Origin of the sequence: Streptomyces sp. CA-146814, assembly GCF_050942385.1 — a bacterium.
GTDB lineage: Bacteria > Actinomycetota > Actinomycetes > Streptomycetales > Streptomycetaceae > Streptomyces.
Genome location: NZ_CP192068.1, coordinates 4,247,672 through 4,300,118, shown reverse-complemented (window position 1 = coordinate 4,300,118; position 52,447 = coordinate 4,247,672). Strand labels below are relative to the sequence as shown.

Genomic DNA, 52,447 nt, shown 5'->3' with positions numbered 1-52,447 from the left:
GTGGCGTCGATGTCATCGATTGCGCTCCGAAGGTCCGAAGGTTCGGCAGGTTTGTTTCCACGGGCGACGTGGGTAGGGGCCCAGCAAGCCGGGCGCGACGCCCTCAAGCTTGACCGGGCCCCTTCCGTGACACCCGGTCGAGCGTGGAGCGGGGTCGCGGCGGCGATCAGCGGGGCTCGGGTGTCACGAGCGACGTCGGGCTCTCGTGACGTCAGGTTCTCGTTCAGCGACGCCAGGATGGCGTTCCGGGTACGGACATGCCGCAGCGCCCGACGACACACCGTGTATAAACGGCTGGTCAGCGGGCACCGCGGCACATTCTTACGACCGGTGCGATCCGGTTCAGGACGCGAGGACCTCGTCGAGGAGGGCTTCGGCCTTGTCCTCGTTCGTGTTCTCCGCGAGAGCGAGCTCGCTCACCAGGATCTGGCGGGCCTTGGCGAGCATGCGCTTCTCTCCGGCGGAGAGACCGCGCTCGCGCTCACGACGCCACAGGTCACGCACCACTTCAGCGACCTTGATGACATCGCCCGAGGCGAGCTTTTCCAGATTTGCCTTGTAACGCCGGGACCAGTTGGTCGGCTCTTCGGCATACGGTGCGCGAAGCACCTCGAAGACCCGGTCCAGCCCCTCCTGCCCGACCACGTCGCGCACGCCTACGAACTCCGCATTGTCCGCCGGCACACGAACCGTCAAGTCGCCCTGGGCGACCTTGAGCACCAAGTAGGTCTTGTCCACGCCTTTGATCTGGCGAGTTTCGATAGCCTCGATCAGCGCGGCCCCGTGATGGGGATAGACCACGGTGTCGCCAACCTTGAACGTCATGTGACAGGTACCCCTTCCGTGGCTATCCAGAGTAACACGAGAATCGCCTCCCCTGAATGGCGTTTTCGCAGGTCAGGGCATATCTCAGGGCTTGACAACAGCGACACGGACGTGCTGCGGAAGGCTTCCGGGAGACGGTATTCGCAGGTCGGAGCGGCTGTGCGACCGGGACGAAACGTTCGCGTCACACGGCCCGGAAGCCTCACAGAAGAGGGCGAAAGTCCCGTTTTGTCGGGTTCCGGATGGTGAACTTTACGTACTCCGTTCGGTCGTCGATCACCCGTACGGAGGTAAGTGCGCGTGCCCCATGAAATTGATCAAGGGCCGCGCCTCAAGAGACCTCTCGCAACGCCTCTCACTAGGCCTTTCCCGCAGAATGCGCCGCGGCCGGAAGAATTGATCACCGCGATTATGTGAACGGCACGTGACACATCGGCCCCGAAGCGCGGTCCGCGCCGGCCTCTCCCGCTCCCACCGGCCGCCGGGAAGCGCTCCCCCGGAAGAGCCGAGCTCCCTAGAGGCGGGTCGGGTGCGGGGCGGGAGTGGTGGCTCGGTAGCCTAAGGCCGCTGACACGCCCTTAGGACGGCTTTACGTCACCCCTTCCGGTCGTCCACGGGGCGCTCAGCACACGTACAACGCCCGACGTCCGAAGTCCGCAGTCCGATCGTTCAAGGAGTTGCCGCCGCCGTGAGCCGCAGCCTTCGACACGGCGCCCTCGCCGCCACTGCCATCGCGTTCTCGATCGTCTCCCTGTCCGCCTGCGCGGCGGGCAACAACGCCGAGACGCTCAAGGTCAGGCCGGACAACGCGGCCACCTCGGTGGGCACCATCAAGGTCCAGAACGTGAACGTGATCACGCAGGCCGAGCCGGAGGCCGAGGGCCCCGCCGTGGTCGCCGCGACGCTGTTCAACGACGGCACCGAGGACGAGGTCCTGGAGAGCATCACGCTGCCCGGCACCGACGTCCAGGTGAAGCTCCAGGCCGCGAAGGGCAGCGGACCCGTCGAGATCCCGGCCGGCGGCCGGGTCGTCCTCGGCGGCGAGGGCAACGCCTCCGCCGTGATCGACAAGGGCCGCGAGGCCACCCAGGACGGCAACGTCCAGCAGATCGTCTTCAAGCTGAGCCGCACCGGCGACGTCGGCCTCGGCGCCGGCGTCGTCCCGGCGACCGGCTACTACGAGGACTTCGGCCCCAGCGCGCAGCCCGAGGCCCCGGCCGCGACGCCGAGCGCCACCCCGGACGCGGCCGGCTCCGAGACCCCGGAGGCCCCGGCCGGCGAGACCCCGGAGACGCCGGGCACCGAGGAGTCCCCGGCGGCCGGTACGGAGCAGTAGGACACGCCGGAGACCGCGACGGCCGGGACGACCGGCCGACGCCACCCGCGTACGTACGACTCGTGCACAGAGACACGTGAAGGGGCGCCTCCCGGCCGGGAGGCGCCCCTTCACGTGTCAGTCGCCGCGCGGTCTACGGCTCGAACTTGTACCCCAGGCCGCGCACCGTGACGAGGTAGCGCGGCGCGCCGGGGTCGGGCTCGATCTTGGCGCGCAGGCGCTTGACGTGGACGTCGAGGGTCTTGGTGTCGCCGACGTAGTCCGCGCCCCAGACCCGGTCGATGAGCTGCATCCGGGTCAGCACGCGGCCCGCGTTGCGCAGGAGCATCTCCAGGAGGTCGAACTCCTTGAGCGGGAGGTCGACCTTGCCGCCGGAGACGGTGACCACGTGCCGGTCCACGTCCATCCGGACCGGGCCCGCCTCCAGGGCGGCCGGAGTGACCTCCTCCGGCTCGCCGCGGCGGCGCAGGACGGCGCGGATGCGGGCGACGAGCTCGCGCGAGGAGAACGGCTTGGTGACGTAGTCGTCGGCTCCTATTTCGAGACCGACGACCTTGTCGATCTCGCTGTCCTTGGCGGTGACCATGATCACCGGAACGTTGGAGCGGCTGCGGAGCTGGCGGCACACCTCGGTGCCGGGCAGGCCGGGCAGCATCAGGTCGAGCAGGACCAGGTCGGCGCCGTTGCGCTCGAACTCGTCCAGGCCGTCGGGGCCGGTCGCGGCGATCGCGACCTCGAAACCCTCCTTGCGCAGCATGTAGGACAGGGCGTCGCTGAAGGATTCCTCATCCTCGACGACAAGCACTCGGGTCACGGAAGAGCCTCCGGGGCAGGGAAGGGGTCATAGGAGTCGGTCTCGAACGGGGGCTTGTCCTTTTCGCTGACGTCGCCGACGCCGTTGACGTCGTTGACGATAAGGAGTCCGCCGGTGGTGCGCTCCCTCACGGCGCCCGATTCGGGCAGCCGGAGGGTGAAGGTGGAGCCCTGTCCCTCGGAGCTCCAGACGGTGACCTCCCCGCCGTGCGAGGCGGCCACGTGTTTGACGATGGCGAGGCCGAGACCGGTGCCACCGGTGGCCCGTGAGCGGGCGGGGTCGACGCGGTAGAACCGCTCGAAGACCCGTTCGCGGTCCTTCTCGGAGATGCCGATGCCCTGGTCGGTCACGGCGATCTCGATCAGCTCCCCGCCCGGTCCGGCGGTGCGGCGGGCCGCGATACCGACCCGGGTGCGGGCGGGGCTGTAGTTGACGGCGTTCTCGACGAGGTTGCCGAGCGCGCCGACGAGCTGGCCCCGGTTGCCCCAGACCGTGAGGCCTTCGGTGCCGCCGGAGGCCATGGTGATCTGCTTGGATCCGGCCTGCTGGCGGCAGCGGTCGATCGCCTCGGCGACGAGCACCTCCACCTTGACCGGCTCGGCGTCCTCCAGGGGGTCGTCGTTCTGCACCCGGGAGAGGTCGATGAGCTCCTGTACGAGGTTGGTGAGCCGGGTCGCCTCGATCTGCATCCGTCCGGCGAACCGCTCCACAGCCTCCGGGTCGTCGGAGGCGTCCATGACCGCCTCGGAGAGCAGCGAGAGCGCTCCCGTGGGGGTCTTGAGCTCATGGCTCACGTTGGCGACGAAGTCGCGCCGGACCGCTTCGATCCGGCGGGCCTCGGTGAGGTCCTCGACCAGCAGCAGCACCAGCCGTGAGCCCAGCGGGGCGACCCGGGCAGAGACCGCGAGGGTGTCGCCGCGGCCGGTGCCGCGCCGGGGGAGGTCCAGCTCGCCCTGCCGTATCTCGCCGTCCCGCCGGGTGTCCCTGGCCATGTTGAGCATCGGCTCGACGGCCAGCCGGCCGCCCCTGACCAGGCCCAGCGCATACGCGGCGGAGCTGGCCTTGACCACGCTGTCGCTCTCGTCGAGCACGACGGCGGAGGAGCTGAGCACGGAGAGGACGGTGTCCACTCCCGGCGGCAGGGCGGCGTTGCCGTCCGGCCGCAGGGACGTACGCGTGGGCCGTTTCAGGTCGCGCTCGCTCCAGCGGAACGCCAGCATGGCGATCACACCGGTCAACAGCCCGGCGATCGCTGCAGCTGCGGCGACCGCCGCGTTCACGTCCATGCTTCAAGGTTATGCGGGTGCGCCGACACTCTCCCAGCCGTCCGAGTGCCATCTCGAACACTCGTCGCCCAGAGTTCACCGAGGGGTAGGAGCCGGTTCACTTAGGGGGCCGGATCCGGACGCGTTGCGGCCCCACCGTGGCACCGTGGGGGTCGGTCCGAGACCCCGGCCTCAGTTGGAACTGGAGAGGGACTTCCCATGCGCGACGCTTACCACGAGGAACTCGACTCGATCGGAGAAGGCCTGGTCGAGATGGCCCGGCTGGTCGGATCGGCGATCGGCCGGGCGACCACGTCCATGCTCGACGCCGACCTGAAGCTCGCGGAGAGCGTGATCGCCGGCGACCAGAAGGTCGACGACCTCCAGCACGACCTGGAGGCGCGTGCGATCGCCCTCCTCGCCCGTCAGCAGCCGGTGGCGACCGATCTGCGGATCGTGGTGACCTCGCTGCGGATGAGCGCCGACCTGGAGCGCTCCGGCGACCTCGCCCAGCACGTGGCGAAGCTGGCCCGGCTGCGCTTCCCGCAGTCGGCGGTCCCGAACGACCTGCACGCCACGATCCTGGAGATGGGCCAGCTCGCCCAGCGGCTGATGGCCAAGGCGGCCGAGGTCATCATCACCAAGGACGTCGATCTGGCGCTCCAGCTGGAGCAGGACGACGACGAGATGGACCTGCTGCACCGCACGCTCTTCCAGCACCTGATGGACGACCGCTGGAAGCACGGCATCGAGACGGCCGTCGACGTGACGCTGCTGGGCCGCTACTACGAGCGGTTCGCGGACCACGCGGTGTCGGTGGCCAAGCGGGTCGTCTACCTGGTGACGGGTGAGCACGCGGACGAGATCCAGGCGGCGACGCCGGTGGAGGGCTCGTAACCTCTCCGGACGCTCCCTCTTCGGACGCCGTTCAGAGGTTCGCGCGCTCCCGGCGCACGCGAGTCGCACATGCGTTCTTGCATGTGTGCGCCGTTGATGCGCCGGGCGGGGTGGGCATGCAATGGGGCGGGGACGGCGCCATGGCCGTACGCGGTACGTACGGGCCATGCCGTCTCGTCCCCGGCGGCGGCGCAGCGGCGTCGGCCGCCCAGCCGTACGCCCTGAGGAGGGACCATGGCCGAATCCCCCACGACCGAACCCCAGCTGGAGACCCCGACCGAAGTGGTGCACCTGACCGTGCTCGGCGCCTGCGGCTGCGGCTCGGGCTGCGGGTGCGGCTGCCAGTCCGGTGCTCCGTGCCAGTGCGGCGGCTGCTCGGGCTGACGCGCCGCGCCCGCGCGTCCTCGCGGACGGCGCCCGCCCGGTGGATCGCGCCGGGCGGGCGCGGCCCGGCGTCGTCCCGCCTCCCGTCTCGTACGGAGGTCAGCCCGCGCGCTCCACCGCGGCCGCCGGGTCGGGCTCGGCCTGGTCCGGCCGGGCCTGGGCGGGTACGGGCGCGGGCTCGATCTCCGGCTCGTCGGCGAGGGGCTCCTCGCGGGGCAGGTTGCGCATCAGCAGCCAGTAGCCGAGGCCGGCGACCGTACCGATCACCGCGCAGGCGCCCCAGAGCCAGGCGGCGCCGTAGTGGTCGATCACGAAGCCGGACATCAGGGGCGCGACGAGGGCCGCCACCGACCAGGACATCGTGTACATGCCCTGGTAGCGGCCCCGGCCCTGCGCCGGCGACAGCTGGACGACGAGGCCCGTCTGGGTGGGCGCGTTGACGATCTCGGCGAGGGTCCAGACGCAGACCGTCAGCGCGTACACGGCGACGGACCCGGCGAAGGCGGTCAGCCCGAAGCCGTACCCGGCGAGCAGCGAGGAGATGATCAGCAGCCGGCGCGGGTCGCGGTGCTGGATGAAGCGGGTGACGGGGATCTGGAGGGCCACGATCAGCACGCCGTTGACGGCGATCGCGGTGCCGAAGTCGGAGCTGGAGAGCCCGTCGGCCCCCATCGCCACCGGCACCCCCACGTACCCCTGCTGGAAGATCAGTGACACCAGGAACGACAGCCCCACGACGCCCATGAAGCGCCCGTCGCGCAGGACGGTGATGATCCGTACCTCGTCCTTGGCCCGCTTGCCGCCGGCGGACTTCACCGGGGCGGCCTGCGCGGGCCGCGACTCCGGCACCTTCAGGAAGACGACGACGGCGCAGGCGAGCATCATCAGGGCTTCGCCGAGGAAGCCGGCGAGATAGCTGTACTCGGCGATGAACCCGGCCCCGGCGGAGGAGATGGCGAACCCGAGGTTGATGGCCCAGTAGTTGAGCGAAAAGGCTCGTACACGGTCCTTGGGCGGCACGATGTCGGCCATCATCGCCTGAACGGCGGGCCGTGAGGCGCTGCTCGCCATGCCGACGAGGAACGCGACGGCGGCGATGGCGACCGGGTGCTCCATGAACCCGAGCAGCGCCACGGACCCGGCCATCGACAGCTGCGCGATCAGCATGGTGGGCCGCCGCCCGAGCCGGTCGGTCATCACGCCGGCACCGAGCGAGGAGATGACCCCGCCGAGCCCGTGGAGGGCGGCGACGAGACCGGCGTACGAGGCGGAGTAGCCCCGGTCCAGGGTCAGGTACAGCGCCATGAACGTGGCGACGAAGCCGCCGAGCCGGTTGACGAGCGTGCTGAGCCAGAGCCACCAGAACGCGCGGGGCAGGCCGGAGACGGTCTCGCGGGTGGCTGTTCTGAGACCGGCGACGGACATGCGGTTCCCCCCACGGGACGTACGGAACGGTCGCCTCGGGTAAGCCTCCCGGGACGCACGGACAGTCGCCTCGGGCAGGGTCCCCGGACGTACGGAACGTTCGCCTCGGGTAAGGCTCCCGACGGCCATCCGAACGTTACGAACTCCGGCGGCTCACCCGCCACCGGATTGACGCCCGCCGTCAATCGTCAGCGGCGCCCGTCACCCGCGCGGGCGCCCTGTCCGCCACGCGGGCGGGCGCGCGGAGGGCGCGCGGGTTCGATTACGCTCGAGCTCATGGCCGACGCACCGTACAAGCTGATCCTCCTCCGCCACGGCGAGAGCGAATGGAACGCGAAGAACCTGTTCACCGGTTGGGTGGACGTCAACCTCACCGAAAAGGGTGAGAAGGAAGCAGTCCGCGGCGGTGAGCTGCTCAAGGACGCCGGTCTGCTCCCCGACGTCCTGCACACCTCCCTCCAGCGCCGCGCGATCCGCACCGCGCAGCTGGCCCTGGAGTCCGCCGACCGCCTCTGGATCCCGGTCCGCCGCTCCTGGCGCCTGAACGAGCGCCACTACGGCGCACTCCAGGGCAAGGACAAGGCCCAGACGCTGGCGGAGTTCGGCGAGGAGCAGTTCATGCTCTGGCGCCGCTCGTACGACACCCCGCCGCCGCCGCTGGCCCGCGACGACGAGTACAGCCAGTTCGACGACGCGCGCTACGCGGACCTCCCGCCGGAGCTGCGCCCGGACACGGAGTGCCTGAAGGACGTCGTGGTCCGGATGCTCCCGTACTGGTTCGACAGCATCGTCCCCGACCTCCTGACCGGCCGCACGGTCCTGGTCGCCGCGCACGGCAACAGCCTCCGCGGTCTGGTGAAGCACCTGGACGGCATCTCGGACGAGGACATCTCGGGCCTCAACATCCCGACGGGCATCCCGCTCTCGTACGAACTGGACGCGGACTTCAAGCCGCTGAAGCCGGGCGGCACGTACCTGGACCCGGACGCGGCGAAGGCGGCCATCGAGGCCGTGAAGAACCAGGGCAAGAAGAAGTAGCCGAAGCGCGTTCCGAGCCCCTGCCCGCCGGTCCACCCGGCGGGCAGGGGCTCTTCGTCGTCCCCGGCCGTTCGCCGTCGGCCGGAGCCGGCCGCGACGTCCCGGCGACCGGTCCCTCCCGGCCCCTCCCGGTGTCAGAGCGAACGCAGGCTCCAGGGTCCGTCCGAGCGGACCATGACGTGGCCGGGGGCCGACAGGGTGATGCGCCCGCGCAGATCGCCCTCCCGCTCCGCCGCCGCGGGCCTCCCCCGCCGGTCCGTGACATGGATCCAGGACCAGTTCTCGGGCCCGTTCAGGGTGAAGGCGAAAGCGCGGCGCGATCCCTCCCAGCGCAGGAGCGCGGGCCCCGTGCCCCGGGTCTCCCCGGTGGAGGCGAGGGTACCGATCCGGTCCTGCGGCAGCGTGTCCAGATACCAGCGGGCCAGACCCGAGGAGCCCGAGCCGCTCCGCTTCACCAGGACATGGGTGAACTCGGCGGGGACAACGAACGGCAGGGCCTTCGACCCGTGGGTGGAGAGCCCGATCGCGGCGTCCTGGGAGCTGAGTTCGGGGGTGTCGATCACTCCGGTGACGCTGAACCAGCTGAACGGCCCCCCGGCCCTGATCGTGAGGAAGGCAGGTTCCCCGCCCTGTGGCGGGACGGGTACCAGCCGCCCCCGCCAGCCGCGTTCGGATACGACGCCGGCCGGCCCCTTGCGCTCCGGACCCATGTGCCCCCCTCTGCCCGTCGGTGGGCTCACCCTAGTGGGCGGGCCCACCGCCAGTAGGCGTGCCCGTCACGTCGAACCCCGCGCGAGCAGGCAAAGGTGACGGAAGGGCAGGTCGGGCAGGTCGGTTCTCGGGCGGGGCGGCGGGGCGTTCGCGTTCGCGGAGGGTGTGGGCGAACAGGCGGTCCGGGGCGAGGCCGAACACGTCTCGGCTCCGCACCGGTTGTACGCCCCCAGACCGAACTCCCGGCCGCACGCACTACGGTGACCCCAACAGGTAGCGGTCAACGGCAAGGAGATCGGGGAGAGCGATCATGGGCGAGTCTCTGAAGACCTTCGTCGGGGGTACCGAGGTCGAGGTGCCCAACAGCATCCCGGACATCCGGGCGGCCCTGCCCGAGGAGAGACGCGAGGAGTTCGACCTCGCCATCAACGAGGCCGGCGTCCACGAGATCTCGGCCGTCATGCGGCACTGGATGCTGGAGGCCGTTCCCGATCCCGAGGCCGAGAAGATCCTGGACCGGCTGGCGCAGGACGAGGCCGAGAGGCGGAGCGTCGCTTGAGCTTCCGCATCTCCTACGCCCCGCCCGCCGATGACACCCTGGCCAAGATGCGCGACGGGCAGTCCTTCCGGGACGAGATGGCCCGTACCTTGGGCAGGGAGCCGTACGGGCACGCCTCCTCCGCCGTCAAGAGCGAGCGCGACCGGCGCGAGGCCACCGTCTCCGGGGCCATCGTCCTCTACTACGTCTCCCGGTCCGTGCTGACCGTCACCGTCGTACGGCTCGTTCCTCTGCCCTGACATCAGGGCGCCGGGGCAGAGGGGGCGCGGAGGCGGATCAGCCGAGCTTCTTCGCCTGCGCCGCCACGACCTCTGTCGGCACGGTGAACTTCGCGCCGCCGTCGCCGCCCGCCGCCAGGTTGAAGGAAAGAAGCGTCGCCACGGTGCCCTCCTTGCGGAGCGCCACCAGCTTGAACGGCGCCTTCGCGCCCTCGTCGTCCTGGATGAGCGTCCAGGCCGCGGCCTCGTCGCCGCCGGTGACCTTCTCCTCGGTGACCGAGACGATCTTCTGCGGGGTGCCCGCGACCGTCGCGGTGAAGCCGCCCGCGCACTCCGCCGCGGCCTTCTTCAGCGCGGCGAACGTGTCCTGGCCCGCCGTAGCGTCGTACGCGTTCAGCGCGACGAAGGTGGACGTCAGGTCGAAGGCCGCCTTCAGGGCGCCCTCGGCCTCACCGTCCGTCATGTCCTCCAGCGACTTCTTGGCGCCCGCCTTCGGGTCCGTGATCACCTTGCGCTTGCTGGTGGCCTGCGAACCGGCCTCCGCCACCCCGTACATGGCGTGCACGATCGGCAGGCAGGCCGCCTTGTCGGCCTTCACGCCGTCCGCCGGGACCTCGTCGTCCGGGCCCGCCTTGGCGATCTTGTGGCCTTCCACGTCACCCTGCTTCAGCGACGCGGTCTCCAGCTCGGCGGCGCTGAGCGCCTCGGCCCCGGAGTCCTTCGGGGCCGAGCTGCTCCCGCTCGTGGCGGCGCCCTTGTCGTTCTTCCCGCCGCCCGTGTCGGTGCCGGCGTCGGACGAGCCGCCGCAGGCCGTGGCCAGCAGGGCCAGCGAGACCGCACAGGCGGCGAGGGCGGTACGGCGTACGGCGGTGGCGCGCATGGTTCTTCATCTCCGGGTCGAGGGTCGAGGGTCCGGGGTCGAGGAGCAACCGCCCTTCGCCCGTACGGCACTTCGACGCCGCCCGGGACGGACCGTCGCAGTGATCCACACTTTACGATCGAACCTGTGAGCGATGATCCGGCCGACGGGCCTCTCCCGTGATCGTGATTCGGCTGTGATCATCCTGTGAACGCACTGTGCGGCACCGCCGTACAACCCCACCCGCCGCGCCGCAGCCGGAAAGGGCGTCACCCTCATGTCCGACCAGACCTCGACCTCTCCCCTCCCCCGCATACTCCGCTCCCTCGGCGTCGGCGACCGCGGCCTCGCCTCCGCCACACCCCTCACCGGCGGCACGTACAACACCGTCACCCGCGTCACGCTCACCGACGGCCGTGACTGGGTGGTGAAGACGCCTCCGCCGCACTCCGGCGGCCTGCGGTACGAGCGGAACCTCCTCGTCAACGAGGCCACCTTCTACACCGCCGCCGCGCAGGCCGGCATCCGCGGCTCCGTGATCCCCCACGTCGTCCACAGCGAGCCGGATCCGACGGCCCCGACCGGCGCGTACCTCGTCATGACCGCCTGTCCCGGCCGCCCCTGGTACGAACTGGACGCGGCGGAGGACGCGGGCGACAAGGCCCGACTGCGTGACGAGGCTCGGCTGCGTACCGAACTCGGCTGCCTGGTAGGGCGGTTGCACACCATCACCGGATCCGGCGGCTTCGGCTACCCCGCCGCGCCGTTCGGGCCGCCCGCCGCCACCTGGCGTACCGCCTTCACCGCGATGACCGAGGCCGTGCTCGCCGACGCCGTGACGTACCGGGCACCGCTCCCGTACCCCGTCGACCGCATCCGTACGGTGCTGGCGCACGCCGCACCGGTCCTGGACGACGTCACCCGGCCCGCGCTCGTCCACTTCGACCTGTGGCAGGGGAACCTGCTGGTCACCGGGGAGCCGGGCGCGCGGGCGGTCGGCGGGATCATCGACGGCGAGCGGATGTTCTGGGGCGATCCGGTGGCCGACTTCGTCTCGCTCGCGCTCTTCGGAGAGCTGGAGGAGGACCGGGAGTTCCTCACCGGGTACGCCGAAGGGAGCGGGCGAGCCGTGGAGTTCAGCGATTCCGTACGGCTTCGACTTGCCCTGTACCGGAGTTACCTCTACCTCATCATGCTCGTCGAGACCGTGCCACGAGGCGTCGGTTCCGAAGCGGCGGAGGAGACACGGCAGTTGGTGGCGCCGCACCTCGTCGCGGCGCTGGACGCCGTCAGTCGCGCGGCGAACGCTCGATCAGGCGGCTGAACGCGTCGAGGTTGCGCGTCGACTCGCCGCGTGAGACGCGCCAGGCGTGCTCCTTGCGGATCGAGCCGGCGAAGCCCAGTTCGAGGAGGGTGTTGAACGAGTCGTCGGCCGCGTCCAGGACGACGCCGAGCAGCCGGTCCAGTTCGTCGGGCGTGACCACGGAGAGCGGCAGCCGGCCGGTCAGATAGATGTCGCCGAGCGGATCGATCGCGTAACTCACGCCGAAGAGGCGGAGGTTGTGCTCCAGGAGCCAGCGGTGCACCCCGGCCTCGTTCTCGTCCGGGTGGCGGATGACGAAGGCGTTGAGGGAGAGGGAGTGCTTGCCGACGATGAGCGAGCAGGTCGTCGAGAGCTTGCGGGTGCCGGGCAGGGTCACCACGTAGCTGCCGGGTGCGGGGCTCTCCCAGACCAGCTCGGCGTCGTTCAGCGTCGCCTCGATGACCTGGGCCGCTGCGGTTTCCTCGGGTACGTCAGCCATGCTGCGAGCGTACGTCAGCCCGGGGTGGCGGGCAGGAGGGGCTCAGCCGTGGTGGGTACGCGCCCGGCGGCGGTGGTCGGCCACCGCCGCTGTGTACACGTCGGCCGTGGCCGAGGCCGCCGTGTCCCAGCCGAAGGACTGCGCGTGCGCGGCGGCCGCCGCTCCCATCCGCTCCACGAGCTCCGGCGCGTCCGCGAACCGCGTCAGCGCGCGGGCGTACGCCTCCGGGTCGTGGCCCGGTATCAGAAAGCCGCTGACCCCGTCCCGTACCGCCACCGGCAGCCCGCCCACCGCCGCCGCGACCACCGGTGTACCGGCCGCCTGGGCCTCGATGGCGACCAGGCCGAAGGATTCGCTGTACGACGGCATGACCAGCACCGAAGCGGCCCGGAACCAGTCCGCCAGCCGGTCCTGGCCCACCGGCGGATGGAACCGTACGACATCGGCGATACCGAGCCGCGCGGCCAGCTTCTGGAGCCCTTCCGGCTTGGCGAGACCGCTGCCGCTCGGCCCGCCGACCACCGGCACCACGATCCGCGAGCGCAGCGACGGGTCCCGGTCCAACAGCACGGCGACCGCGCGCAGCAGCACGTCCGGGGCCTTCAGCGGCTGGATGCGGCCGGCGAAGAGCGGGATCAGCGCGTCCTGCGGCAGACCGAGCCGGGCCCGGGCGGCGGCGCGGCCGTCGGCCGTGCGGAAGCGGTCCAGGTTGACGCCCGGGTGCACGACGGCGACGGCAGCCGGGTCGGCGTCGTAGAAGCGGACCATCTCGTCGGCCTCCTCGGCGGTGTTGGCGATCAGCCGGTCGGAGGCGTGGACGATCTGGGTCTCGCCGATGACGCGGGCGGCCGGTTCGGGGGTGTCGCCGTGGGCGAGCGCGGCGTTCTTGACCTTGGCCATGGTGTGCATGGCGTGCACGAGCGGGACGCCCCAGCGCTGGGCGGCGAGCCAGCCGACCTGGCCGGAGAGCCAGTAGTGGGAGTGGACCAGGTCGTAGTAGCCGGGGCGCTGGCCGGCCCACGCCTGCATCACGCCGTGCGTGAAGGCGCAGAGCTGCGCGGGCAGGTCCTCCTTGGCGAGCCCCTCGTACGGCCCGGCGTCGACGTGCCGGACCAGGACGCCCGGCGCCAGCTCGACCTCGGGCGGCAGCGAACCGGTGGTGGCCCGGGTGAAGATCTCGACCTCGATGTTGATCGCGGCCAGGCGCTTGGCCAGCTCGACGATGTACACGTTCATCCCGCCCGCGTCGCCCGTGCCGGGCTGGTGCAGCGGTGAGGTGTGGACGGAGAGCATCGCGATGCGGCGCGGCCTGCGGGAGGAGCCCGGGAAGCCGCCGGGGAACCTGATGCGCGGGCCGGTCCGGGTGGACCCGAGCCGGGATACGTACTGGCTCACGTCGTCGGTCCTCCTCACTCCGGCCTTCTCAGGGGCTCAGGGCATGCCACGAAGGGGCGCGGGGCCCTCCGAAGGGCGAGAACAGCGGAATGCCGCCTTTCATTTCCGCTTTGCCAAATCATTACGGAGGCGGAGGGAGGCGGCATCCCCGCTCGGGCCCCTGGCGCTCCTGGGCACCCGCCCCTCCCCCGTCGCATACGCTCGCCGCATGCGCCAGCGCCCCATCGGCACCGCCACCCGCGGGACCACCAACCCGAACCGGCTGCGTCGCATGGACCGCTGGATCGCCGCCGCGCACGGTCCGGCGCTGCGCCGCGCGGAGACCCCGGTGGCCGTCGATCTCGGGTACGGGGCCGCGCCCTGGACCGCCGTCGAGCTGCTGGCCCGGCTGCGTACCGCCGAGCCCCGCACCGCCGTGGCGGGCGTCGAGATCGACCCGGAGCGGGTCGCGGCGGCGAAGCCGTACGAACGGGACGGGCTCACCTTCGTCCACGGCGGCTTCGAGGTCCCGCTGGCGGTGCGGCCCACGCTCATCCGGGCGGCGAACGTGCTGCGCCAGTACGAGGAGGGCCAGGTCGCCGAGGTCTGGGCGCGGCTCTGCTCCCGGCTCGCGCCGGACGGGCTCCTGGTGGAGGGGACCTGCGACGAGATCGGGCGCCGGCATGTGTGGGTGGCGCTGGGGCCGGAGGGGCCGCGGACGGTGACCTTCGCGACCCGGCTCGGTTCGCTGGAGCGCCCGTCCGACCTCGCCGAGCGGCTGCCGAAGGCGCTGATCCACCGGAACGTGCCGGGCGAGCCGGTCCACGCGTTCCTGCGCGACTTCGACCGGGCCTGGGCTGCGGCCTCGCCGTACGCGTCGCTCGGCGCCCGGCAGCGCTGGATCGCGGCGGTGCGGGCGCTGTCGGCGGACTGGCCGGTGACGGATGGCGTACGGCGGTGGCGGCAGGGCGAGGTGACGGTGCGGTGGGACGCGTTGCGGCCCGGGGCCGACCACTGAAAGATCACCCGATCGGGCGAAAGTATGCTCTTCCGGGGAACGACGGGAACGGCGTCTGCGTGTTGTTCGTCCTGAGGGTGGGGATCAAGAGGCGCGCGACACCGACCGCATCTGTCGCCGGACGGCGACTGCCTCTGTTGCTTTACGGGACGACATGGCACGATCGCGACGTTGCCTGAACGTTACTGATGGTAAGTCAGATGCACGCTATACGGCTTCTGTCGGTTCTGCCTTGCTTTGTGTTCTCGCTTGTGTTTCTTGCTTGTGTTTCTTGCTGGGGGAGCTTGTGAACCGACGCCACTGCGCCGCCGCGGCCATCACGCTGGTCTGCGCGCTGGGCCTGTTGACCGTTCCGGTCCAGGCGATGGCCGCACCGACGCCGGACTCGTCGCCGTCCCCTTCCGCCTCGGCGCCTGCGATGCCCGCCGCGCCCGCCGGGCCCGCCTCCTCCGAGAAGGATCTGGAGAAGATCCGCGAGCAGATAGAGACGCTCTACCGGAAGGCCGGAGCGGCGACGGACGCGTACAACCTGGCCGAGGAGCAGGCCAAGAAGCAGTCCGGCGAGATCGTGAAGCTGGCCAAGGCGATCGTCGACGGCCAGGCCCGGATAGCCGAGCTGAAGGACCGTGCCGGCGCCCAGGCGCGCGAGCAGTACCGCAACGGCGGCCTGCCGCCCGGCGCGCAGCTGGCCCTCAGCGACGACCCGCAGCTCTTCCTGGACGGCGTCAACAAGGTCCGCACCAGCCAGCAGGCGACCAAGACGGTCCTGGCCGAACTGAACCGGACCCAGGAGGACCTGGAGACGTACACCCAGGACGCCAGCACCAACTGGCAGAAGCTGGAGACGAACCGGGTCCGGCAGGCCAAGGCCAGGAAGAAGATCAACGCGCAGATAGCCGCGGCGGAGAAGCTCGAATCGCAGCTGGAGAAGGAGGAGCTGGCCCGGCTCCGCCAGCTGGAGCAGGACGCCGCGAACAGGGCCCAGTCCGCCTGGCTCGCCACCCGTCCCGCGCCGAACGCCGCCGTCAGCGGCGCGACGACCGCGGCCGGCGAGGCGGCGGTGGCCTTCGCGACCGCGCAGATAGGCAAGCCGTACGTATGGGGGGCGACGGGCCCCGGCTCGTACGACTGCTCGGGGCTGACCTCGCAGGCCTGGGCCGCGGCGGGCCGGCCGATCCCGCGCACCTCGCAGGAGCAGTGGCGGCTGCTGCCGCGCATCGACATCCAGGACATGCGCCCCGGCGACCTGATCATCTACCACGCCGACGCCAGCCACGTCGGGATGTACGTCGGCGACGGCGCGATCGTCCACTCCCCGCGCCCCGGCCGCAACGTCACGCTGGCGGGCGCGGGCTCGATGAAGATCCTGGGTGTGGTCCGGCCGGACCGGTAGGACGGCGGGGGTCCTCAGGGCGTACGTGAGCGGCGCCACGCCACGAACGCCGGAGCGGGCGGGCGCGGGTGATGTTTGTCATGGCCTCTCCCCCGCCCCTCTCGCGCCCCATCCCGCCGGATCCGTGCCGGGAAGCGGCTTATGGCGGCGCATATGACGGGGGCCGGTCCCCCTGCGCCATTCCGTTCTCCCGTCGGGGACCGCTATCGTCCCCGACTGGCGGTTCGTCGATCGGCGTCCCGCCGCGCCCTCGGGGGGAGGGGAGGACCCGAACCGATGCCCGTACCCGTACCGCAGCAACGTGACGTTCCCGCTGCGGAGACCAGCCATGGCGCCGACCACGGAGCCGCCCTCACCGTCCTCGTGATCGAGGACGACCCGGCGGGCAGCATCACGGGGCCGGAGCTCTCGGCGGCGGCCGGCACCCGGGTCCGTATCCGTACCGCCCGCAACCTCACCGAGGCCGACCGGCTGCTCACCGACGACGTCGACTGCATCCTGCTCGACCTCGCACTGCCCGTACCGGCCACCACCACAGCGACCACCGCCGCCCCCGCCGCTCCCGATCACCGGCCCGAGCCCGCGCCCGGCCGGGCCGACGAGCTGGCGGTCCTCACCCACGTCCTGCGGATCGCCCCGCTCCACGCGGTCCTCGTGCTGACCGCGCAGGACGACACGGAGCTGGCGGCCGAGGCGGTACGGGTCGGGGCGCAGGACTACCTCTTCCGCGGCGAGCTGGACGCGCGGGTGCTGAGCCGCGCCATCCGGTACGCCGTCGAGCGGAAGCGCGCCGACATCGCGCAGCACCAGCTGACGGAGTCCGGGCTGCGCGCCCAGGAGAACGCCCGGCTGGAACGCGGCCTCCTGCCGACCCCGCTCCTGGAGGGCTCCGACCTGAGCTTCGCCGCCCGCTACCGGCCCGGCCGCAGCCGCGCGCTCCTCGGCGGCGACTTCTACGACACCGTGCGCACCCCGGACGGCACGGTCCACGCGATGATCGGCGACGTCTGCGGCCACGGCCCGGACGAGGCGGCGCTCGGCGTCGAGCTGCGGATCGCCTGGCGCGCGCTGACGCTGGCCGGGCTCTGCGGGGACCAGCTGCTCTCCACGCTCCAGCAGGTGCTGGAGCACGAGCGGCAGAGCGAGGAGATCTTCGCGACGCTCTGCACCGTCGACATCGCGCCCGACGGCCGCCGCGCCGGGCTCTGCCTGGCCGGCCACCCGGCACCGCTGCTGGCCCGCCACGGCCGGCCGGCGCGGCTGCTCCCGTACGAGGACGGCGGCCCGGCGCTCGGGCTGCTGCCGCGCGCCCGGTGGCCGCGCCGCCAGGTGGAGCTGGGCGGGGAGTGGAGCCTGATGATGTACACGGACGGGCTGATCGAGGGCCGCGTCGGAGCGGGCTCCCGGCAGCGGCTCGGTCAGGACGGCATGGTCGCGATGGTCAACAGCCGGCTGGAGCAGGGGCTGACGGGCGAGGACCTGCTGGAGGCCGCGGTCGCCGAGGTGCGCGCGCTGAACGGCGGGGAGCTGACGGACGACGTCGCGGTGCTGCTGCTGGGCCGTGACCCGGAGCGGATACGGCGACGGGGCCGGAGCGCCTCGCGCCCCGGCCCCGTACCTCCTGCCGCTCCTTCTCCTGCAGCTACTTCTCCTGCAGCTACTTCTCCCGCCGCTGCGGCGAGCGCTCAGCGCCCGCCGTTGTACGGCCCGTAGGGCCCGTCACTGCTGGAACCGCCCCGCCGGCCACCGCCGCCACCGCCCGAGACCTCCTTGAGCGCGGGCCGTACGTCGACCATGAACACGATCGACGCGACCACGCCCGCGAGCTGGAGGAAGAGGAACGGGATGAGCAGGTTCACGGCGACGGCGACGCCGAGGATGATCAGCCAGAAGGACTTCTTCTTCTTGTCGGCGGCCCGGTAGGCGTCCTCCCGGGCGGTCGCCGCGAAGACGAAGGCGACCACGGCCAGCACCAGCATGCCCAGGTAGAGCAGCTGGAGGAGGGTGCCGAACCCTGAGAGCAACATGGTGTGAACCGCCTAGTGAGTGGATGAGCGCCCTGCGACCGAGAAGGCCAAGGTACCGGGACAACGAACCGGCCACCGGTAAAGGTGCCCGCCTCGCGCCCCGGTCACGCTTCGCAGGTACCCGCTTTCGGGCCCCGGTCACGCTTCGTACGTACGGAACGGAGCCGCCGGGTCACTTGCCGGCGGGCGGCGGGGTCTTCTTGGCGGCGGGCTTGCGCGGAGCGGGCGCCTTCTTGGCGGGCGCGGCCTTGGCCTCGGCGCCGGGCGCTGGCTTCACGACGGCGGGCTTCACCGCGGTCGGCTTGGGCGCGCTCTTGGTCGTGGCGGCGGGCTTCGGCTCGCTCTTGGCCGCGGGCTTCGGCTCGGCCTCCACGACGGCGGCGATCTCGACGATCTCGTCGGCCGTCTCGCCCCGCCAGGTCCGCACGGCCTGCTCACCGTGGACGGCGACCTTCTCGTACGTCTCACGAGCGCGCACCGCGTACTCGGCGGCGATGCCGACACTGCGCAGGGCCAGATCCTGAGCGTTCTCGCCCAGCTTCTTCAGGTCGGCGGCGTCGAGCGCCCCGAACACCTCGGTGACCTTCGCCTGCACGGTGGCCTGGGCCTCCTTGGCCTGTGCGGTCACCTTCTCCTGCACGACCTTGGGGTCGGTGTTGCGTACCGCCTCGAACCGCTCGGGCGCCTCGGCCCGCAGCTGCTCGATCAGCGCCGGAACCTTGAGCGCCTGCTGCACGGCGAGGTCGGCCGTGCCGGCGGCGAAGTAGAGGGGGGTGCGGTCGGTGAGGGTCTTGCGCAGGTCATCGGTGATGGCCATGACTGTGGTCCTCCCGGATCATCAGAACCAGCTGCTACTAGCTGTGAGGGTTGTCGTCTTTTCTGGCATCGGCCTTGAGCGCCTCGTCCACGACGGGCGTCTCACGCACCTCGTCCGTCGCGTCCGTCGCGCCCGCCTCGTCCGTTTCGGGCACGAACCCGTTCTCGCGGCGGAAGGAGTCGTAGATCTGCAGCAGGACGTTCTTCTGCCGCTCGTTGATCGACGGATCGGCCAGAATCACCGCCCGCGTCTCCAGCTCCTCCCGCTCCCGCTCGTCGAGGATTCCCGCCCGTACGTAGAGGGTCTCGGCCGAGATCCGCAGCGCCTTGGCGACCTGCTGCAGCACGTCCGCACTGGGCTTGCGCAGGCCGCGCTCGATCTGGCTGAGGTAGGGGTTCGACACCCCGGCGGCATCGGCGAGCTGCCGCAACGAGAGCTGCGCGGCATTGCGCTGCTCCCGGAGGTACTCACCGAGATTGCCGACGTTGAGTGATGCCATGACTCGATACTGCAACACCCGCGCTAACTATTGCAAGCGCATGCTTGCAAAAGTGTCGCGCGCCACGGGTGCGGAGGTTGTGACTGCTCGCCGTAGTGGTCACTGGGAGCGAGGTCGTCGAGGGCTCGTGGCGCTCCTCTGCGCACGATGACGTTGACGTCCTGGCCGGAGGCGGCTCGGGTGGAGAGCTGACGCTCTCCCCATGAACGCGTAGTGCTACGTAAACTCGCTCCAGCTCTCCAACTGGTCTACATGGGGGATGAGATGAGCATTCGCACCTTACGTACGGCCTCGCGGATCGTCGGCCGGCGTACCGCCCTGCGCTACCTCGCGATCGGCGCCGGCGCGGCGTTCCTGGCAGCGTGCGGCAAGGACAAGCCGTCGACACAGCCTTCCGACGCCCCGCCCTCGGATGGCTCGTCGAAGACCCCTGGCGGGCAGGGCGTGATCGAGCGTTCCGTGGAAGCCTTCCTCACGGGCGCCTGGACCATCAGGACCACCATGCCCGGCGGCCAGACCATTCAGGGCAGAGCGACCGTGCAGGGCCAGGAGGAGGCGAACGGAAGCTGGACCATCGAATGGGACGGTGAGGCCGGCACCTGGAAGGGAGGGTTCGTCCTCCGTGGCGGCCATCTGATGATGCAGGTCAACGAGGGCCCCAAGCAGGGCGCCGAGGGCGCCGCCTCCGCCCACGAGGTACCCGGCACAGTGGGAGACGGCTTCGAGCTGACCCTGCCCTGGCAGCCTCCGGAGGCGGGTGGCACCGGCGACGGCCAGCGGCTTTCGGTCGATTACGCGAAGAACACCCTCACCATCCGCCACATCGAAGCCTCGGGCAGCACGACCATCCACACCGCCACCCGGGCCTGACACCGAGGACATGCCCCGCAAAGCCCCGCCGACCGTCCCGGAAGCGACAACTAGCGCGCACATACAGTGACAGAAGGCGCTGCGATCCCGGGAGAGCGTTCCTGGTCGGCGGGCATCACCGGTGACAACTATCGCTGCGAGTCACAGGGGTGTTGTGACTCGCAGCGACGACTGTCACTTCGCAGGGGTTTCTGTCAGCAGCCGTCCGTAGCCGTCGAGCGGTGAGCCATGACGGCTCAGCTGGAACCTGAGATCCACCCCTCAGCGTTGCAGTCAGCCCGAGCGCGCGTTCTATCGTCCCGCAGGCGGGCTTAGAACCTGGCCGGTTCCGCTGTCAGTGGCTCCCCGCACGGTCTGCGTATGGTTGATCAGCAGTGGAGCGGTGTTCGTCAGCGTGTAGTCGCGTTGCGCGCCCAGCCATCGAGCGGCAAGGTGTTCGGCTCCCTCGGGCACAGGTGGGTCTTGGAAGATCCACTGACCGATGACGGGCTTGCCGAGCTCGAAGCGCAGGTAGGCGTGCGGCTGCCGGACGACTACCGGAGCTTCCTCACCCGCGTGGGCGCCGGCGGCGCGGGTCCCGCATACGGCCTCTTCCCCGTTCGCCGCCACTTCCGGAACATCCTGGTCGACGGCCGACGCCTCTACTTCGCCGACTACGGCCGCGCCGTCTCGTCCCGGTTCGACCTGTCCCCGGCCGGCCACGTCGCGGCTGAGCGGTGAGGCCGACACGGTCACTGCCGTGGCACCACCGCACGGCCGGGTGGGCGAGCCACCTACGCCGGCCCGCCGCCGACTGCTCGCCGGACTCGCCGCACGCTGACGGCCGGCGGGGTCAGCAATCGCTCCGCCACCGCGTGAGAGCCGCGTAGTCCGCCTCCGTAAGGCCGTGGCGAGGATCGACGTGGTGGAGGAGTGATCGTCCTGCGTGGTGCTCCTCCACCCACGTCCGGTCGGCCTCCGTGATCTCGTCGTCCACCCAGGCGAAGGCGCGGCCGGCCGCCCGGTCGACCAAGGCGCGAGTCTTCCAGTGGAGGCCCTTCTGCTCATCCTCAGCGGAATCCTCCGGCCAGGGCACCACAGGCAGCTCCGGCAGGCCCAGCCAAGGCGCGATGCACTCGTTGGCGTCGGCCATCCACGTCGTCGCCCACACCAACTCGTAACCCAGCGCGGCCAGTCGCGGGCCGTGCGCCGGGTCGATCCTGGTCAGGAGCGGGTTGGCGGCAGCGGCCTGGGGGCCCGCGGCCGGGTGAGACGGGCGGTACGTCGGATATCCGTCCGGGTACTGCTGCGGCGTCCCCCCGAACGGGATGAGAGGTCCGTCGACGTCCAGGAACAGAAGCGGGCGCTGGTCGGTGCTGGTCACGGCCGCACGGTAGCCGCCCTACCCCCTGTCCACCTTTTTGTGCGTACTGGGCAACGGCCTGCGGACCGCCGATCCTGGTGGAGGGCGAGGAGAGGGAAGGGCGTGGTGGTTCAGGAGGCCGAGCGGGATTCGGCGAGTCTCTGTACGCGGCGGTGGCCCCAGTCGGAGAGGTGGTCGAGGAGTTCGGCCAGTTCCTTGCCGTCCGGCGTCAGTGAGTACGTCGTCTTCAGCGGCAGTACGTCGTGCACCTCCCGGTGCACCAGGCCGTCGGTCTCCATGTCGCGGAGCGCCTGAGTCAGCACCTTCTCGCTGAGGCCCGGCAGTTGGCGGCGCAGTTCGCCCGGGCGGCGAGGGCCGGATGCCAGCAGCCAGATCAGGCCCGTCTTCCATTTTCCGTCGACCACGGCGATCGCCGCGGTCACCCCGCAGACGTCCGGGTCCTGTGCGCGACTGCGCGTCATCATCGCCCCATTCGTTGAGAAAAGTACCTATTGATTCAGGGAGTTGAGTCATGTCTCTGTCGCTTGGACAGCATGAACACCAGGAACAGTCTGCCGTCACCGTCATCGGTCTCGGACCCATGGGTCGGGCCCTCGCGGGCGCGTTCCTCGATGCCGGGGTGCGGACCACCGTCTGGAACCGGACTCCGGGGCGGGACCGGGAGCTGGTCGAGCGGGGTGCGGTCAGCGCGTCGTCGGCCGAGGAGGCCGTCGCCGCGAGCGCGTTGACCGTCGTCTGCGTGGTGAACTACGACGCCGTGGACGCGATCCTGCGGCGCGACGCCGTCGCCGGCGCGCTCAAGGGCCGTACGGTGGTCAATCTGACGGCCGACACACCTGGCCGGGCTCGGGATGCCGCCGCGTGGGCGGCCGAGCACGGTGTCCGGTACCTGGACGGGGCCATCATGACGCCGACCGTGACCATCGGGACTCCGGACGCCGTCCTCATCTACAGCGGGCCCGAGGAGCTCTACCGCGAACACCGGTCCGTGCTCGATGTGTTGGGCGGAACTCAGACGCATCTTGGCGAGACGGTCTGCCGTGCGGCCGCCTACGACATCGCGCTGCTCGACATCTTCTGGACCGCCATGTCCGGCTTCCACCACGCCCTGGCCGTCGCGCGGGCCGAAGGCATCACCGCGCGGGAGCTGGCACCGTTCGCCGCGGGCATCGGCGCCATCCTTCCGGCCATCTTCACGGAGGTCGCGGAGGAGGTGGACGCGGGGACGTTCTCCGACGAGGGCAGCCCGCTCACCTCCACGGCGTCCACCATGGCCCACGTCATCCACACCTCCGAGGCCCACGGCATCGACGCCGGCGTCATGCGCGCCGCCGAAGGCCTCGCCCGGCAGGCCATCGGGCTCGGCCATGGAGCGGAGGGGTACCACCGGGTCGTCGAGCTGCTGGGGCGCCGCAGGTGAGCCCGCACCCGTAGGGGTGGTGCAGGGCCGGTGAGCTCGCACCCGTGGAGGGCGCGACTGCGGTGGTGCCGTCGTTCCGTTCATACGAATGACAAGCGGCCTTCACACGCGTACGGAATTCCCTTACGCACGGGGCCCGGTGGCATGCTTATGAGTATTGGAGTAGCACTCAACGCGCGCGACGCCGAGAACGAGATCGACGCCACCGTAGCGCTCGCCCGCGAGGCGGCGGCCGCCGGGCTGCGGTCGGCGTGGTTCGGGCAGCGGTTCGGCGTGGACTCGCCCGCGCTCGCCGGGATCGTCGGGCGGGAGGTGCCCGGGCTCCAGGTGGGGACCTCCGCCATCCCCATCTTCGGCCGCCACCCCCTCCTCCTGTCCAGCCAGGCCCAGACCGCGCAGGCCGCCACCCACGGCCGCTACCACCTCGGGCTCGCCCTCGGCGCCCAGCACCTCGTCGAGGGCGGCTTCGGGAACCCCTTCGAGCGGCCCATCGCCCGGCTGCGTGAATTCCTCACCGCCCTGCGGCAGTTGACCGAGACCGGCGCCGCCGACTTCCACGGCGAGCTGCTCACCGCGACCACCCCGATCCCCGCGCGCGTCCCGGGCGCCGAGGCCGGAGTGCCGCTGCTCGTCGCCGCGATGGGGCCCCAGGCGCTCCGGGTCAGCGGCGAGCTGGCCGACGGGATCCTGCCCTACCTCGCCGGGCCCCGCGCCCTGGCCGAACACATCGTCCCGGCCGTCACCGCGGCGGCCGAGGCAGCCGGGCGGCCCGCGCCGCGGATCGTCGCGCTGGTGAACGGCGTCGTGACCGACGACGTCGACTCCGTACGGGAACGGGTCGCCGAGCAGCTCGCGTTCTACGAGAAGATCCCGTCCTACATCCGCGCCATCGAGCTCTCCGGCGGCAGGCAGGCCGTCGACGTGGCGGTGATCGGCGACGAGAAGACGGTCGCCGCGGAGGTCCGGCGCTACCGGGACGCGGGAGCCACCGAGGTGGTCTTCGCCGGGACGGAGGTCGCCGGGGAGGCGGATCGGCGCCGTACCTGGGCGTTGCTCGGGGAGTTGGCCGGGGAGCCGGCCGGCTGAGGCGTCACCTGTCACGGGCCGGCGGCCCTGCCGCTGCCGCGTACCGGGTCGCCAACTGAGCGAAAGCCGAGCGGAGTTCAGGTGGGCCGATCACCTCGATGTCGGCGTCGAACCTGCCGATCGCGGTGGCCAGGCCGGGCCATGACCAGGAGCCGAGGACGAGGCGGCAGCGGTCCGGGCCGAGTTCCTCGACGATCCCCTCACGGGTGTGGCGGACGACCTCGGCGGCGGGGAGGGCGAGGATCACCTCGCCTCGGCAGGGCCATCCGCCGATGCCGTCCTCGGTGGCGGCGGCCGAGCCGCGGAACCGGGCGGTGATGAAGGCCGCCACGCTCCCGCCGGGCAGCTCACGCGGTGTGAAGCGCGGGCCGGTGGGCGTGCGCGGGACGATCCGGTCGGCGCGGAACGTCCGCCAGTCGGCGCGTTCGAGGTCCCAGGCCACGAGGTACCAGCGCCGGCCCCAGGTGACGAGGTGGTGCGGCTCCACGCGGCGAGGCGGAGGCAGAGGGGGCGACGCCGGACCCGGCAGAGGCTCAGTCGCCGGACCCGGGCTCGGCAGAGGCCCGGTCGCCGAACCCGGACCCGGCAGAGGCCCAGTCGCCGGGCTCGGCCCCGACACCGGGCTGTAGTCGAAGCGCAGCACCTCCCGCGCGTGCACCGCCGCCCCCAGCGCCATCAGCACACCGCCGTCCACCTGCGGTTCCGGGCGGCCCGTCGGGCGGTCCACGGCGGTGACCTGGAGGGTGTCGACGCGGTGGCGGAGCCGGGCGGGCAGGACCTGGCGGACCGTGTTCAGCGCGCGGGCCGCCGCCTCCTCGATGCCCGCGCCGGAGGCGGTCGCGATCTGGAGGGCCACCGCCAGGGCCACGGCCTGCTCGTCGTCGAAAAGGAGCGGCGGCAGCTCCGTACCCGCGTCGAGGCGGTAGCCGCCGTCCGGGCCCTTCATCGCCGCGACCGGGTAGCCGAGCTCCCGGAGCCGGTCCACATCGCGGCGTACGGTACGCGGAGTGACGTCCAGCCGCTCGGCCAGCAGCGCTCCCGGCCAGTCCCGGCGCGTCTGGAGCAGGGAGAGCAGCGACAGCAGCCGCGCTGAAGTTTTCTGCATGGGATCCATGATGCCCGGAGTAGCGGACACCAACTGTCCTCTTCTCCTGGGATGGTGAATCCGTGCCCGAGAACGGGATCACGCGCACGAAGCGATACGAAGCGACACGAAGCGAAAGGCCGATGACCATGACCTCCTCCCCCGCACTCGACGGCGAGCGCGCCGACCTCATCGCCGAGCTGGCCGAGGCGCGCGGCGCTCTGATCCGTACCGTGGTCGGGCTCAGCGACGAGCAGATCGCCGAGCGGCCGACCGTCAGCGCACTCTGCCTCGGCGGGCTGGTCAAGCACGTCACCTCGACCGAGGAGGGCTGGCTGAACTTCGTGGTCGACGGCCCCTCCGCCATGTCCTTCGACCTGCCCGAGGGCGTGACCTGGGAGGACTTCGCCGCCGGGACCGCCCACACCTATCCGCAGTGGGCCATCGACCGTCGACACGACTTCCAGGTGCTGCCCGGTGAGACGCTGGCCGGCATTCTCGCCCGGTACGAGGAGGTCGCCGCCCGCACCGAGAAGCTCGTCGTCGGCCTCCCCGACCTCTCCGTCACGCACCCGCTGCCCGACGTGCCGTGGAACGAACCCGGAGCCGTACGCAGCGCCCGCCGCGTCCTGATCCACGTCATCGCCGAAACGGCCCAGCACGCCGGGCACGCGGACATCCTGCGTGAGGCGATCGACGGGCACACGGCGACGTGACCCGTACGCAGGCACCGGTGCTCGGCACCCGTGCGCTCAACCGGGCAACGCTCGCACGGCAGTTGCTGCTCGACCGGTCCGACCTGCCGGCCCGCGACGCCGTCGCGCACCTCTGCGGGTTGCAGGCACAGGAGCCGCAGGAGCCGTTCACCGGGCTCTGGTCGCGGCTGCGTACGTTCCAACCGGGCGAGCTTTCAGAGCTGTTGATGGATCGCCATGTCGTACGCACCCACCTCATGCGCCGCACCGTCCACCTCGTCACCGCCGAGGACGTGCTCGCCTGGCGGGCCCGCCACGACGCCATGCTGCGGCAGCGCGTGCTCGGCGTCTACCGCCGCGAGCTCGCCGGGGTCGACCTCGGCGAACTCGCGGCGGCCGGACGGGCGGTGCTGGCCGACGGCGAACCGCGCTCCATGGCCGAGCTGGCCCGCGCGGTCGCCGACCGGTGGCCGGAGCCGGGCACGCGGCCGCTCGGCGAGATGCTCGTCGCCGGCGTCCTGCCGATGGTGCAGCTGCCGCCGCGCGGGGTGTGGCGGACGAAGGCGGGCGTGCGCAACGCGCTGGTCTCGTCCTGGCTGGGGCGCGAGGTCGATCCGCTGCCCGCGGAGGACGACGGTTCGGACCCGGTGGGACAGGAGCTCGTACGGCGTTACCTCGCCGCGTACGGGCCCGCCGCCACCGCCGACGTACGCGCCTGGTCCGGTCTCGCCGGGCTGCCGCGCGCGGTGGCCGCCCTCCGCCCGGAGCTGGTCACCTTCCGCGACGAGCGCGGCCGAGAGCTGCTGGACCTCCCCGACGCGCCGCGTCCGGACCCCGAAACCCCGGCGCCCGTAAGGTTCTTGCCGGCCTTCGACAACGCGATCCTCGGCTACGACGACCGCACCCGGATCATCGACGACGCCGACCGGGGCCTGTCGGTCGCCGGTGCCCGGGTCGTCCTGGTCGACGGCCGGGTCGCGGCGACCTGGGACGTGGAGGCGGGGGACGGCACGGTGACCGTCGCACCGCTGCGGCCGCTCTCCCGGAGTGAGCGGTCGGAAGTCGGCGAGGAGGGGCGGGAGTTGGCGGGCTTCCTTTCCGACGGGGAGAGCCACCGGGTACGGGTCGCCGCATCGCCGTAAGGGGACCGGAGGAGGCGCGAGCGAAGCGGCCCGGCCCTCAGTCGCGCCGTGCGGTCGCCTCGGCGGCCCCCGGGTGCGCCGGTTCGAGAAGCCGGCCGAGCAGGACCCGCAGCTCGTCCTCGCCGCCGGGGCCGAGCAGCTCCGCGACCTCCCCCGCCAGCAGACTCACGGCCTCCGCGACCCTCTTCAGCTGGGTGTGCCCGAGCTCAGTGAGCTCCAGGGCGTACCGGCGCCGGTCGTGCGGGTCGCGCCCCCGGTGGACCATCCCGCCCGCGACGAGCTCGTCCACCAGTTGGGAGGCGGCGGGGCCGGAGATGGCCAGTTCCTGGGCGAGGCGCTGCTGGGGGCAGGGGCCGGAGGCGGCGAGGAGGGAGAGCGGCCCGTAGTGGCGGATCCGCAGGCCGGTTCCGGCCAGCTTCTCGTCGCCCAGTCTGCGCAGCCGGTGGTGGGCCTGCGCCACCAGGTGTTCGGTGCCCCGCACGAGGTCCTGGGCGCCCGGAGGGAGCAGCCGTGCGAGCAGGGTGTTGAGGCGGGGAACCTGCTCGGGGGTGAGGGCCGCGGTGAGCCGCGCGTCCCGCTCGGCGACCGCGTGGCGGCCGGCCTCCACGGCGGAACGGCCCTCGTCGGTCAGGGAGAGGATGTACTGGCGGCGGTTGTCCGGATTGCGGGTGCGGAGCACCTGGCCGCGCGCCTCCAGGCGGTCGACCACACCGACCATCAGGGTCCGGTTGATGCCGAGGCGTTCGGCCAGGTCCAGCTGGGAGGCCCAGTCGCCCGCCGTGAGGGCGTCGAGGACGAGGAAGTCCCGGGGGCCGTCCTCCGGGCCGTCCGAGCAGGCGGCGAACCGGGCGAACACCCGGCGCAGGAGATAGCCGACGAACCCGGTGAGCGCTTCCGGCAGCGCGCCGGGGACCTCAGCCGTCTCCTCGGCCCCGGCCCCCGTCACGGTCTCCGTGGCGTGGCCCCGCGTCCCGCCGGGTTCGGCTCGCACGATCGTCATCTCCCCTTCGGAACCGGGAGGCCGATTGTACGGCGGGCAGGCCCGGCGGGCCGGTCGGCCAGTGCCGCGAGCTCCGCGTCGGCACGCTCGGTGACCAGCGCGAGGACGCGGCCGGCGGCGGCCAGGTCCGCGGCCGGGATACCGCCCCAGATGCGGGCGGAGATGGGGGCGGCCTCCGCGGCGACGGCCGCGAAGAGCTCGCGCCCCGCGTCCGTGGGGCGCAGGTGCGCACCGTCGGCGACGAGCAGCCGCTTGGCCCGGAGCTCGTCGAGTACGGCACGGAGGCCGGCCGGATCCGCCTTGAGGGACTCCTGGACCTGGGCGACGAGATCGTCCGGCGTCTGCGGGGCGTCGGAGGTGATGGCGGCGCGCAGGACGATCTGCTGCGGGAACGTGGCACCGTGCCGGGCCAGGACGTTCTCCAGAACGCCGCGGGCGGCGTAATGGGCCAGGCCGAGGTCACGGGCGATGGCCGCGGGTGCGGGTGCGGTGGTGGATGCGGTGGTGGTCATGGTTGTCTCCCTCTCCCAGCACGCGTCCGGCCGTCGGCGCGCGACCGGCTCAGAAGAAAGCTATCGTCAACTTGCTTAACCATCAAGAAGGTAACCATCAATACCCCAAGCAGCCACCGGCACCGGGCGCCGTGCTCTGCGACCTCGACAACGTGATCCGCTTCTACGACACCGAGCCCCTCGCCGCACTGGAGCGCGCGGCCGGACTGCCGGTCGGCACGACGATGGAGATCGCCTACGCCCCCGAGACCGACCTCCCCCTCCTCCTCGGCCGGATCACTCCCGACGCCTGGACCGAGGCCGTCGCCACCGGACTCGCCGAGCGGCTGAACGGCGACACGGAGTCGGCCCGCACGCTCGGACGCACGCTCGCCGCAGCGCCGTTCCGTGCCGATCCGGAGGTGGTGGCGCTGCTGCGCCGGGCGCGCACCCACGTCCCGCTGGTGCTCGTCACCAACGCGACCCTCCAACTGGACGACGACCTGGCCCTGTTGGGCCTGACGGACCTGGCCGACGCGGTGGTGAGCAGCGCGGTGGAGCAGGTGGCCAAGCCGGACCCGGCCATCTACCGCATCGCCGCCGAACGGGCCGGCGTACCGGCTCAGCGGTGTCTGTTCGTGGACGACCGCCAGGAGAACATCGACGTGGCCACGGCGCTCGGCATGACGGGTGCGCTGTACCGCGAGCCCTCGGACCTGCGGCGGGCCTTGGGACCGTACGCGTACGGCCCCGGCGAGAGGCAGCAGTCGTCCCTTTCCGGATGATCCATCACAGATCTAACCGCTACGCTGGCTGCCATGACCGCCATGGCAGCCGCCCGCACCGCACCCGACCTCTCCTTCCTCCTGGACCACACCGGCCACGTCCTGCGCACCCGGATGTCGGCCGCGCTCGGCGAGATCGGCCTGACCGCCCGGATGCACTGCGTGCTGGTCCACGCCCTGGAGGAGGAGCGCACGCAGATCCAGCTCGCCGAGATCGGCGACATGGACAAGACCACGATGGTGGTGACCGTCGACGCCCTGGAGAGCGCCGGGCTCGCCGAGCGCCGCCCGTCCAGCCGGGACCGGCGGGCGCGGATCATCTCGGTCACCGAGAAGGGCGCGGCGCTCGCCGGGCGGAGCCAGGAGATCGTCGACCGGGTCCACGAGGAGGCGCTGGGGTCCCTGCCCGCGCGCGACCGCGCCGTCCTGCTCCGAGCCCTGAACGCCCTGGCCGGAGGCCATCTGGCGACACCTGCGGAGAGCCCCGGACCGGTCCGCCGCGCACGCCAGCCCAAGAAGTAGCGACGGAGAGGAGCCGCGACCACACCCGAACAGAGAGACCCGAAGAGAGACCCGAAGAGAGACCCAAGGAGATAGTCCACAACAAAACCATTTGCTACGGTCACTTCTGTCGCGTCGACCGACAGGAGAGGACCCATGTCCACCACCGCGCCACGCAACCGGCCCGCCCCTGAGGCGTTCGCCCCTCCGGCCCCTCAACTCAGCTCCCGTGCACGGCAGTCGGCGCTTGCGGTGATCGCCACGAGCATGCTGATGATCGTGCTCGACGGGTCGATCGCGACCGTCGCGATGCCGGCGGTCCAGGACGACCTCGGCTTCACACCCGCCGGGCTCAGCTGGGTGGTCAACGCCTACCTCATCGCCTTCGGCAGCCTGCTCCTGCTCGCCGGCCGGCTCGGCGACCTGATCGGCCGCAAGCCGGTGTTCCTGTCCGGCATCGCGCTGTTCACCGCCGCCTCGCTGGCGGCCGGAGCGGCCGGCTCACCCGCCGTACTGATCGCCGCCCGGTTCGCCCAGGGCGTCGGCAGCGCGATGAGCGCAGCGGTGGCCCTCGGCATCCTGGTCACCCTGTTCACCGAGCCGGCCGAACGCGCCCGTGCCATCGCCGTGTTCTCCTTCACCGGCGCCGCCGGGGCCTCGATCGGGCAGGTGCTCGGCGGCGTCCTCACCGACGTCCTGAACTGGCACTGGATCTTCCTCATCAACCTGCCGATCGGCCTCGCCGTCCTGCTGGTCGCCGTACGCGTCCTGCCCGCCGACCGGGGCCGGGGACTCGCCGGCGGCGCGGACGTGGCGGGCGCGCTGCTGGTCACCGGCGGTCTGATGCTCGGGATCTACACGGTCGTCGAGGTGGAGACGTACGGCTGGTCCTCGGCCCGCACGCTGGGCCTCGGCGCGCTCGCGCTCGCCCTCCTCGCCGGGTTCGTCCTCCGTCAGACCACCGCCCGGACCCCGCTGATGCCGCTGCGGATCCTGCGCTCGCGCAACGTCTCCGGGGCGAACGTGGTCCAGATGCTGATGGTGGCCGCGCTGCTCTCGTTCCAGGTCGTGGTCGCCCTCCACCTGCAGAAGGTCCTCGGTTACGGGGCCGCGGCGACCGGTCTGGCGATGCTTCCGGCCGCCGTCGCCATCGGGGCCGTATCGCTCGGCCTCTCGGCCCGGCTGTCCGCCCGTTTCGGTGAGCGGGCCGTGCTGCTCACCGGGATCGCCCTGCTGATCGCGGCCCTCGGCCTGCTCGCCCGGGTGCCGGTGCGGGCGGATTACGTGACCGATCTGCTCCCGGTGATGCTGCTGGCCTCCGGGTTCGGGCTCGCGCTCCCGGCGCTCACCTCGCTCGGCATGTCGGGCGCGGGCGCGGACGACGCCGGGCTGGCCTCCGGGCTCTTCAACACCACCCAGCAGATCGGCATGGCGCTCGGCGTCGCCGTCCTCTCCACCCTGGCCGCCGGGCGGACCGAGGCGCTCACCGCCGCCGGCCACCCCTCCGCCGAGGCGCTGACCGGCGGCTACCGGCTGGCGTTCACCGTCGGCGCGGCGCTCCTCGCGACGGCCTTCGCAGTGGCGTTCCTGACGCTGCGCCGGAAGACCGGCCACCGCGGCCCGGCCCCGGCCACCACCCCGTGACCTGAGGGGCCCCTACCCCGCGACATGAGGGCGTGTCCGGCGGATCAGGGCCGGACACGCCCTCGGGCGCCCCTCCAGCCCGTAGCTACGAGCCCTCCAGCCCTCTCCGCAGCTGCACGAACGCCTCCTCCGCCGCCCGCACCGCGCCCGAGTGGACCGCGTCCGCGCTCTCGCCCGTGTCGACGCGGCGCCAGTTCTCCTCGGCCAGGATGCGCAGGACGGCGATGACCTGGCCGGCCGCGAGGCGGGCGGTGACTCCGCCGCCGAGGGCTCGGGCCAAGGCGGCCTCGGAGCGGCCCTGGTAGGCGTACAAGCGGGCGACCAGTGCGGGCGTTCCGTACAACAGGCGGTGAAAAGCCAGGACTTGAGGGACGTCGCAGAGGCCGGTCGCGGGGTCGTGGCGGTCCAGGGCGGCCAGGAAGTGGTGGCGCAGCGCGTCCAGCGGGCTCTCCTCGGAGGTCCGGGCGGCGGCCACCCGGGCCGCCTCGTCCTCGCGGCCGGCGAAGCGGTGGAGCGCGAGGTCCTCCTTGGCCGGGAAGTAGCGGAAGAGCGTCGGCTTGGAGATGTCCGCCGCGGCCGCCACCTCCGCCACCGAGACCTTGTCGAAGCCGCGCTCCAGGAACATCGCGATCGCCGCGTCGGAGATCGCCCGGTACGTCAGCTGCTTCTTCCGCTCGCGCAGACTGATCCGGGGCGGGGCCGCCGGCTCCTCGCGCTCCCGCGCCCCTTCTCCCACCGTCCCGGCGGCGCTTCCGTTTCCGTTTCCGCCGCCGCCGTTCTCTGCGCTCATGACCATGAAGCGTACGCCCTTGACCTCGGCCGGACTTGATGTCGCGGGCACGACAGCACGGACGCCTCCTAGGCCGTGCCCGTGCTCCGGATCAGTGTTTCGACACCGTCCAGCAGGGTCGCCAGGCCGAAGGTGAACTCGTAGTCGGGGTCGTCCGGTTCGCTCATCACGCCGGATCCCAGCAGCCGGTGGATCGCCGGGTGGCGCACCGGGTCGACCAGCCGCCGCAGGGTGCGCTCATGACCGGCGACCACCTCCTCCGGAGAGCTGCCGCGCGCGGTGACGGCGGCGGCGAGGTCGCTCATCAACAGGGCCTCGCTCCGTACGAAGTTGGAGATCAGCAGGATCACCGAGATCTTGTCGCCCTCGCCGAGCCCGCTGCCCTCCAGCGCCTGGAGCCCCTGCTCCCACCAGGCGAGCGAGTTCGGTGTGGCGGGCGGGCCGCCGATCGGGATGCGGAGGACCCAGAGGTTGGCGAGGAACTGCTCGCGCTGCCCGGTGGCCCACTCGGTGAGCGCCTCGCGCCAGCCCGCGCCGGCCTCCAGCGCGGCGAGCGGGGCCGGCGGGCCGATGGCGGCCTCCTGCATCAGGACGTAGAGCTCGTCCTTGGCGGAGACGTACCGGTACAGCGACATCGTGGAGGCCCCGACCTCCTGGGCGACCCGGCCCATCGACACCGCCGCGAGCCCCTCGGCCGCCGCCACGGAAACCGCCGCCGCCACGATCCGCTCCAGGCTCAGACCGGGCTTCGGCCCCTTCGCCGGGCGCTCCCGCAGCCCCCACGCGGCCTCGATGGAGGCCGGCAGGTCACCGCCGCCGGTGCCGCTCTTCTCCGCCACCGCATCCCCCTTGCCCGCGTCCCGCCACGCCTGTGCGCCTTGACCCCATCCTAGAGTTGCGTAATGCTTACGCAATAACGCGTATGTCATACGCAGAAGGGGGCCAGGCCACCATGACCAGCCCGAGCACCGAGAAGAACGGGTACGCCATCGAGGCGTACGGCCTCACCAAGTCCTACGGAAAACCCGCCGTCCGCGTCCTGGACGGTCTCGACCTCCGCGTCGGCCACGGCAGCGTCTTCGCGCTGCTCGGCCCGAACGGAGCGGGGAAGACCACCTCCGTACGGATCCTCGCCACGCTCACCACCGCCGACTCCGGCACCGCCCGCGTCGCCGGCCACGACGTGGTCGCCGAGCGGAGCGCGGTGCGCCGCGCGATCAGCCTCACCGGCCAGTTCGCCGCCGTGGACGAGACCCAGACCGGCGAGGAGAACCTGCGGATGATGGGCCGGCTCACCGGCCTGACCCGCTCCGCCGCCCGCCGCCGGGCCGGGGAGCTGCTGGAGCGTTTCGACCTCACCGCGGCGGCCCGGCGGCCCGTGCGCACGTACTCCGGCGGCATGCGCCGCCGGCTGGACCTGGCCGCCGGGCTCGTCGGCTCACCCGAGCCCGGCGTCTTCTTCCTGGACGAGCCGACCACCGGCCTCGACCCGCGCAGCCGCCAGGAGCTGTGGGAAGTGGTCCGGGGGCTGGCCGGGCGCGGGGCGAGCGTCCTGCTCACCACGCAGTACCTGGAGGAGGCCGACCGCCTCGCCGACCGGATCGCCCTGCTGACCAAGGGGCGTGTCGCCGCCGAAGGCACCGCCGCCGACCTCAAGGGCCGGGTCTCCGGCCACCGCCTCGACCTGGTCGTCACCAGCCACGCGGCCTACCTCCGGCTGGCCGGCCGGGCCGTCCACCACTCCCCCGAGACGCTGACCCTCGGCCTGCCCACCGACGGCAGCGCCGCCCACGTCCGCGCGCTGCTCGACGAGATCGACCCGGCCGGCACCGAGATCGACCGCTTCACCCTGCACAGCGCGTCCCTCGACGACGTCTTCCTGGCCCTCACCTCGGAGGTACCCGCCCATGTCTGACCCGGCAGCCGCACCCCGCCCGGGAGGAGCCGCACCCCGCCTGGGAGGAATCGCCCAGGCCGCCGTCATGGCCGGCCGCAGCCTGCGCATCAGCAGCCGCAACACCGACGCGCTGATCACCTCGCTGGCGCTGCCGATCATGCTGATGCTGATCTTCGTCTACTTCTTCGGCGGCGCGATCGAGACCGGCACGGCCTACGACTCGTACGTCATGTACGTCGTCCCCGGCGTCCTGCTCCTGTGCGCCGGGTTCGGCGCGGCGACCACCGCCACCGCCGTCAGCGAGGACATGAAGGGCGGCATCATCGACCGGTTCCGCTCACTGGACGTGAGCGCCACACCGGTGCTCGCCGGCCATGTCGCGGCGAGCACCGTCCGCAACCTCTGCGCCACCGTCCTGGTCTTCGGCGTCGCCCTGCTCATCGGCTTCCGCCCGGCGGCCTCCTGGAGCGGCTGGCTCCTCGCGGCCACCGTCCTGATCGCCTACATCGTGGCGCTGTCCTGGATCTCGGCGGCGATCGGGCTGCTGGCGAGGAGCCCCGAGGCGGCGAGCGGCTTCACGTTCTTCATGTCGTTCCTGCCCTACCCGAGCAGCGCGTTCGTCCGAATCGAGTCGATGCCGAGCTGGCTGCACGGCTTCGCCGAGAACCAGCCGATCACCCCGGCCATCGACTCCCTGCGCCTGCTCCTGCTGGATCAGCCGGCGGGCAACACGCCCTGGATCGCGCTCGCCTGGGCCGGCGGGATGCTCGCGGTGGCGATGGTCGCGTCGGGCGCGCTGTTCCGGATGAGGACGCGCTAGGAGGTGTCTGACAGACACCTCCTAGGAACAGCGGCCGGCGCGGCTCAGAAGCCGTCCGGGCACCAAGGGCGGCGTCCGGTACGGAAGACGGCGTCCGCCGTCACCGCCGCACCGGTCCGCAGCTCCTCGGCCCGGCCCAGGTCCACCAGCCGCCGTACCGACCCGTCGCCCAGATACAGTGCCGCCAACTCCCCGGCCCCCAGGGCCAGATCGGCGCTCCGCGTGGTCGGCGTGCAGCGCGCGCCGTCCGGTGAGACGTCCAGCAGATAGCGCCCCTCGGCCACGCCCCCGCCGTCCCGGACGTCCAGGACGAGCGACGCCTCCCGCTCGTAGGTACGGGCCTCCAGCGCGCGCTCCACGTCCAGCAGCCGCAGCCAGAGCCAGTCCGCGTGCGTGACCGTCCTGGCGGCGCGGGGGTCCGGGAGGAACTGCGGCAGAAGGTCGTCCGGGGCGCGGGAGCCGGAGCGGATCGTGGTGATCCAGTCGACCGAGCAGAGGAAGAGCCACAGCGCCCGCTCGGCGGCCGGGGTCAGCGCGATCAGGTCCCGTACGCTCGCGGTGTTCAGCGGCTGCTTGGCGTCGCCCCACTTGTCGTCGGTGTCGTAGACCATCAGGCCGTCGACCTCGCCGGACGCGTCGCGGCGGATGACGTAGAACGGTTCGGTCCACTTCTCGTGGGCCGGGATGACGGTCGTGCCGGTGTGCCGCTTCCACCAGCGCTCGCCGCGGCTGACGACGCCGGGCCGGAGAGCCGCCAGCCGGGTGTGCAGCTCGGGGCCGTACTTGCGGACGTCGGCGCCGTCCACCATCTCGATCCGGCCGCCGTCCTCCGGCTGCCCGGACCGGCGCGGGTCCAGGCCGGCGCGCGGGACGGAGACCTCCCACTCGGTGGTCCAGGTGGCGGGGCCGAAGCCGAACCGCCCGTAGATCGGGTACTCGGCGGCGATCAGCGTGGCGACCACCTCGCCGCGCTCCTTCGCCGCCGCCAGGTCGGTCGCCATCATCCGGCTCAGCAGCCCGCGCCGCCGGTGCGTCGGCGCCACCGTCACCCCGCTGACCGCGTCGGCCGGGACGGTGGCGCCGCCCACCACGGTCAGCTCCTGGGCGAACGAGCGGTACGTGGCCACGCACCGCCCGGCGTCGAACGCGCCCTGGAGCCGGGAGAGGTCGGTGTCGGCGAGCCGGTCGGCGACGTCCTCCTCGCTCGGTGAACCGGCGGTCAGAAAACCGTTCTGCACCGCCCGCAGCCAGTCGGGATAGTCGGACGCGGTGACCGTACGGACATCGAGGCTCATACCGCCACGCTAAGCAGATCCGCGTCGGAATGTCTCGCGAATTTCCGCGCGCGGAAGGGCCGGACGGCCGCCTCGCCCGCCCCTCGGAACACGGCGCGGAAACACCGTACGGCCACCTCACCCGCCCCCCCGGAACTCAGAACACCGGTCGGAACTCAGAACACCGCGCGGATCTCGCCGACCTCCGCCGCCCCGCCGAGCAGCGGCGAGCGCCCGATCCGCGCGACCACCGGAGCGTCCACGCCGAGCAGCTCCAGCGCGCGGGCCAGAACCGGGCCGAGCGCGCGCGTGGCACCGTCGTCGATCTTGAAGGCGAGGGCCCGCCCGTCGGCCAGCGCGACCGCCTGCACCGCCTCGGCGCCCATCTTGGAGAGCGTCCCCGGCACCTCGCTCATCAGCCAGGTGTCGGGCCGCCGGGTGCCGGCCACGTACTCCGGGTGGGCGCGCATGGCGTCCGCGACCCGGCGCTCGGCGCTGCCCGGCTCCGCCAGCACGAAGGACCGGAAGGCGCGGGCCAGGCCGGTCAGCCCGATCGCCATCAGCGGGGCCCCGCAGCCGTCGGTGCCGAGCGAGGCGACCGGCTCGCCCGCCGCCTCGGCCACGACCTGGCCCACGAGGAGCTGGAGCGGGTGCGCCGGGTCGAGGTAGCTCGCGGTGTCCCAGCCGTTGCGGACGCAGACGGCGAGCATGGCGGCGTGCTTGCCGGAGCAGTTCATGGTGATCCGCTCGCGGACGTTCCCGGCGGCGAGGTACGCCTCGGCGGCGACCGGGTCCAGCGGCAGGTCGGGCGGCGTCTGCAGGTCGTCGGCGGACAGCCCGTGCTCGGCGAGCATCTTCCGTACGAGCTCCAGGTGGAACGGCTCCCCCGAGTGGCTCGCGGCGGCCAGTGCCAGCCGCTCCCCCGACAGCTCAAGGCCCGCCCGGAGGATCGCGGCGGCCTGCATCGGCTTGTTGGAGGACCGGGGGAAGACCGGGGCGGCCGGGTCGCCGAGCGCGTACTCGACGCTGCCGTCGGCGGCGAGCAGGACCAGCGAACCGCGGTGGTGGCCCTCGGTGAACCCGGACCGTACGACCTCGGCCAGCACGGGCGGGGCGGGGGCTATCGCGGCGGGGGCGTCGGTCGACGTCATGGTGGCCTTCCGGAGACGGTCGGTCGGGTACGGGAACCCGCCGCCCGGAAGGTCGGCCGGACGGGCGGGGTGCGGGACCCGCCGTCCGGAAGGGTCGCTTCAGGCGAGCAGGTCGTCCACTTGGGCTTCCCCGTCACGGTACCTGCGGGCGATCTCCGCGCTGCAATCGTCGGTGGTGCGCTGGAGCTCGTGACGGCGCCGGGAGACCTGCTGCTCGTAGCGGACCAGGCGGCCCATCGCGTCGTGCAGCTCCTCGTCCGTCCGGGCGGCCAGGTCGGAGAGCTCCACCTCGGCCAGGGTCTCGGCGGCGAGCCGACGGAACTCGTCGCCGCGCGGCGTCGTCAGCGTGACGTGCCGGGCGGAGGTGCGGTGCCGGGACGGGGCGTCGGCCAGGATCTCCGAGAGCCGGTCCACCACCGGGGCCTCCGGCTCCGGCGCCTGCGGATCCCGCCGACGGGCCAGCTCGGCGCGGAGGATGTCGATCCGGCCCTGGACCAGCCGGCGTACGTAACTGAGGTCGGCCTCGTCCCGCTGCGCGTCCCGCCGCAGCGTCCGCAGCTCCGGCAGCCGCAGCCCGCCGAACCCGCCCTCGCCGCCACCCTGCTCCGGCACGGACGCGAGCCCGGGCAGCAGGGGCCGTACGGGTGGGTGCAGGGTGCTGGTGCGGGTATGTCCACCCGGTACGCCCGGTGCGGGCCCGGGAGATTGTCCGGCTCCATAGGTACTCATGCTGTTCCGTCCCCTCGACCGGTGCGTCGGCACACCGCCATCGTGCATCGTGCCACCCTGCAAGGTGCCCCTGCCCGCACTCTGTACCCGTTCAGCCCAAGATAGGTTGGTCTGTATGCGTGCAGTGGTACAGCGAGTGGACGGCGCGAGCGTCTCGGTGGCCGGGACGGCCGAGGACCCGTCCGCGACCGGTGTGGTCGGCGAGATCATCGGCGAAGGCCTGTGTGTACTGGTCGGAGTCACCCATGGGGACACCCCCGAGAAAGCGGCCCAGCTGGCCCGCAAGCTCTGGTCCGTCCGCATCCTGGAGGGCGAGAAGTCCTGTTCGGATGTGAATGCCCCCCTCCTGGTGATTTCGCAGTTCACCCTCTACGGGGACGCCCGCAAGGGCCGCCGCCCCACCTGGAACGCCGCGGCTCCGGGCGAGGTGGCCGAGCCGCTGGTGGACGAGGTGGTGGCGCAGCTGCGGGCGCTGGGCGCGGAGGTGGCGACGGGCCGGTTCGGAGCGGACATGCGGGTCTCGCTCACGAACCAGGGCCCGTTCACGGTGATCATCGAGGTGTGAGGCCTTACGGCACCCGGGGCTACGGCTCCGGGGATACGGCTCCGGGGATACGACGCGGGGACTACGGCTCGACGACCGTCTCCTGGGCCGCCGCCGTGTCCCCGGCGATCAGCTCGGCGTCCACCGCCACGTTCCGCTTGACCAGGGCCAGCGCGATCGGGCCCAGCTCGTGGTGGCGGGCCGAGGTGGTGATGAAGCCGAGCTGCCGGCCCTCCTCGCCGTCGGCGGCCAGCCGTACCGGCGTTCCGTGGCCGGGCAGGTGGACCTCGCTGCCGTCCAGGTGCAGGAAGACCAGCCGGCGCGGCGGCTTCCCCAGGTTGTGGACGCGGGCGACGGTCTCCTGGCCCCGGTAGCACCCCTTCTGGAGGTGGACGGCGGTGCCGATCCAGCCCAGCTCGTGCGGGATGGTGCGGTGGTCGGTCTCGAAGCCGACGCGCGGCCGGTGCGCCTCGACGCGCAGCGCCTCGTACGCCAGGATCCCGACGGCCGGGCCGTTGGCGGCGGCGTACGCCTCCAGCTCCGCACGCGGCAGGAACAGGTCCCGGCCCTGTGCGGTCTCCCGTACGGCAACGCCTTCCGGGACCTCCGCGATGGAACCGGCCGGCAGGTGCACGACGGCGGTGTCCGCGGTGCGGTCGGCGACCTCGACCCGGTAGAAGAACTTCATCGACTCCAGGTAGGCGATGAGATCGCCCTCGGTGCCGGGTTCGACGTGCATCCAGACCGTCGTCCCGTCGTCCACCAGGTACATCGCGTGCTCGATGTGCCCGTTGGCGGAGAGGATCAGGGCCTCGGTCGCCTGGTGCGGGGCGAGGTCGCTGACGTGCTGGGTGAGCAGCAGGTGCAGCCAGCTCAGCCGGTCGTCGCCGGTGACGGTGACGACACCGCGGTGGGAGAGGTCGACGAGGCCGTTGCCGTCGGCGAGGGCGCGTTGCTCGCGGAACAGGTCGCCGTAGTGCGCGGCGACTCCTTCGTCGCGGCCTTCGGCGGCGACGGCGCCGGGCAGGGACAGCAGGGGGCTCTTCATACCGCCCAGCCTACGACTTGGGCTCACCGGTGCCCGCGCCGTCCCTGGCGGCCGTACAGGCCTCGCACCGGCCGAAGATGGCGAAGTGCTTCATATCGGTCTCGAAGCCGAAGTCGGCGCGGAGCTTGTCGGTGAACTCGGTGACGACGGAGACGTCCGCCTCGATGACGTCCTCGCAGTCCCGGCAGACCAGGTGGATGTGGTGGTGCCGGTCGGCGAGGTGGTACGTCGGGGCGCCGTGCCCGAGGTGCGCGTGGCTGACCAGCCCGAGCTCCTCCAGGAGCTCCAGGGTCCGGTAGACGGTGGAGATGTTCACGCCGGAGGCGGTTTTGCGCACCTCGCAGAGGATGGAGTCCGGAGTCGCGTGCTCCAGGGCGTCCACGGCCTCCAGGACGAGCTGACGCTGCGGCGTCAGCCGGTAGCCACGCTGCCGAAGATCGGTCTTCCAGTCGGTGCTCACCACGGGCCCAGTCTAGGGCGTGTGGTCAAACCCCGGCCGGGTTCCGCACCGCTGCCAGATTCCATCGCGGTGCAGCGGGCTTCACCTCAGTGGCGAGGCGATTTCGGGAAGTGCTCTGACCCGCAGGCTGCAGTGAATGGTGAAGTCGGCCCAGGGCGACTTCACCAGTGAACGATTTACGTCTCGATTCGCCCGCACCTCCATCCACAATTCGAACAAATGCATCATATTGCTCTCGTGGGGATGAACGGCTGGTATGCCGTGGGCAATTGTCGTGCGCCGTGCCTACGTTGATCGACATGAAGGCGGACATGGGGCGCAGATACCGTGCGTACCTCACCGGGGAGCAGGAGTCGGTCCTGACCAGGTGGGGGCACACCGGGCGTGCTCTGTGGAACGTGGCCCTGGAACAGCGGGTGTATCTGTGGGAGCAGCGGGGGTATACGCTGCGGGCGGTCGAACAGTGCAAGCACCTCACCGCCGCCCGTGCCGAGTTGGAGTGGTTGGGGGATCTGCCCGCGCAGGCCGGGCAGCAGATCCTGCGCCGTCTTGACGCCGCGTACGACAATTTCTGGAACCCGGACCACCCGGCGAGGTTCCCGGCCCGGAAGAAACGCGGGCACCGCCTGTCCATTCCGTTCCCCGGGCAGGCGATCGAGGTCCGCAAGCTCAACCGCAAGTGGGCCGAGGTGCGTATCCCCAAGTTGGGATGGATCCGGTTCCGGTTGTCCCGTGCCGTCGGGGGGACGATCCGCAACGCCACCGTCTCGCGGGACGGCAACGGCTGGCACATCTCCTTCGGTGTCCACGCGGGGATCAGGCCCGCCGCCCCGAACGGTAAGCCCGGCTGCGGCGTGGACTTCGGCGTCTGCGCATCCGCTTACGTCTCCACCGAGTCCGCACCGCGCCTCATGCCGCCGTCGCTGACAGACAGCGAGAAGAAGCGGCTCAAACACCTGGAACAGAAGAAGGCCCGCCAGGTCACATACGCCAAGAAGCACAACGGAGGGAAGTACAGTCGCCGCCTGCACAGGACGATCGCGGGCATCGGCAAGCTCAGGACCAGGCAGGCCAACCGTCGCCGAGACTTCACGCACAGACTCACCACCGACCTCGCCAAAAACCACGGTGTGGTCGGTATCGAGGACCTGTGCGTGAAGAACATGACGGCCTCTGCCAAGGGCACCGTCGAGAAGCCGGGCAGGAACGTCAGGGCCAAGGCCGGACTCAACCGGTCGATCCTGGACAACACCCCCGGCGAACGACGACGCCAGCTCGTCTACAAGGCCCGCCTGTACGGCTCGGAACTGCGGGTCGTACCACCGTTCCACACGTCTCAGACCTGCGCCGCCTGCGGCCGGGTCGACCCCGAATCCCGCAAGGGATGCGGCCGGCTGTTCGCCTGTGTCCACTGCGGACACGAGGACGACGCCGACCACAACGCCTCGGTGGAGATCGAGGCCCGTGCCCGCCGGACCGGTGGCACGGTCACCAACAGCACGCGCAGCGTCCCCAGGACGCGAGTCCCGGCCAGCGACCGGGGGCGGATGCGTGAAGCCCCGAAGCCCGCACACGCGAGCTGAGGGGAATCGCCCTCAGCCATGGGGGGCGAGGATGGTCACTTGAAGAACGCGATGCCGTCGTCCGGCATGTCCGGGAGGTTGCGCGCCATCTCGGCGACCTCTTCCGGGGTGACGACCTTCTTCAGGTGCGCCGACATGTACGGCCGCAGCTCGACATCGGGCGTTGACTTCTCGCCGACCCACATGAGGTCGCTGTTCACGTACCCGTAGAGCCGCTTGCCACCGCTGTACGGGCCGGAGGCCGCGGTACGGGCGACCGCGTCGGTGACCAGGTCGATCTGCGGCTTCTGCTTCGCCAGCTCGCCGTACCAGATCTCGACGACGCCCTGGTCGCGGACCATGACGATCTCGACCTTGCGGTCCTTGTCGACGCGCCAGTAGCCGGACTCCGACTCCAGCGGCCGGACCTGGTTGCCCTCGCCGTCCAGGACCCAGGAGTGGGACACGTACTCCAGGAAGTCACGGCCGTCGTGGCTGAACGTGACCTCCTGCCCGAAGTTGCACTTCTCGGCCCCGGGGAAGTCGGAGACGCCCGCGCCCGCCCACTTGCCGATGAGGAAGGCCAGCGGGACGAGGTCCGGGTGGAGGTCGGACGGAATCTCGATCATGAGCGCTCAGACGATCTGTGAGGGAGGGGCGGAACGATCGGGTGCGGCGGAGGTCAGCGCTGGCCCTGGTACAGCTTCTTCACGGCGACGACCGTGAAGGCGAGCACGCCGACGCAGACCAGGATGAGCAGGGCGGAGAAGAATGCCTCAAGCACGAAGGGCTCCTCGGAATGAGCGGTATGGCGGCAGTACAGGGCCGCGACCCAGCCTAATGGGTGGGGGGCGGGCCTTCTCGTCCAGGGATGGGCCGAACGGCGTCACCACCGCCCGGCCCTCCCCTCCTCCCCCGGCTGTGCTCCTCAGCCCAGCAGCTGGTTCTGGAGGATCACGGTCTGCTGGAACGGAATGCGTGCGGCCTCCGCCTCGCCGGGGCGCTCGTGGACGATCAGGGCGAGCGTGTCACCGGCGAGGCTGTACGCGTGGCGTGTGTGCGCGTCGCCGTGGGGCGCCTTCTCGGTCAGGACGTACGACGAGACCCCCTCCACCGCCCGCGAGGATTTCCAGGACTCGTCGAACTCCGTCTCCACCGCCCCGGCGAGCGGCCACCTCATCGCCACCCCTATGCGCAGCTCGTCCCGTACGTGGGTGGCAAAGGCGGTCGAGTTGAACCGGACCAGGTAGATCCGGGCCCGGGTGCCATCGGGCATGGTCCAGCCGCGGGCCGCGATGTGGCGGGGCGGGGTGTCGGTCAGGAGCTGGGCCAGCTCGTCCCGGTCCTCGGCCCGGTACTCGGCGAGGAACCGTTCCTGCTTGACCCAGCCGCCGTCCAGCGCCTTGTCCGGCGTGGACCCGGCGGGTGCGGGCAGCAGCAGCTCGCGCAGGTCCGCGTGGTGGATCTCCGCCGTGTTGGCATCGGAGAACGGGCGGGGCGCGCCGGCCGGGAGCGCGGGGAGGGAGAGCTTCGGGTACGCCCAGCGCCCGTCGTCCTCGGTGGCGAGCCCGGGGACGTCGTCCCGCTCGGCCGAGGTGATCGCCAGCGCCGCCCCCGTACCGAGCCCGCCGAACACCAGCACCGCCGCCGTCCACCGGGCGACGGCCCGCAGGGCGCGGCGGGGTGGGCGGGGGGCCTCCGGCACGGCCGGGGGTGTGGTGAGTGCGGCGGCCTCCGTCGGCGTGACGAAGGCGTGCGCGGCAGTCCGCTGGTCGCTCATATGGACATCCCCGGGGACTTGATGTGGTCGAGCTGTTCCTTGACCAGGCCGGCGACCGTGGACGCCTTGAACGGCTTCGGCCCTTCCGCGTCGACGATCACGGACAGCCCGCCCTCGTAGGCGTAGCAGGTGATGCCGTCGACCGGGTCCTCGCGGTCGTCGGGCAGGCGGTAGCAGGTGACGTTCTTCTGGCCTTCGATCTTCGGCCCCTTGCGCAGCACGCCGAACGACTCCATCAGCTCGATCCGACGCTCGTGGAGTCTGCGGACCGCCCGCTCGTCCCCCATCCTGGCCACCTGGACGGTCAGCACCAGGTCGTCGGACTCGCCGGTGTACGAGCGGTGGGCGACGCCCTGGATCCGGAGCTTGTCGAAGTACTCGTCGAGCTGGCGGCGCTCCTTGCCCGCCAGTCCGCGCCCGGTCTCCTTCAAGGCGGCAGTGGCCTTCTCACCGCTCGTCTCGTCGTCGTTGCCCAGTTCACCGGCGTCCGGGCCGAGCCGGTAGCCCTTGGGCACGGGCATCAGCAGCCTGCTCAGCTCGGTGTTCGTCCGGCCCCGGGCCGCGTTCACGGCGGGATCGGGGCCCGGCTCGGGGGCGCTGTCGCCCCAGACGGCCGTCTCGACGGTCCGGTCCGCGCCGTTCACGGCCTGCACGGTGTAGGCGGCGGCACCACCCATCGCAGTGAGCACCAACACGAAGGGCAAGGCGGTGAGCGCGAACCGGCGCCCCTTCCTGGCGGAAGTCTCCGGAGCGGCGGGTGCTTTCGGAGTGGTGGACGCCTCCGGCACTGCGGAAGTGGTCTCGACGTCGTCGCTCACAGGCGCTCCAGCTGTCGTTCGGCGAGGACGCGGATGTCCTTCTTGCTGATCGGCTTCGCATCGGCGATGTTGACGTCGATCATGATGTCGCCGCGTACGGCCAACGCCCTGGCCCGGTAGAACGGCAAGTAGCCGGGCTCCCGCTCGACGGCGTACAGGAAGTACCGGCCGGACTCGGTACCTTCGAGCGGGTCGCCGGTGTTACCGGCCCCGTTCTTCTTTTCCGGCATGTACGAGAGCTGTCCTCCGAGGTGATCGGCGGCGCCCATGGTCGCGTTCGACCGGAACTGGACCAGGGTGATGGTGGACTGCCGGCGCTTCTCCTCCAACCATTCGGCCACCGCGATCCGGCGCAGGTCGTTCTCGGCGAGGTACACGAACATGCTCCGTTCGTCCCGGAACTGTCGGACGTAGTCGGAGAACTGCAGCCACTCACCCTCCTTGCTGGGATGTGCCGGAGAGGCCTCCGCCCCCTTGGGCCGCTCCAGGAGCAGCTTGCGCAGATCGCCGTCCGTCCTGACCCGCCGGTCCTCGGCGGCCGGGAGCGGGGCCGGGGCCTGGTCGGCCGCGAGCGGCTTCGCCGGGTAGCCGAGGCCGGGCTGGGAGAGGGCGGGCAGCGGCGTCGGCGGCCGCTGGGACTGGATGCCGTAGCCCACGGCGGTGCCGCCGGAGATTCCGAGCAGGGCCGCGACGGCGATGATCAGCGCCGTACGGCCCCGGGGTCTACGGGTGGGCGAAACGGTGTCGTTCGGTTCCAAAAGGGGTCCCCCGTGAGGAGCTTGAGGCGCACGTCGCGTACGTGCGCGCACAAGTGACCCCCAGGTCAGCAATGAGGTTGCCCCGTGGACGATTACAGTTCGGCATATGCCGAAGAAGCTCGTGATCAAGGTGACCGCCGGGCCCGAAGCCGCCGAGCGCTGTTCGCAGGCCTTCACCGTGGCGGCGGTGGCCGTGGCCAGTGGGGTGGAGGTCTCGCTCTGGCTGACCGGGGAGTCGTCGTGGTTCGCGCTGCCTGGGCGGGCCGCCGAGTTCGAGCTGCCGCACGCCGCGCCGCTGCCCGATCTGCTGGAGTCGATCCTGGCGGGCGGCCGGATCACCCTCTGCACGCAGTGCGCGGCGCGGCGCGAGATCACGGAGAAGGACGTGCTGGAGGGCGTACGGATCGCGGGGGCGCAGGTCTTCGTACAGGAGGCCATGGCGGACGGCGCGCAGGCGCTCGTCTACTGATCCCTCCCCCGATCCCTCCCCGGGGGGCGGGCTCAGTGGCGCTTCTTCCCGTCCAGCTCGTCCCACCACTCGTCCGACTTCGGGTCGCCGGAGGGGTCGTCCCACCAGCGGTCCTCCGGGCCCCGCCGGTTGGCGAGCACCGCCGCGATCGGCGGGATCACCATCGCGACCAGGCACATCGCGATGGCCGCGGGCATCGACCACAGGCGGACGACGGCCCAGGCGGAGACGAAGAGGGCCACGCATCCGCCCATCAGGAGGAAGTAGTTCCGCCGGCGTCGGGCGTACATACCTCCAGCGTAGGACGGTCGCCGGGCCTCCGTAACAGGACAGCCCGGAACGGCGCGAAGGGCCGCACCCCGCGTCAGGTGGCGTCCAACCCCCTGGGGTGCGGCCCTCCGGCCGTATCGGTGCCGCCGGTCGGGCGGCCGTGCCGTGGATCAGACGGCGATCGCGACCTCGGCGAGTCCGCCGGTCTGCGCGACGACCGTGCGGTCGGCGCTGCCGCCCGGGACCAGGGCGCGGAGCGTCCAGGTGCCCTCGGCCGCGTAGAAGCGGAACTGTCCGGTCGCCGAGGTCGGGACCTCGGCGGTGAACTCGCCGGTCGAGTCCAGCAGACGCACGTAGCCGGTGACGGGCTCGCCGTCGCGGGTCACGCTGCCCTGGATGGTGGTCTCACCGGGCTTGATCGTCGAAGCGTCGGGGCCGCCGGCCTTTGCTCCACACATGGTTCTGTCCTTCTGGTCGGGTCGTGCGGGTCGGTCGGGTCGGTCGGTTACTTGGCGGGGCCCAGCTCGATCGGCACGCCGACGAGGGAGCCGTACTCGGTCCAGGAACCGTCGTAGTTCTTGACGTTCTCCTGGCCCAGCAGCTCGTGCAGGACGAACCAGGTGAGCGCGGAACGCTCACCGATGCGGCAGTAGGCGATGGTGTCCTTCGACAGGTCGACCTGCTCGTCCTCGTAGAGGGCCTTGAGCTCGTCGTCCGACTTGAAGGTGCCGTCGTCGTTGGCGTTCTTCGACCACGGGATGTTGCGGGCGCTCGGCACGTGGCCGGGGCGCTGCGACTGCTCCTGCGGGAGGTGGGCCGGGGCGAGCAGCTTGCCGCTGAACTCGTCGGGCGAGCGCACGTCGACCAGGTTCTGGCTGCCGATGGCCTTCACGACGTCGTCGCGGTAGGCGCGGATCGACTCGTCCTGCGGCTTGGCCTTGTACTCGGTGGCCGGGCGCGTGGGGACGGCGTCGGTCAGGTCGCGGGAGTCCAGCTCCCACTTCTTGCGGCCGCCGTCGAGGAGCTTGACGTTCTCGTGGCCGTACAGCTTGAAGTACCAGTAGGCGTAGGACGCGAACCAGTTGTTGTTGCCGCCGTAGAGGACGACCAGCGTGTCGTTGCCGATGCCCTTCTCGCTGAGCAGCTTCTCGAAGCCGGCCTGGTCCACGAAGTCACGGCGGACCGGGTCCTGGAGGTCCTTCGTCCAGTCGATCCGGATCGCGTTCTTGATGTGGTTCTTCTCGTACGCCGAGGTGTCCTCGTCGACCTCGACGATGGCGACCTGCGGGTCATCGATGTGGGCCTCGACCCAGTCGGCGTCTACCAGGACGTCGCTGCGGCTCATGTTCTTCTCCTCCGGGGCAGTCTGCGGCGGGGTGGTGCGAGATGCGGAGTGCGCGGTGCGGGTGTGCGGGTGTACACGCGGACGGACGGAGCGTGGCGCGTACGGGGCACGGGGGCCGGCCCTGACGGTGGTCGAAGGGCCGAGGAGCGGCGGGACGGGACGAACGGCCCCGCTCAGGAGGTGCGACAGAGCATGGCGGCGACGCGGCACAGGTCTACTGCCCGCCGCTTCGTGAGATCCGCCTGTCGCTTCATGGGTCCGATCGTAGGGAGGTACGGGCGGAGATGTCACCGTCGTGTCGTATCGTGAGACGCGATCATCCATGATGCGAGACGCGAAGTGCGGAGGCGTGCCCCCGGGCCGGTCTCCCGTCGCCCTTCGCCCGCCGCGCATCTGCGGACCGGACTCCGGCGTCTCACTATCCGGATCGGCGCGGTGTCCGGGTGTGCTCAGCCCGTCAGCGACACGTCCGAGCCGTTCAGCCCGATCTCCAGGCCGCTCTCCGTCGCCTGGATCTTCTGCAGTTCGAGGCCCTTCGGCAGACCGTCGATGTCGCCTTCGAAGTCCGTCCTCGTCCGCACCAGCTGCTCCACGCCCGGAATGCCCTCGCCCGGCACCTCGTCCGCGCGCACCTTGAGCGTGTGGCCGTCGACCCGGGTCACGGTGGAGACCACGCTGCGGGAGATCGGGCGGCCGAGGATCTCGATCGTGCCGGTGACCTTCACCTTGCCGTCGCCGCCGTACGCGACGGTGACGCCGTCCTCCGCCGCCGCCGTCAGGTCCTCGTACGAGACGACGGCGGTGCCGGTGGCGCGGGCCGCCGTGGCGGAGGAGTAACCGGATCCGAGCTTCACGTCGTGCAGCCGCGCCCGCACCTCGCCGACGCGTATCGCACGGCCCGCCGCCTCGGTCCTCATGTCCTTCAGCGTGACGTCGACCCGGTCGAACTCCGAGGCGGCGAGCTGGGTCAGGAACGGGAAGCCCTTGATCGAGATCTCGGTCGTCCCGGCGCTGCCACCGCTGATGCTGACCCGGTCCTCGGCCTCCGACTCGGCGAAGTGGAGCGCCAGCCGGTCGGCGGCGACGAAAAGGGCGCCGCCCACCACCAGCAGGACCAGCAGTACTCGCAGTGCGCGCATGTGTGTGGTTCCCCCACCTCGGCCGTACGGTCAGTGCCCCCGGGTGATCGACGAGTGACGCCACCCGATCGGTTCCCGTGGTTCCCGGAGCGCGTACCCCCGTTGAGGGCCCGTCAGGCCCGTACGGCCTCGGTGAGTACGCGTCAGGCCGTACGACCCCGGCGCGTACGCGTCAGGCCGTACGACCCCGGCGCGTACGCGTCAGACCAGCGCGCGGCCGATCAGGTAGACCGCCGGAGCCGCCGCGGTGAGCGGCAGCGCCACGCCCGCCGTCATGTGGACGAACCGCGACGGGTAGTCGTAGCTCGCCACCCGCAGCCCGATCAGCGCGCAGACGCCCGCCGCGAGGCCGAGGAGCGCGCTCTGACCGCCGTACTCCGTGAAGCCGCCCACCGCGATACCGGCGCCCGCGCTCGCGAGCAGCGCCACCACCACGGAGGCGACAGCCGGCAGCGGCAGCGCACGCGCGAGCACGGCGGCCGCGACCGCCACTCCGCCGACCGTCACCGCGTCCGGGACCGCCGCGAGGTGCCCGGCGGCGAGGACCGTCAGGGCCGCCGAGACGACCGTGGCCATCAGCCCGGACATCCGCTCCTCGCCGGTCGCGGGGGAGCGGAGCTGGAGGACCACCGTGAGCAGCACCCAGACCCCCAGCGTGCCCAGGAGCGCGGCCGGCCCGTGCTCCCGGCCCGCCGCGAGGAGCGCGACATCGGCGACGAGGCCGCCGGCGAACGCGAGCGCGATGCCCTGGCGGGCCGGCCACATGCCGTTGAGCCGGAACCAGCCGGCGGCGGTCACCGCCTGGAGGAGGACGAGCGGGACGAGCAGCGCGTACAAGCCGACGGCCGCGGCGCCCGCGAGGAGCAGGCCGAGCACGGCGGTGATCGCGGCGGGCTGCATGCCGGGCGCGATGATCGGCGACCGGCCTTCGGCCCGGGCCCGCTGGGCGTCGGTGATCCGGGCGTTGCCGAGGGTGGTGGGCGCGCTGTAGCCGTCGGGGCCCGGCTGGGCCGACTGCGCGGCCGGAGGTACGGGAGCGGGAGCGGGCCCGGGTGCGGCGGCTGCCGGGCCCGGAGTCGGGGCCTCGGGCGGCAGCGGGACCGAGCCGGAGGCGCCCTGAGGGGGCAGATACGGCTGGGGCTCCTGGTGCTGGTGGTGCTGCTGGGGCTCCTGGTACGGCTGGTGGTGCTGGGGCTCCTGGTACTGGGGGCGCTGGGGCTCCTGGTACTGCGGCTGCTGCGTCCCGTACGGGTCGTGCTGCTGCTGCCCCGTCCCGTACGGGTCCGGCTGCGCGGCTCCGTACGCCTGCGGGTCCGGCTGCCCGTAACCCTGGCCCTGCGGCTGCCCGTAGCCTTGGTCCAGCGGCTGCCCGTAACCCTGGTCCTGCGGCTGCCCGTAACCCTGGTCCTGCGGCTGCCCGTAACCCTGGCCCTGCGGCTGTCCGTAGCCCTGGTCCTGCGGCTGCCCGTAGCCCTGCGCGTCCGACGGCCCCTGGTACGGCCCCTGATCCCGCTGGATCGTCGGCTGGTACTGCGTGTCCCAGGTCGGTGCCTGCCACGTCTGCGTACCGCTCTGGTCGTAGCCGCCCGGCTCCTGGGGCAGCGCGGACCGGCCGGCCGTCCCGTCCGGCCAGTGCTGCGGCGACGCGGGCCGCTGCTGGGGGTCGTACGGATACGGGTACTGCTGATCGCTGCTGCTCATGGCCTGCGGTTCACCCTCCTGCGAACGGCGGGAGCACCTCGACCGTGCCGCCCTCGGCAAGGCGTACGGTCTGATGCCCACGGGTACCGACGGGGTTGCCGTCGATGAGGAACGAGCACCGCTGGAGCACGCGGCTCAGCTCGCCGGGGTGCCTCTCGCGTACCGCGTCGAGCGCCTCGGCGAGGGTCTCCGCCGCGTACGGCTCCTCCGCGGTGCCCGCGGCGGCCTTGGCCGCGGCCCAGTAGCGGATCGTCCCCGCTGCCATGGCGCCACTCCTTCGGTCGGTTCGTCGGACGCGTGGTGCGTCAGCTCTCCATGATGGGTCACGCGGGGAGCGCGCCCGTCGCCCAGTCGGCGATCCGGGCCAGCAGGGCGTCGTCCGCCGCGTTCTCCGCGTGCCCCATCCCGCGCTCCAGCCACAGTTCCGCCCCGCCCTCCCCCGCCGCTTCGGCCAGCATCCGCGGGTGGTCGAGCGGGAAGTACGGGTCCCGGTCGCCGTGGACGAGCAGCAGCGGGGCCGGGGCGATGAGCGGGACGGCGGCGACCGGGGAGAGCGGGACGGGGTCCCAGTCGTCGGTGGCGATCCGGGTACGGAATCCGTACCGCCCGACGAGCCGCCCCGAGGGCCGGGTCACCACCCAGTGCAGGCGGCGCATCGGAGCCGTACCCCGGTAGTACCAGCGGGCCGGAGAGCTGACCGAGACCACCGCGTCCGAATGCGCCCCCGAGTGCGCCTCCGTGCGCTGCTCGCGCACCGGTACACGAACGGCCCTGTCGCGTGCATCCGATGCGTCCGTATACAGAGCGCCGTGCCGGAGCACCACGGAGCCGCCCATGGAGAACCCGACCGTAACGACCCGGCGATGCCCCAGGGTCCGCGCCCACGCCACCGCGGCGGCCAGATCCAGCACCTCGCGGTCGCCCACCGTGGAGCGCCCGCCGGACCGCCCGTGGCCCCGGAACGAGAACGTGATCACGGCCGCACGCTGGGAGAACACCCGCGCGGCACGGCGTACGGCAGGCCGGTCGACCGAGCCCGTGAACCCGTGCGCCACGACGATCACGGGGACATCGGCCACCGGTTCCGCACGGGCCCCGGGGGATGCGCCGGAACCGGCCGTACACGGTTCGTACACCGCCTCGACCGGGATCCCGTCATCGGTGAGCAATGTGGCGAATCGTGGGACCCGCGTGAGCAAGGGAACAGAAGAACCCAGGAATCGACCCTCGGACGCGGAAGTCATGTGGGCTATTCTGCTGCGAAGAGGACCTGGGCAATGCAGCCCCCGGGTCCTTTTGTGCTTCCCGGGCGTTGTTACGCAGACGTTTCGAGAAGCTCAGCGGTCCCCGGGGCGCGGGACCGCACGTAATACACGTAATACCGGCTTGACGTACGAAGCAGTGCCGCATACTCCCCCGGGTCCGACCCGGGAGTGCCCCTCTCGCAGGGAACGAGGAGGACCGACGTAATGGGCGAGCGAACCGTGCACCACGATCGACCGAACCAGGCAGGTGGGCGGCGATGAGTTCACTGCTGCTGTTGACGAACGCACTCCAGCCGTCGACGGAGGTGCTCCCCGCCCTCGGCCTCCTGCTGCACAGCGTGCGGGTGGCCCCCGCCGAGGGCCCGGCCCTGGTGGACACCCCGGGCGCCGACGTGATCCTCATCGACGGGCGCCGCGACCTCCCGCAGGTCCGCTCCCTCTGCCAGCTGCTGCGGTCCACCGGACCGGGCTGTCCGCTGATCCTCGTCGTCACCGAGGGCGGTCTCGCGGCCGTCACGGCGGACTGGGGCATCGACGACGTGCTGCTCGACACCGCGGGCCCGGCGGAGGTGGAGGCGCGGCTGCGGCTGGCCACCGGCCGGCAGCAGATCACCTCCGACGACTCCCCGATGGAGATCCGCAACGGCGACCTCTCCGTCGACGAGGCCACGTACAGCGCGAAACTCAAGGGCCGGGTCCTGGACCTGACCTTCAAGGAGTTCGAACTGCTGAAGTACCTGGCCCAGCACCCGGGCCGGGTCTTCACCCGCGCCCAGCTCCTCCAGGAGGTCTGGGGGTACGACTACTTCGGCGGTACGCGGACGGTCGACGTCCACGTCCGGCGGCTGCGCGCCAAGCTCGGCCCGGAGCACGAGTCGCTGATCGGGACCGTCCGCAACGTCGGCTACCGCTTCGTCACGCCGGAGAAGGTGGAGCGCGCCGCCGAGGAGGCGAAGGAGCGGCAGGCCGCCCAGCGGAAGGCGGAGGGACCCGTCGCCCGTTCGGAGCAGTCCGCCGCGGACGCGGTGGCGGAAGAAGCGCCGGTAGAGGCTGCCAAGAGGTAGTTCCATCCGCGTAGACTGCCGCGCGTGGCCAAGGTGACGCGGGACGATGTGGCGAGACTGGCGGGAACGTCGACCGCGGTCGTCAGTTACGTCATCAACAACGGACCCCGGCCGGTCGCCCCGGCCACGCGCGAGCGGGTGCTCGCCGCGATCAAGCAGCTGGGTTACCGGCCCGACCGGGTCGCCCAGGCCATGGCCTCGCGGCGGACCGACCTCATAGG

Annotated in this window: 62 protein-coding genes (2 of these 62 cut by a window edge); 26 read left to right on the top strand and 36 right to left on the bottom strand. The window is 71.7% G+C overall.

Translation table 11 applies throughout. From position 1 onward, the window contains the following. Both ispD and ACQP09_RS19105 read right to left on the bottom strand, forming a co-directional pair. Nucleotides 1-16: the start of a 2-C-methyl-D-erythritol 4-phosphate cytidylyltransferase gene (ispD, locus tag ACQP09_RS19110; protein ID WP_432147557.1), read on the bottom strand. The gene continues 752 nt to the left of window position 1, outside the view; the window shows 16 of its 768 coding nt (coding positions 1-16); its start codon is at nt 14-16; the stop codon falls past the left edge of the window. A 326-nt stretch (nt 17-342) separates the two neighbouring features. After that, entirely contained in the window at nt 343-825 is a 483-nt protein-coding gene (locus tag ACQP09_RS19105; protein WP_006380568.1) for a CarD family transcriptional regulator, read from the bottom strand. 688 nt (nt 826-1,513) lie between these two features. Between ACQP09_RS19105 and ACQP09_RS19100 the strand changes: the two genes are divergently transcribed. Then, on the top strand, nt 1,514-2,161 hold the full coding sequence (locus ACQP09_RS19100) for a DUF461 domain-containing protein (protein ID WP_433401291.1): 648 nt from the start codon (nt 1,514-1,516) through the stop codon (nt 2,159-2,161). Between the two features lie 133 nt (nt 2,162-2,294). On the opposite strand, the gene ACQP09_RS19095 is transcribed toward ACQP09_RS19100, so the two are convergent. Together ACQP09_RS19095 and ACQP09_RS19090 are read right to left on the bottom strand one after the other, a co-directional pair. Continuing rightward, nucleotides 2,295-2,975, bottom strand: coding sequence for a response regulator transcription factor (locus ACQP09_RS19095; protein ID WP_003968183.1), 681 nt, complete (start codon nt 2,973-2,975; stop codon nt 2,295-2,297). Then, nucleotides 2,972-4,261: a sensor histidine kinase gene (locus ACQP09_RS19090; RefSeq protein ID WP_433401287.1), complete on the bottom strand. Its 1,290-nt coding sequence runs from the start codon at nt 4,259-4,261 to the stop codon at nt 2,972-2,974. The genes ACQP09_RS19095 and ACQP09_RS19090 overlap by 4 nt, the downstream gene beginning before the upstream one ends. Before the next feature lie 198 nt (nt 4,262-4,459). On the opposite strand from ACQP09_RS19090, the gene phoU reads away from it, so the two are divergent. Both phoU and ACQP09_RS19080 read left to right on the top strand, forming a co-directional pair. Beyond that, a complete protein-coding gene (gene phoU / locus ACQP09_RS19085; protein ID WP_433401284.1) occupies nt 4,460-5,137 on the top strand; it encodes a phosphate signaling complex protein PhoU in 678 nt (225 codons plus the stop codon). Between the two features lie 234 nt (nt 5,138-5,371). Next, on the top strand, nt 5,372-5,521 hold the full coding sequence (locus tag ACQP09_RS19080) for a hypothetical protein (protein ID WP_176727548.1): 150 nt from the start codon (nt 5,372-5,374) through the stop codon (nt 5,519-5,521). Nucleotides 5,522-5,620: 99 nt separating this feature from the next. Here ACQP09_RS19080 and ACQP09_RS19075 read toward each other — a convergent pair whose 3' ends face one another. Beyond that, the gene (locus ACQP09_RS19075) at nt 5,621-6,946 is read right to left on the bottom strand and encodes an MDR family MFS transporter (RefSeq protein ID WP_433401280.1); all 1,326 of its coding nucleotides are present in this window, start codon (nt 6,944-6,946) and stop codon (nt 5,621-5,623) included. A 276-nt stretch (nt 6,947-7,222) separates the two neighbouring features. On the opposite strand from ACQP09_RS19075, the gene ACQP09_RS19070 reads away from it, so the two are divergent. Beyond that, nucleotides 7,223-7,984, top strand: coding sequence for a phosphoglyceromutase (locus ACQP09_RS19070; RefSeq protein ID WP_030566751.1), 762 nt, complete (start codon nt 7,223-7,225; stop codon nt 7,982-7,984). Nucleotides 7,985-8,118: 134 nt separating this feature from the next. Here the strand turns inward: ACQP09_RS19070 and ACQP09_RS19065 are convergent, their stop codons facing one another. Beyond that, entirely contained in the window at nt 8,119-8,547 is a 429-nt protein-coding gene (locus ACQP09_RS19065; protein WP_433401276.1) for a hypothetical protein, read from the bottom strand. A 458-nt stretch (nt 8,548-9,005) separates the two neighbouring features. Between ACQP09_RS19065 and ACQP09_RS19060 the strand changes: the two genes are divergently transcribed. After that, the gene (locus ACQP09_RS19060; RefSeq protein WP_356755694.1) at nt 9,006-9,254 is read left to right on the top strand and encodes a hypothetical protein; all 249 of its coding nucleotides are present in this window, start codon (nt 9,006-9,008) and stop codon (nt 9,252-9,254) included. Beyond that, nucleotides 9,251-9,493: a hypothetical protein gene (locus ACQP09_RS19055; protein ID WP_018511077.1), complete on the top strand. Its 243-nt coding sequence runs from the start codon at nt 9,251-9,253 to the stop codon at nt 9,491-9,493. The genes ACQP09_RS19060 and ACQP09_RS19055 overlap by 4 nt, the downstream gene beginning before the upstream one ends. A 37-nt stretch (nt 9,494-9,530) precedes the next feature. On the opposite strand, the gene ACQP09_RS19050 is transcribed toward ACQP09_RS19055, so the two are convergent. Then, nucleotides 9,531-10,352: a hypothetical protein gene (locus tag ACQP09_RS19050; protein ID WP_433401273.1), complete on the bottom strand. Its 822-nt coding sequence runs from the start codon at nt 10,350-10,352 to the stop codon at nt 9,531-9,533. A 256-nt stretch (nt 10,353-10,608) separates the two neighbouring features. On the opposite strand from ACQP09_RS19050, the gene ACQP09_RS19045 reads away from it, so the two are divergent. Continuing rightward, nucleotides 10,609-11,655: a phosphotransferase family protein gene (locus ACQP09_RS19045; protein ID WP_433401270.1), complete on the top strand. Its 1,047-nt coding sequence runs from the start codon at nt 10,609-10,611 to the stop codon at nt 11,653-11,655. Here the strand turns inward: ACQP09_RS19045 and ACQP09_RS19040 are convergent. Both ACQP09_RS19040 and mshA read right to left on the bottom strand, forming a co-directional pair. Beyond that, entirely contained in the window at nt 11,621-12,133 is a 513-nt protein-coding gene (locus ACQP09_RS19040; protein ID WP_433401267.1) for a YbjN domain-containing protein, read from the bottom strand. The two genes, ACQP09_RS19045 and ACQP09_RS19040, sit on opposite strands and share 35 nt — an antisense overlap. A 42-nt stretch (nt 12,134-12,175) precedes the next feature. Further along, complete coding sequence (gene mshA / locus ACQP09_RS19035; RefSeq protein ID WP_433401264.1) at nt 12,176-13,528, bottom strand: D-inositol-3-phosphate glycosyltransferase; 1,353 nt, start codon at nt 13,526-13,528, stop codon at nt 12,176-12,178. 208 nt (nt 13,529-13,736) lie between these two features. Between mshA and ACQP09_RS19030 the strand changes: the two genes are divergently transcribed. From ACQP09_RS19030 to ACQP09_RS19020, 3 genes are all read left to right on the top strand, one after another. Continuing rightward, complete coding sequence (locus ACQP09_RS19030) at nt 13,737-14,525, top strand: class I SAM-dependent methyltransferase (RefSeq protein ID WP_433401261.1); 789 nt, start codon at nt 13,737-13,739, stop codon at nt 14,523-14,525. 286 nt (nt 14,526-14,811) lie between these two features. Beyond that, a complete protein-coding gene (locus tag ACQP09_RS19025) occupies nt 14,812-15,918 on the top strand; it encodes an NlpC/P60 family protein (protein ID WP_433401259.1) in 1,107 nt (368 codons plus the stop codon). Nucleotides 15,919-16,194: 276 nt separating this feature from the next. Further along, a complete protein-coding gene (locus tag ACQP09_RS19020) occupies nt 16,195-17,631 on the top strand; it encodes a PP2C family protein-serine/threonine phosphatase (RefSeq protein WP_433401257.1) in 1,437 nt (478 codons plus the stop codon). Here the strand turns inward: ACQP09_RS19020 and ACQP09_RS19015 are convergent. From ACQP09_RS19015 to ACQP09_RS19005, 3 genes are all read right to left on the bottom strand, one after another. Continuing rightward, on the bottom strand, nt 17,604-17,945 hold the full coding sequence (locus tag ACQP09_RS19015; RefSeq protein ID WP_356831154.1) for a DUF2516 family protein: 342 nt from the start codon (nt 17,943-17,945) through the stop codon (nt 17,604-17,606). The two genes, ACQP09_RS19020 and ACQP09_RS19015, sit on opposite strands and share 28 nt — an antisense overlap. 172 nt (nt 17,946-18,117) lie before the next feature. Next, nucleotides 18,118-18,762 (bottom strand): hypothetical protein, encoded by a 645-nt coding sequence (locus tag ACQP09_RS19010; protein ID WP_433401254.1) that lies wholly within the window; start codon nt 18,760-18,762, stop codon nt 18,118-18,120. Nucleotides 18,763-18,799: 37 nt separating this feature from the next. After that, nucleotides 18,800-19,261, bottom strand: a complete 462-nt coding sequence (locus tag ACQP09_RS19005) for a helix-turn-helix domain-containing protein (protein ID WP_433401251.1) — start codon at nt 19,259-19,261, stop codon at nt 18,800-18,802. A 264-nt stretch (nt 19,262-19,525) separates the two neighbouring features. Between ACQP09_RS19005 and ACQP09_RS19000 the strand changes: the two genes are divergently transcribed. Both ACQP09_RS19000 and ACQP09_RS18995 read left to right on the top strand, forming a co-directional pair. Next, entirely contained in the window at nt 19,526-20,131 is a 606-nt protein-coding gene (locus ACQP09_RS19000; protein ID WP_433401248.1) for a hypothetical protein, read from the top strand. A gap of 360 nt (nt 20,132-20,491) precedes the next feature. After that, nucleotides 20,492-20,851 (top strand): SMI1/KNR4 family protein, encoded by a 360-nt coding sequence (locus tag ACQP09_RS18995; RefSeq protein WP_433401245.1) that lies wholly within the window; start codon nt 20,492-20,494, stop codon nt 20,849-20,851. 112 nt (nt 20,852-20,963) lie between these two features. Here the strand turns inward: ACQP09_RS18995 and ACQP09_RS18990 are convergent, their stop codons facing one another. Both ACQP09_RS18990 and ACQP09_RS18985 read right to left on the bottom strand, forming a co-directional pair. Further along, nucleotides 20,964-21,494, bottom strand: a complete 531-nt coding sequence (locus tag ACQP09_RS18990) for an HAD domain-containing protein (RefSeq protein WP_433401242.1) — start codon at nt 21,492-21,494, stop codon at nt 20,964-20,966. A 110-nt stretch (nt 21,495-21,604) separates the two neighbouring features. Then, a complete protein-coding gene (locus ACQP09_RS18985; RefSeq protein WP_432147651.1) occupies nt 21,605-21,955 on the bottom strand; it encodes a winged helix-turn-helix transcriptional regulator in 351 nt (116 codons plus the stop codon). 50 nt (nt 21,956-22,005) lie between these two features. Here ACQP09_RS18985 and ACQP09_RS18980 point away from each other — a divergent pair, with 50 nt between their 5' ends. Both ACQP09_RS18980 and ACQP09_RS18975 read left to right on the top strand, forming a co-directional pair. Then, nucleotides 22,006-22,914, top strand: coding sequence for an NAD(P)-dependent oxidoreductase (locus tag ACQP09_RS18980; RefSeq protein ID WP_433401240.1), 909 nt, complete (start codon nt 22,006-22,008; stop codon nt 22,912-22,914). A 150-nt stretch (nt 22,915-23,064) separates the two neighbouring features. Next, nucleotides 23,065-24,000, top strand: a complete 936-nt coding sequence (locus ACQP09_RS18975) for an LLM class F420-dependent oxidoreductase (protein ID WP_433401237.1) — start codon at nt 23,065-23,067, stop codon at nt 23,998-24,000. Nucleotides 24,001-24,004: 4 nt separating this feature from the next. Here the strand turns inward: ACQP09_RS18975 and ACQP09_RS18970 are convergent, their stop codons facing one another. Further along, a complete protein-coding gene (locus ACQP09_RS18970) occupies nt 24,005-25,105 on the bottom strand; it encodes a helix-turn-helix transcriptional regulator (RefSeq protein WP_433401234.1) in 1,101 nt (366 codons plus the stop codon). 122 nt (nt 25,106-25,227) lie between these two features. Here ACQP09_RS18970 and ACQP09_RS18965 point away from each other — a divergent pair, with 122 nt between their 5' ends. Continuing rightward, nucleotides 25,228-25,800, top strand: a complete 573-nt coding sequence (locus tag ACQP09_RS18965; protein WP_433401231.1) for a DinB family protein — start codon at nt 25,228-25,230, stop codon at nt 25,798-25,800. Continuing rightward, a complete protein-coding gene (locus ACQP09_RS18960; protein WP_433401228.1) occupies nt 25,797-26,921 on the top strand; it encodes a winged helix DNA-binding domain-containing protein in 1,125 nt (374 codons plus the stop codon). Before ACQP09_RS18965 ends, ACQP09_RS18960 begins: the two co-directional genes overlap by 4 nt. Nucleotides 26,922-26,958: 37 nt before the next feature. Here the strand turns inward: ACQP09_RS18960 and ACQP09_RS18955 are convergent, their stop codons facing one another. Further along, the gene (locus ACQP09_RS18955) at nt 26,959-27,921 is read right to left on the bottom strand and encodes a MarR family winged helix-turn-helix transcriptional regulator (protein ID WP_433401225.1); all 963 of its coding nucleotides are present in this window, start codon (nt 27,919-27,921) and stop codon (nt 26,959-26,961) included. After that, the gene (locus ACQP09_RS18950) at nt 27,918-28,433 is read right to left on the bottom strand and encodes a MarR family transcriptional regulator (protein ID WP_433401222.1); all 516 of its coding nucleotides are present in this window, start codon (nt 28,431-28,433) and stop codon (nt 27,918-27,920) included. The genes ACQP09_RS18955 and ACQP09_RS18950 overlap by 4 nt, the downstream gene beginning before the upstream one ends. Nucleotides 28,434-28,504: 71 nt before the next feature. On the opposite strand from ACQP09_RS18950, the gene ACQP09_RS18945 reads away from it, so the two are divergent. From ACQP09_RS18945 to ACQP09_RS18935, 3 genes are all read left to right on the top strand, one after another. Beyond that, entirely contained in the window at nt 28,505-29,197 is a 693-nt protein-coding gene (locus ACQP09_RS18945; RefSeq protein ID WP_433401219.1) for an HAD-IA family hydrolase, read from the top strand. Between the two features lie 33 nt (nt 29,198-29,230). After that, nucleotides 29,231-29,719, top strand: a complete 489-nt coding sequence (locus ACQP09_RS18940) for a MarR family winged helix-turn-helix transcriptional regulator (RefSeq protein ID WP_433401216.1) — start codon at nt 29,231-29,233, stop codon at nt 29,717-29,719. Between the two features lie 135 nt (nt 29,720-29,854). Next, nucleotides 29,855-31,342 (top strand): MFS transporter, encoded by a 1,488-nt coding sequence (locus ACQP09_RS18935; protein WP_433401213.1) that lies wholly within the window; start codon nt 29,855-29,857, stop codon nt 31,340-31,342. An 85-nt stretch (nt 31,343-31,427) separates the two neighbouring features. Here the strand turns inward: ACQP09_RS18935 and ACQP09_RS18930 are convergent, their stop codons facing one another. Together ACQP09_RS18930 and ACQP09_RS18925 are read right to left on the bottom strand one after the other, a co-directional pair. Further along, nucleotides 31,428-32,138, bottom strand: a complete 711-nt coding sequence (locus ACQP09_RS18930) for a TetR family transcriptional regulator (protein WP_433406654.1) — start codon at nt 32,136-32,138, stop codon at nt 31,428-31,430. 62 nt (nt 32,139-32,200) lie between these two features. Then, nucleotides 32,201-32,971 (bottom strand): TetR/AcrR family transcriptional regulator C-terminal domain-containing protein, encoded by a 771-nt coding sequence (locus ACQP09_RS18925; RefSeq protein ID WP_433401210.1) that lies wholly within the window; start codon nt 32,969-32,971, stop codon nt 32,201-32,203. A gap of 113 nt (nt 32,972-33,084) precedes the next feature. On the opposite strand from ACQP09_RS18925, the gene ACQP09_RS18920 reads away from it, so the two are divergent. Both ACQP09_RS18920 and ACQP09_RS18915 read left to right on the top strand, forming a co-directional pair. Beyond that, nucleotides 33,085-34,047, top strand: coding sequence for an ATP-binding cassette domain-containing protein (locus ACQP09_RS18920; RefSeq protein WP_433401207.1), 963 nt, complete (start codon nt 33,085-33,087; stop codon nt 34,045-34,047). Next, a complete protein-coding gene (locus ACQP09_RS18915; protein WP_433401204.1) occupies nt 34,040-34,849 on the top strand; it encodes an ABC transporter permease in 810 nt (269 codons plus the stop codon). The genes ACQP09_RS18920 and ACQP09_RS18915 overlap by 8 nt, the downstream gene beginning before the upstream one ends. A gap of 44 nt (nt 34,850-34,893) precedes the next feature. On the opposite strand, the gene ACQP09_RS18910 is transcribed toward ACQP09_RS18915, so the two are convergent. The 3 genes from ACQP09_RS18910 to ACQP09_RS18900 form a co-directional block, all read right to left on the bottom strand. Then, the gene (locus ACQP09_RS18910; protein ID WP_433401201.1) at nt 34,894-36,144 is read right to left on the bottom strand and encodes a GNAT family N-acetyltransferase; all 1,251 of its coding nucleotides are present in this window, start codon (nt 36,142-36,144) and stop codon (nt 34,894-34,896) included. A gap of 155 nt (nt 36,145-36,299) precedes the next feature. Beyond that, nucleotides 36,300-37,274 (bottom strand): asparaginase, encoded by a 975-nt coding sequence (locus ACQP09_RS18905; protein WP_432147587.1) that lies wholly within the window; start codon nt 37,272-37,274, stop codon nt 36,300-36,302. A gap of 99 nt (nt 37,275-37,373) precedes the next feature. Continuing rightward, the gene (locus ACQP09_RS18900) at nt 37,374-37,886 is read right to left on the bottom strand and encodes an RsiG family protein (protein ID WP_433406653.1); all 513 of its coding nucleotides are present in this window, start codon (nt 37,884-37,886) and stop codon (nt 37,374-37,376) included. A 232-nt stretch (nt 37,887-38,118) separates the two neighbouring features. Here ACQP09_RS18900 and dtd point away from each other — a divergent pair, with 232 nt between their 5' ends. Then, complete coding sequence (gene dtd / locus ACQP09_RS18895) at nt 38,119-38,568, top strand: D-aminoacyl-tRNA deacylase (RefSeq protein WP_433401197.1); 450 nt, start codon at nt 38,119-38,121, stop codon at nt 38,566-38,568. A gap of 61 nt (nt 38,569-38,629) precedes the next feature. On the opposite strand, the gene ACQP09_RS18890 is transcribed toward dtd, so the two are convergent. Both ACQP09_RS18890 and ACQP09_RS18885 read right to left on the bottom strand, forming a co-directional pair. Then, the gene (locus tag ACQP09_RS18890) at nt 38,630-39,595 is read right to left on the bottom strand and encodes a YgfZ/GcvT domain-containing protein (RefSeq protein WP_432147589.1); all 966 of its coding nucleotides are present in this window, start codon (nt 39,593-39,595) and stop codon (nt 38,630-38,632) included. Between the two features lie 10 nt (nt 39,596-39,605). Continuing rightward, a complete protein-coding gene (locus ACQP09_RS18885) occupies nt 39,606-40,058 on the bottom strand; it encodes a Fur family transcriptional regulator (protein WP_433401194.1) in 453 nt (150 codons plus the stop codon). Nucleotides 40,059-40,366: 308 nt separating this feature from the next. Here ACQP09_RS18885 and ACQP09_RS18880 point away from each other — a divergent pair, with 308 nt between their 5' ends. Continuing rightward, on the top strand, nt 40,367-41,638 hold the full coding sequence (locus ACQP09_RS18880; RefSeq protein ID WP_433401191.1) for an RNA-guided endonuclease InsQ/TnpB family protein: 1,272 nt from the start codon (nt 40,367-40,369) through the stop codon (nt 41,636-41,638). Between the two features lie 35 nt (nt 41,639-41,673). On the opposite strand, the gene ACQP09_RS18875 is transcribed toward ACQP09_RS18880, so the two are convergent. The 4 genes from ACQP09_RS18875 to ACQP09_RS18860 all read right to left on the bottom strand — a co-directional run bounded on the left by ACQP09_RS18875 (nt 41,674) and on the right by ACQP09_RS18860 (nt 44,973). Then, the gene (locus tag ACQP09_RS18875) at nt 41,674-42,246 is read right to left on the bottom strand and encodes an FABP family protein (RefSeq protein ID WP_433401188.1); all 573 of its coding nucleotides are present in this window, start codon (nt 42,244-42,246) and stop codon (nt 41,674-41,676) included. A 299-nt stretch (nt 42,247-42,545) separates the two neighbouring features. Further along, on the bottom strand, nt 42,546-43,397 hold the full coding sequence (locus ACQP09_RS18870) for a hypothetical protein (RefSeq protein WP_433401186.1): 852 nt from the start codon (nt 43,395-43,397) through the stop codon (nt 42,546-42,548). After that, nucleotides 43,394-44,215, bottom strand: coding sequence for a hypothetical protein (locus ACQP09_RS18865; RefSeq protein ID WP_433401183.1), 822 nt, complete (start codon nt 44,213-44,215; stop codon nt 43,394-43,396). The genes ACQP09_RS18870 and ACQP09_RS18865 overlap by 4 nt, the downstream gene beginning before the upstream one ends. After that, complete coding sequence (locus ACQP09_RS18860; RefSeq protein WP_433401180.1) at nt 44,212-44,973, bottom strand: hypothetical protein; 762 nt, start codon at nt 44,971-44,973, stop codon at nt 44,212-44,214. The genes ACQP09_RS18865 and ACQP09_RS18860 overlap by 4 nt, the downstream gene beginning before the upstream one ends. A 106-nt stretch (nt 44,974-45,079) precedes the next feature. On the opposite strand from ACQP09_RS18860, the gene ACQP09_RS18855 reads away from it, so the two are divergent. Continuing rightward, nucleotides 45,080-45,442 carry a DsrE family protein gene (locus ACQP09_RS18855; RefSeq protein WP_433401177.1) on the top strand — a complete coding sequence of 121 codons (363 nt, stop codon included), beginning with the start codon at nt 45,080-45,082 and terminating at the stop codon, nt 45,440-45,442. 32 nt (nt 45,443-45,474) lie between these two features. Here the strand turns inward: ACQP09_RS18855 and ACQP09_RS18850 are convergent, their stop codons facing one another. The 8 genes from ACQP09_RS18850 to ACQP09_RS18815 all read right to left on the bottom strand — a co-directional run bounded on the left by ACQP09_RS18850 (nt 45,475) and on the right by ACQP09_RS18815 (nt 51,066). Continuing rightward, nucleotides 45,475-45,732: a DUF3099 domain-containing protein gene (locus tag ACQP09_RS18850; RefSeq protein ID WP_433401174.1), complete on the bottom strand. Its 258-nt coding sequence runs from the start codon at nt 45,730-45,732 to the stop codon at nt 45,475-45,477. A gap of 150 nt (nt 45,733-45,882) precedes the next feature. Then, on the bottom strand, nt 45,883-46,170 hold the full coding sequence (locus ACQP09_RS18845; protein WP_024489656.1) for a DUF1416 domain-containing protein: 288 nt from the start codon (nt 46,168-46,170) through the stop codon (nt 45,883-45,885). 47 nt (nt 46,171-46,217) lie between these two features. After that, nucleotides 46,218-47,057: a sulfurtransferase gene (locus tag ACQP09_RS18840; protein ID WP_018511117.1), complete on the bottom strand. Its 840-nt coding sequence runs from the start codon at nt 47,055-47,057 to the stop codon at nt 46,218-46,220. 173 nt (nt 47,058-47,230) lie between these two features. Then, nucleotides 47,231-47,311 carry a putative leader peptide gene (locus tag ACQP09_RS18835; RefSeq protein WP_350240574.1) on the bottom strand — a complete coding sequence of 27 codons (81 nt, stop codon included), beginning with the start codon at nt 47,309-47,311 and terminating at the stop codon, nt 47,231-47,233. Nucleotides 47,312-47,506: 195 nt separating this feature from the next. Then, a complete protein-coding gene (locus tag ACQP09_RS18830) occupies nt 47,507-48,196 on the bottom strand; it encodes an LmeA family phospholipid-binding protein (RefSeq protein ID WP_433401170.1) in 690 nt (229 codons plus the stop codon). A gap of 201 nt (nt 48,197-48,397) precedes the next feature. Continuing rightward, nucleotides 48,398-49,897, bottom strand: a complete 1,500-nt coding sequence (locus ACQP09_RS18825) for a hypothetical protein (protein WP_433401167.1) — start codon at nt 49,895-49,897, stop codon at nt 48,398-48,400. Between the two features lie 10 nt (nt 49,898-49,907). Next, a complete protein-coding gene (locus tag ACQP09_RS18820) occupies nt 49,908-50,162 on the bottom strand; it encodes a MoaD/ThiS family protein (RefSeq protein WP_433401164.1) in 255 nt (84 codons plus the stop codon). 58 nt (nt 50,163-50,220) lie between these two features. Further along, the gene (locus ACQP09_RS18815; protein ID WP_433401162.1) at nt 50,221-51,066 is read right to left on the bottom strand and encodes an alpha/beta hydrolase; all 846 of its coding nucleotides are present in this window, start codon (nt 51,064-51,066) and stop codon (nt 50,221-50,223) included. Nucleotides 51,067-51,419: 353 nt separating this feature from the next. Here ACQP09_RS18815 and ACQP09_RS18810 point away from each other — a divergent pair, with 353 nt between their 5' ends. Next, nucleotides 51,420-52,226 carry a winged helix-turn-helix transcriptional regulator gene (locus ACQP09_RS18810; RefSeq protein WP_433401159.1) on the top strand — a complete coding sequence of 269 codons (807 nt, stop codon included), beginning with the start codon at nt 51,420-51,422 and terminating at the stop codon, nt 52,224-52,226. A 24-nt stretch (nt 52,227-52,250) separates the two neighbouring features. After that, on the top strand, nt 52,251-52,447 hold the start of the coding sequence (locus ACQP09_RS18805) for a LacI family DNA-binding transcriptional regulator (protein ID WP_404071328.1). 838 nt of this gene lie beyond the right edge of the window; only the first 197 of its 1,035 coding nucleotides appear in the window; its start codon is at nt 52,251-52,253; the stop codon falls past the right edge of the window.

What these genes read in the sequence shown, in the direction of transcription:
- ACQP09_RS18995 (WP_433401245.1), top strand. Translation starts at nt 20,492, where the DNA reads ATGGTTGATCAGCAGTGGAGCGGTGTTCGTCAGCGTGTAGTCGCGTTG.
- ACQP09_RS18940 (WP_433401216.1), top strand. Translation starts at nt 29,231, where the DNA reads ATGACCGCCATGGCAGCCGCCCGCACCGCACCCGACCTCTCCTTCCTC.
- ACQP09_RS19060 (WP_356755694.1), top strand. Translation starts at nt 9,006, where the DNA reads ATGGGCGAGTCTCTGAAGACCTTCGTCGGGGGTACCGAGGTCGAGGTG.
- ACQP09_RS18910 (WP_433401201.1), bottom strand. Translation starts at nt 36,144, where the DNA reads ATGAGCCTCGATGTCCGTACGGTCACCGCGTCCGACTATCCCGACTGG.
- ACQP09_RS18850 (WP_433401174.1), bottom strand. Translation starts at nt 45,732, where the DNA reads ATGTACGCCCGACGCCGGCGGAACTACTTCCTCCTGATGGGCGGATGC.
- ACQP09_RS19015 (WP_356831154.1), bottom strand. Translation starts at nt 17,945, where the DNA reads ATGTTGCTCTCAGGGTTCGGCACCCTCCTCCAGCTGCTCTACCTGGGC.
- ACQP09_RS18840 (WP_018511117.1), bottom strand. Translation starts at nt 47,057, where the DNA reads ATGAGCCGCAGCGACGTCCTGGTAGACGCCGACTGGGTCGAGGCCCAC.
- ACQP09_RS18835 (WP_350240574.1), bottom strand. Translation starts at nt 47,311, where the DNA reads ATGAAGCGACAGGCGGATCTCACGAAGCGGCGGGCAGTAGACCTGTGC.
- ACQP09_RS19005 (WP_433401251.1), bottom strand. Translation starts at nt 19,261, where the DNA reads ATGGCATCACTCAACGTCGGCAATCTCGGTGAGTACCTCCGGGAGCAG.
- ACQP09_RS18820 (WP_433401164.1), bottom strand. Translation starts at nt 50,162, where the DNA reads ATGGCAGCGGGGACGATCCGCTACTGGGCCGCGGCCAAGGCCGCCGCG.
- ACQP09_RS18965 (WP_433401231.1), top strand. Translation starts at nt 25,228, where the DNA reads ATGACCATGACCTCCTCCCCCGCACTCGACGGCGAGCGCGCCGACCTC.
- ACQP09_RS19070 (WP_030566751.1), top strand. Translation starts at nt 7,223, where the DNA reads ATGGCCGACGCACCGTACAAGCTGATCCTCCTCCGCCACGGCGAGAGC.
- ACQP09_RS19020 (WP_433401257.1), top strand. Translation starts at nt 16,195, where the DNA reads ATGCCCGTACCCGTACCGCAGCAACGTGACGTTCCCGCTGCGGAGACC.
- ACQP09_RS19040 (WP_433401267.1), bottom strand. Translation starts at nt 12,133, where the DNA reads ATGGCTGACGTACCCGAGGAAACCGCAGCGGCCCAGGTCATCGAGGCG.
- ACQP09_RS18955 (WP_433401225.1), bottom strand. Translation starts at nt 27,921, where the DNA reads ATGACGATCGTGCGAGCCGAACCCGGCGGGACGCGGGGCCACGCCACG.
- ACQP09_RS18830 (WP_433401170.1), bottom strand. Translation starts at nt 48,196, where the DNA reads ATGCGCGCACTGCGAGTACTGCTGGTCCTGCTGGTGGTGGGCGGCGCC.
- ACQP09_RS18970 (WP_433401234.1), bottom strand. Translation starts at nt 25,105, where the DNA reads ATGCAGAAAACTTCAGCGCGGCTGCTGTCGCTGCTCTCCCTGCTCCAG.
- ACQP09_RS18875 (WP_433401188.1), bottom strand. Translation starts at nt 42,246, where the DNA reads ATGATCGAGATTCCGTCCGACCTCCACCCGGACCTCGTCCCGCTGGCC.
- ACQP09_RS18825 (WP_433401167.1), bottom strand. Translation starts at nt 49,897, where the DNA reads ATGAGCAGCAGCGATCAGCAGTACCCGTATCCGTACGACCCCCAGCAG.
- ACQP09_RS19030 (WP_433401261.1), top strand. Translation starts at nt 13,737, where the DNA reads ATGCGCCAGCGCCCCATCGGCACCGCCACCCGCGGGACCACCAACCCG.
- ACQP09_RS19010 (WP_433401254.1), bottom strand. Translation starts at nt 18,762, where the DNA reads ATGGCCATCACCGATGACCTGCGCAAGACCCTCACCGACCGCACCCCC.
- phoU (WP_433401284.1), top strand. Translation starts at nt 4,460, where the DNA reads ATGCGCGACGCTTACCACGAGGAACTCGACTCGATCGGAGAAGGCCTG.
- ACQP09_RS18930 (WP_433406654.1), bottom strand. Translation starts at nt 32,138, where the DNA reads ATGGTCATGAGCGCAGAGAACGGCGGCGGCGGAAACGGAAACGGAAGC.
- ACQP09_RS18935 (WP_433401213.1), top strand. Translation starts at nt 29,855, where the DNA reads ATGTCCACCACCGCGCCACGCAACCGGCCCGCCCCTGAGGCGTTCGCC.
- ACQP09_RS19075 (WP_433401280.1), bottom strand. Translation starts at nt 6,946, where the DNA reads ATGTCCGTCGCCGGTCTCAGAACAGCCACCCGCGAGACCGTCTCCGGC.
- ACQP09_RS19050 (WP_433401273.1), bottom strand. Translation starts at nt 10,352, where the DNA reads ATGCGCGCCACCGCCGTACGCCGTACCGCCCTCGCCGCCTGTGCGGTC.
- ACQP09_RS19090 (WP_433401287.1), bottom strand. Translation starts at nt 4,261, where the DNA reads ATGGACGTGAACGCGGCGGTCGCCGCAGCTGCAGCGATCGCCGGGCTG.
- ACQP09_RS18905 (WP_432147587.1), bottom strand. Translation starts at nt 37,274, where the DNA reads ATGACGTCGACCGACGCCCCCGCCGCGATAGCCCCCGCCCCGCCCGTG.
- ACQP09_RS18915 (WP_433401204.1), top strand. Translation starts at nt 34,040, where the DNA reads ATGTCTGACCCGGCAGCCGCACCCCGCCCGGGAGGAGCCGCACCCCGC.
- ACQP09_RS18920 (WP_433401207.1), top strand. Translation starts at nt 33,085, where the DNA reads ATGACCAGCCCGAGCACCGAGAAGAACGGGTACGCCATCGAGGCGTAC.
- ACQP09_RS18985 (WP_432147651.1), bottom strand. Translation starts at nt 21,955, where the DNA reads ATGACGCGCAGTCGCGCACAGGACCCGGACGTCTGCGGGGTGACCGCG.
- ACQP09_RS18890 (WP_432147589.1), bottom strand. Translation starts at nt 39,595, where the DNA reads ATGAAGAGCCCCCTGCTGTCCCTGCCCGGCGCCGTCGCCGCCGAAGGC.
- ACQP09_RS18845 (WP_024489656.1), bottom strand. Translation starts at nt 46,170, where the DNA reads ATGTGTGGAGCAAAGGCCGGCGGCCCCGACGCTTCGACGATCAAGCCC.
- ACQP09_RS19105 (WP_006380568.1), bottom strand. Translation starts at nt 825, where the DNA reads ATGACGTTCAAGGTTGGCGACACCGTGGTCTATCCCCATCACGGGGCC.
- ACQP09_RS19000 (WP_433401248.1), top strand. Translation starts at nt 19,526, where the DNA reads ATGAGCATTCGCACCTTACGTACGGCCTCGCGGATCGTCGGCCGGCGT.
- dtd (WP_433401197.1), top strand. Translation starts at nt 38,119, where the DNA reads ATGCGTGCAGTGGTACAGCGAGTGGACGGCGCGAGCGTCTCGGTGGCC.
- ACQP09_RS18855 (WP_433401177.1), top strand. Translation starts at nt 45,080, where the DNA reads ATGCCGAAGAAGCTCGTGATCAAGGTGACCGCCGGGCCCGAAGCCGCC.
- ACQP09_RS18950 (WP_433401222.1), bottom strand. Translation starts at nt 28,433, where the DNA reads ATGACCACCACCGCATCCACCACCGCACCCGCACCCGCGGCCATCGCC.
- ACQP09_RS18975 (WP_433401237.1), top strand. Translation starts at nt 23,065, where the DNA reads ATGAGTATTGGAGTAGCACTCAACGCGCGCGACGCCGAGAACGAGATC.
- ACQP09_RS19045 (WP_433401270.1), top strand. Translation starts at nt 10,609, where the DNA reads ATGTCCGACCAGACCTCGACCTCTCCCCTCCCCCGCATACTCCGCTCC.
- ACQP09_RS18980 (WP_433401240.1), top strand. Translation starts at nt 22,006, where the DNA reads ATGTCTCTGTCGCTTGGACAGCATGAACACCAGGAACAGTCTGCCGTC.
- ACQP09_RS18810 (WP_433401159.1), top strand. Translation starts at nt 51,420, where the DNA reads ATGAGTTCACTGCTGCTGTTGACGAACGCACTCCAGCCGTCGACGGAG.
- ACQP09_RS19080 (WP_176727548.1), top strand. Translation starts at nt 5,372, where the DNA reads ATGGCCGAATCCCCCACGACCGAACCCCAGCTGGAGACCCCGACCGAA.
- ACQP09_RS18880 (WP_433401191.1), top strand. Translation starts at nt 40,367, where the DNA reads ATGGGGCGCAGATACCGTGCGTACCTCACCGGGGAGCAGGAGTCGGTC.
- ACQP09_RS18870 (WP_433401186.1), bottom strand. Translation starts at nt 43,397, where the DNA reads ATGAGCGACCAGCGGACTGCCGCGCACGCCTTCGTCACGCCGACGGAG.